This window comes from Eisenbergiella massiliensis (genome assembly GCF_003435485.1).
The window spans coordinates 302942-360612 of record NZ_QVLV01000001.1 but is presented as its reverse complement, the minus strand read 5'-3'; the positions used below and the strand labels follow the sequence as shown (position 1 = coordinate 360612).

Below are 57671 nucleotides of genomic sequence, written 5' to 3'. Positions count from 1 at the left end.
GTTTTTACGGAAAATCCGGCGTATCCCAAGAAGAACCAGCGCCATCACGGAACCGGATATGGACGCCGCCAGTATTTCCGGCAGAAATGTTCTCATTTCATATCCTCCCTGCATTTTTCCCAGAACGCCTGCAGCTCTTTCACGTCATCCGCTCCCATTTTTTCCTGTCCCAGGAGCGAGGCCAGCAGATTTTTCACGTTTCCGCCAAATACTTCATCCACAAAATTCTTTGCCTGCCCGGACAGATATTCCTCCTCCGTCACCGCGGCACGGTATTCACAGTTCTTTCCCCGGCGCACTGCCGTAAGCAGCCCCTTTTCCATCAGACGGGTAAGAAATGTCCTGACCGTTGTCCGTTTCCATCCTCGTCCGCTTTCTTCCACCTTCTCAAGCAGCTCTGAAATAAAAATACTCCCGCCGTTATCCCATATCAGCTTCATAATTTCTTTTTCTGCGTCCGACATTAACTGAATGCTTCCCAAAATATTTCTCCTTCTTCTTTCCTAAAGATGTAAACCAGACAGACATCCCTGTCAGCTGTTTAACTATATCTTGTAGTTAATTATATTATTACATTCTGTAGTCATTTTGTCAATGCCCTGTTTCCCTGTTTTTTCCTCCATTTTTTCTTCTCCCATATGCCATTCTCAGACGCATAAAACACATAAGTCGTAAAAAGAAATATTCGTCCACGCATTGCCACTTTTTTTACTGAAAATTTCAAAAAACCTCTTGACAGTTTTGCAAAAGAAGGGTACTATGATGCTGTATTCCAAACGATTCAATGATTTCACATATTTTTGTAAATCTTTGGCACGTTCGATGATTTACAAAAATATGTGATTTTTTTGTATTTCGCCCCGAATATGTAAAATTTTTTTAAGAGGAGGTACCACTAATGAGCAACGGTACAGTTAAATGGTTTAACGCAGAAAAAGGCTATGGTTTCATCACCAACGCAGACAACGGAGAAGATGTATTCGTACATTACTCTTCTATTCAGACTGATGGATTCAAGACATTACAGGAAGGCCAGTCCGTAACTTTTGATACGGAAGCTGATCCCAGAGACAGCAAGAAGGTTCGCGCTGTCAATGTTATTCCCCAGTAATCTGAGATAACGTTAAATCAAGAGGCATCTGCAACGTAAGCAGATGCCTCTTTTTTTGCTTCCGCAGCCAAACAGGGACAGCCGCCGGCTGTCCCTGTTATGCTTGTTTATTCCCGCAGGCAACGGGCCAGGCAGCCATGCTTGCATGGCTATTTGGCGACTGCCGCAAGGGGTGCTATGTGCCAGTGGCACATGTTTTGCACCGGCCGAAGCGGAGCGTAGACCAAATACCTCGTTGCTTACAGCGGGGTATTTGATCTGCCGTCCTTCTTTTCCAGGCCGGCCGTAAAAATCCCATACCCTCTGACAGAAAGCTTTCCCGGCTCCATATATTCCTTCTTTTCCCCCAGCACATTGGAGCGGTAAATCCGCCGATCCGTCTCCAAAGCCAGTTCTCCTTCCGTTTCCGAAGCGTTGAACCCACGGAAGATAACGTCACCCGTCTCCTCCTGTACCTTCAGCGCCGTACACAGTAGCGTATCCGTGCTGTATTTAAGGAAGGTAAAGCCGTCGGGTATACTCGCGTCCTGCATTTCTGATTTCACGCCCCACAGCGATGAGGAATAGGCATAAGCCTCTTCATAGGAACGCATAAGATCCTCTCCTGCCCCGTGAGGGTACAGTGCGAATTCCTTGTGCTGTTTCCCCAGGCACTGCGCCTGCGGCGTAAGGAATTCTCCCCAGTCCCCCATCTCACGCACGCCTCTGTGCAGCGTAAGCGCTATGGTATTATCCTCTGGCAGGATTTCATATTCATTCAGCCCATGATTGGCAACCGTCATGCCGGCCTGATCCTCATGGACATTGACAAACAGCTGCTGATGCTGGGCGTTACAGGGATTTTCCCAGTTCCCGGACACGCTGTTGCTCCGTTTTGCCACCTCAAAGATGGAATCCGCGTAGTGCCAGGGCGTATCCAGTCCCGTTCCGACAAGTACGCGCAGCCTGTGATCCAGCGCCTGATTGTCGAAATCCACTTCCACCTTCAGTCCCTTCCCGGCCCTTTCCAGAATATAGGTAACCGTGATGGTCATAGGAAGCGTCTGTGTGCTGCTTCCGGCCTTCCTGTGCCTGAATTCCACCAGGTCGTGGATTTCCTGCTGCAGCCGGCCATCGGCGGAAACGGGGATTTCCATGGTCACCCGGGCCTGTACTGCGGCACGGTAGGGCTTATCCTCCGTCCGGGCAAGCGCCGCTCTGGCATCTCTGCTGAGAATCGGCGCTTCTCCCACAGGCTTAAAATAAATATATTCGTTTCCGATATCCCTGGTATCCTCCAGCATTACCGCTTCCCGGTAAATCCGGCCGCTGGGCTTATGGGTGATATCCACCGTCCCGTTTTCATTGATCCGGCAGGAAAGCCATTCATTTTCCATCACATATTCCGAGGTAAACAATGATTCTGTCTTTACCGTCTTCTTCTCCGCCGCCTTTTCCGTTACCGGAACAAGGCAGTAGCTTTTTACGGAAAACGGTTCCTGCCGTTCCGTCTCCAGGGTCACCTTTACACTGCGGCCGAAATAAGCATTCCTGAACCGGTCCTTGGGCAAATCATAGCCGAAGGCATAAGGCAGAATCTCTACGCTTCCCATGACCTCATGGCCTTCACTGTCCACAATGCGATATTCCGGCAGCTGCTCCTGACGGGCCTGTTCCAGGCAGGCCGCCACTGAGCTTCCCTGGAAAGGATATTTTTTCACAATCAGCTTCAGCTGTGTCACTTCACTTTTGTAAAAGCCGGTGGGATTGATTACGAGAAAAGGCACGGCTCCTTCCCCGGCAGCATATTTCCCGGTATCCACATGGGCGGAAAAATAGGCCAGGCATTCTTCAATAATATGCAGCGCCACCTGCTCCGCTTTTTCAAACCGTGCCGTCATTTCCCGGTGCACCTCATCCACGCTGCAGCCGCAGATGCTGTCATGGGGATGGTTCTGCATCAGGGTTTTCCAGCCATAGTCAAACAGATGATGGGGATATTCCATCCCCCTGTCGTGGGCCATGGCTGCCAGCGGCTCCGCCGCCCTGGTAAACAGGGCCTCGCACCGGGCGTTCATCTGTTTCAGATAAATCCGGGACGATGCCGTATTGGCCAGCGTGTACCACCCGTCGGTTTCCTGGCTGCGCAGCTCTCCCCTGATGACGGCCAGATCTTCCTTCAGTTCCTGCTTCAGGCATTCCATATATTCGGTAAAATCGGAATGCACGAAATCTATATCGGGATACAGCTTTGCCGCCGTTTTCAGCGCGTCGGTCAGATCTGTCTGCACCGGCTGATGGTCGCAGCCGTTCATGAAAAGAAGATGATCCGTGGAAGCGAATTTCATGGCATCGGCCAGCTTCTTCTCCCAGTATTTTGCCGCCTCCCCAGGGTCTGTGGGAATCTCTATGCCGTTACTGTACCAGTTGGCAAACAGCACGCCCAGAATGCGGGAGCCGTCCGGGGATTCCCAGAACATTTCCGAATACCGGGAAGCAAAGTCAGCCCCATCTGATACCTCGTTATTGAATCCGGTGGGCTTTACGCCCCTGCCGAAGGCTGCGCAGTCGATCCCTGCATCCAGCAGGATCTGCGGCGCCTGTCCCATATTTCCGAAAGAATCGGGAAAATATCCGACCCTGCTCACATTTCCGTAGCCTTTGGCCTCCCGCATCCCCGTCTCCAGGTTGCGGAGGTTGGATTCACTGCCGGTCAGCCATTCGTCCTGCAGAATATACCAGGGGCCTATGTACAGCCGCTTTTCCTTTACCAGCCTTTCCACCAGCTCCCTCCGCTCCGGCCTGACCTGGAGATAGTCATCCAGCATAATCGTCTGTCCGTCCAGATGGAAGCTTTTGAATTCCGGATCACGCTCCAGCGTATCCAGCAGCTTATCCATAAATTCAACTTCCAGCATATGATGCTTTTCATAGGGCAGATACCATTCACGGTCCCAATGGGAATGAGAGATTACATGCGCTTGTTTTTTCATTTACCTTCTCCTTTTTACGCTTCCCGACATGCCGCCTGCGACAACATAACCAATCTTTTGGTGAGAAGGACAAAAAAGCTCCTCCCTCACACCTCCTGTCCGCCCCATTATAACGGATTTGCGAAAAAAGATCTTCCATGAAAGCTTAGTTTTTTTCTAACGTTTTTATCCTGTTTTCCCCATACCAGAGAATCTCCCACCACTTTTTCTTCTCCTTCTTTTTTTCCGTATCCAAAGTCCCTGTCACCGGAAGCAGCAGTATGACCTCCCTGCCGTCCCCTGAAAATTCCATGCGGCCTCCGTGGGCGTTTATAATCTGCTTTACTATACGCAGTCCCATAATATGGGGCCGTCCTGACGGATTTCCGGGCTGTCCCGCCAGGCTTTTGCCCCCTTCCGCGGCGCCCGTCCCTCCCATCGCAGGCTTTTCCTCCAATATGTCCCGGATTTCCTGGGGAATCCCGTTTCCGTCATCCTTCACCCCGATCCGGCACAGAGGAACCGGCCCCTGCTGCACAAGCCTCCCGCTCAGCAGGATCCGGCAGCCGGTATTGTGGCGTATGCTGTTGCCAATCAGATTATGCAGCGCGCGGGTCATAAGACGTACATCCCCCGCCAGTACAAGCCCTTCCAGCTCCTCTCCGATGTCTGCCTCCAGTTCATAGCCCTCCTCAAGCCCCCCGTTCAGACAGGAAACGGCAACGGAGCGCAGCAGGGCGGCGGGTACATATTTTTCCATGCGCAGCGGCTGCATCTGGTACTCCAGCTTGGAGGTCAGGTTCAGATCCTCTATCAGGGTTTTGATTTTCAGGCTCTGTTCCTTTATAATCCCCGCCTGCTTCCTGGCTTCCTCCGGCAGCTCGGCATCATTTTCCAGATTGTCCGCATAGCCCATCACCATGGACAGCGGCGTGCGGATATCATGGGAGACACCGGAAATCCATTCCGTACGCGCCGTATCCCTTTTTTCCAGATTCCAGCGCTGCTGCTCCAGCATCCGCGCGGCCTGGTTGAGCTTTCTCCCCAGATCACCCACCAGGCCATGCTCCGGCACCAGAACCTTGCGCCCGGAGGAAAGACCGTCAATTCCCGACGCCACCGGCCGCAGGGATGCATACAGCCGGTATCCCGACAGCACGGCCAGGATAAGGACAAGCAGGATATTGGCCCCCACCAGCGCCAGCAGGAAATACGGTACATTCCTTATGGAATCCCGTGAAAATTCCACAGAATATTTGGCTGCGGTAAACTTTGGCTCTCCGATGACAAGCAGGCCCGCGTCACAGTTCCACACCCTCACCGGGTAATCCTTCAAATACCACCGGCTGAAGGAGGCCACCTCTCCCAGGCTGAAATGTGTGGGAATTTCATCAGGCAGCCGCCAGTCCCAGATCACGTCTCCGGCATCATTCAGCAAAAAGGCAAATTCTGCGCCGGAGGAATCCAGACAGGCGGTTCCTTCCTCCGACATCCGCACCGTCCCGTCCGGATTTTGCTCCAGCATCTGTGCCGCCTGCGTCACCCGCAATCGTGTTCCCCTGGCCGGGCTGTTTCGGCTCTGGGAATGAAAATAGGCGCTTACCCCGAAAAGAGCCAGCAGATTCACCAAAATCACCGTTCCGGCTATCCATGCGGCGGAAAAAATATACCGCCTGTATATTTTAAACAAGCTTTTCATTCCCGTTCTCCTTTGCCAGCTTATAGCCCAGTCCGCGCACCGTGAGAAGCCACTGCGGGGAGGAAGGGTTTTCCTCAATTTTTTCCCGCAGCCTGCGGATATGGACCATCAGCGTATTTTCATAGCCAAAATACTCATCTCCCCACACCGTATTGCACAGGATGTCAAAGGTTACGATATTCCCCCGGTTTTCCCAGAGCTTTTTTAAAATAGCAAGCTCCTTGGCGGTCAGCGCCATGCTTTCCTGCCCGTCTGAAACGGTCCCCGCATTGAAATCCACCGTTTTCCTGCCCAGCCTGAGCATACCCTCCTCCTTCTGCGTTTCCGCCCGGAAATGAGGAAAATAGGTCCTTTTCAAAATTGCCGTAATCCGCAGCAGCAGTTCCCGGGGAAGAAAGGGCTTCGTTATATAATCATCCGCGCCCAGACCCAGACCCATCAGCCTGTCGTTATCCTCATCCCTCGCCGACAGGAACAGTACCGGCACCTGGGACAGCAGCCGGATCTCCTGCATCAGGGAAAAACCGTCTCCGTCCGGCAGATTAATATCCAATATCACCAGATCCGGAACCAGATAATCCCCGCTTCCCACAGCCAGACGCCCATCCGCCGTAAAATGCCGCATCGCCTCCCGGCAGCTGTTTGCCGCCGCCGCATTGGAAAAACCCTCCCGCCGCAGCATGTCCGTCAGCATCCTGCATAATTCCACATTGTCATCCACCAGCAGCAGCCTGCTGTCATATATCGTTCTCATACGGTTAACCTGCCTTCTTATCATGTATTTCTGCACCTGCCCGGCAGCCCGGACAGTTTACGTCTTCCCCTGTCACAGGCCTTTTTTCATCCCTGCAATGGCCGCGGCCCGGCCTGGGGCCATCCTGATTTACTTTTATTATAGCCGCAGGTCCATGCTTATGCCAGCCGCCGCCAAAAGATTTAAGGTAAAAGTAAGGTAAGCTTCATGAACGGTTAAGGCAAACCCCTTATCCTGAAAAAGAAGTAAGAAAGCCGCCGGACGGACAGACCTGGCGGCAGCATAAAAACAGCACGGAAAAAGGAGGAAATTATGAAACTCGCAGTAAAAACAAACAATCTGAGCAAACGCTATAACGGCAATGACTGCGTCAGCAATGTGGATTTGAAAATCCCGGAGGGAAGCATCTATGGCTTCCTCGGCCCCAACGGCGCAGGCAAAAGCACTACAATGAAAATGCTTCTGGGACTGGTAAAGCCCAGCGGCGGCTCCGTAGAGGTCCTTGGTCATACCATGAACGATAAGAACAGGCTGGCAATCCTTCGGGAAACCGGCTCTCTCATCGAATCGCCCTCCTATTACTCCCATCTGACCGGACGGGAAAATCTGGAGATCGTCTGCCTGTTAAAAGGCGTCCCGGAAAAAGAAATTGATAATGTCCTGCATATTGTCCGCATGGAAAAGCAGCAGAATAAAAAAGCCGGCCACTATTCCCTTGGCATGAAGCAGCGTCTGGGCCTGGCCGCAGCCCTGCTTGGCCGTCCCCGCCTGCTTCTTCTGGATGAACCGACAAACGGGCTGGATCCTGCCGGCATCCAGGAAATGCGCGAGCTGATCTGCTCCCTTCCTGAGAAATACGGCATGACCGTCATGGTTTCCAGCCATCTGCTCAGTGAAATCGACCAGATGGCCACCCATACCGGAATCATCGACCGGGGCGAACTGATTTTCCAGGACAGCCTGGCTCACCTGCACGAACACAGCAGAAAACAGATCCGTCTGCGCACCATGGATAACCAGGCCGCCTGCCGGTATCTGACAGAACAGAAAATCAGCTGCCGCCTGGATCAGGATTCCATACTCTTCAAAGATATGCCCGACGACCGGCTCTCTACCCTGATGGCGGGTGTGGCAGCGTCAGGCGCGGGCCTTTTGCGGATTGAAGAACAACAGCAGAACCTGGAGGATATTTTCCTGGATCTGACCGGAAGGAAGGTGAGCTTATGATTACCGCTCTGCGTGCTGAATTCATGAAAACAAAAAGACGTTTCCTCTGGCTGCTTCCCTTCTGCGTAGTCTTTTTTGAATTCTTATGGACCATAACCAACAGTTACCTGCGCAAACCGGAAATTGCCGCCGAAGGCTACTATACCCTGCTGTACCAGTTTCCGCTATACAATACGATTTTCATGCCTCTCACCCTGGCCGCCATGGCAAGCCGGCTGTGCGATGCGGAAAACAAAGGCAATACCTATAAGCTCCTGTGCACCATACAGCAGAAAAAAATTATATTTGACGCCAAGCTTCTTATGGGTATTTTTTATGTGCTCATTTTTACTGCGCTGGAAGCCGGTGTAATACCACTTCTGGCAAACCTGCTTCCCTTTACCCAGAAGCTGCCGGTACGCCACTATCTCACATTCCTGGCCGTATTTTTCCTGGTCAGCCTGGTATTGTTTTTACTGCAGCAGATCCTGTCCCTGCTCATCCCCAACCAGCTGATCCCCCTGTTTATCGGACTTCTGGGCAGCCTGGTGGGAGTTTTTTCCGCCTTTTTCCCTATGGGAAGCCTTGCCGGCCTGGTGCCCTGGGGCTACTACATGGTTGGCATGACCCTGTCCTCTGTGTATGAGGAAAGCACGCGTTCCATGTTTATTGAAGAAGCGCCCTTTGCCTGGGGATGGTTTGCAGCCTTTCTGGCAGCATCCGTCCTGCTTTATCTGGCAGGGAAGCATCTTTTCTTAAAAAAGGAGGTCTGAATTATGTTGTTTGCATGTATGCGTGCCGAATTAATGAAGCTGAAACGCTCCTTTATCTGGAGTGTATTCCTTATCCTGCCCGTCATCAGTACAATCATGGGGTGCTTCAACTATATACAGAATACGGATATCGTGGGCGTCAGCTGGTACAGTCTGTGGACGCAGACCACCCTGTTTTATTCGAATTTTTTCTATGCGCCGCTGATTGCAGTGTACTGCGCCTACCTGTGGCGCCTGGAAAATTTCAACCGCAACCGCAATGCGCTGCTGGCCGCCCCGGTCCCCATTCCCTGTCTGTATCTGGCCCAGTTTCTCGCCATCTCCTGCGTCACCCTGCTGACACAGCTGTGGGTAGGCGTCCTGTTCCTTATCTGCGGCCTTATCACCGGGCTGCAGGGCTTTCCGCCTTTGGATACCATAATCTGGCTGCTGCGCGGCTGTGTGGGCGGGCTGGCCATTGCCGCGCTGCAGCTGTTCTTTTCCTCCTTTATCAGAAGCTTTGCCCTGCCCATTGCCATGGCGCTTCTGGGCAGCGTTGCCGGACTGCTGTTTTCCTCGGCAGGCTTCGGGCTGTTTTTCCCTTATTCCCTCATGCTTCTGGGAATGAATTCCAATAAGGAGGAGGATGTCCTGGCCGGAAGCTTTCTGCCGTTCTTCTTAAGCTGCGGGATTTTCCTGCTGATTTTCCTGTGGTGCGGGATAAGATATCTGAAAAAGACGGACGTAAAGGCATATTGACCCGTTTACAGTCCGGACAGATCTGTGCATTTAGCTGCACAGGGCAGATCGTATTTCAGTTTATTTTCCGGTTGTATTTACCCTTTCACAGCTGTTATAATTAAACATCGCGGCTGCCAAATTAACTGCCGCTTCAAAACAGCATGACCGAAAGGATGAATCAGATGAAAATAAAAAAACCGGCAATTATGTTAGCCTGCCTTTTTTTCAGCCAGCTTACAGCCTGTGCACAGCCGTCGTCGTTTGAAAGCATTCCCCACGAGAGCATTCCTGCCGTAACAGAAACGGCCGGGGTAACAGCCGCATCCCTGGCGGAAGAAAGCCCTGCGGCAGAGACTCCTGCCCCGGCGGCCCCGGAGAAAGGAGCCGCTTCGGAAACAGAAGAGAAACAGACAGAACAAGCCGAAGCAACCGACTTTCCGGAAGGGGACGGGCAGGAAGGCCCGGAAATGGCTGCATATGCCGCCGCCCTGGAAGAAATCTATACAAACCATACCTTCCCCGACGGCAAAGACTTCGGCTTTGATGGCTTCCATGACATGTCCGAAAATAAGTTCGCAGTATATGATATCGACTCGGATGGGAAAAAAGAACTGATCGTGTTATATACCACTACTTACATGGCAGGCATGACAGGAACCGTTTACGCTTACGACAGCTCTTCGGGAACCCTCCGGGCAGAATTGCAGGAGTTTCCGTCGCTCACCTTCTATGACAATGGAGCCGTGGTGGCGGAATGGTCCCATAACCAGGGAATGGCCGGGGATTTCTGGCCCTATACGGTTTACAGCTACAATTCCGGCACGGATACCTATGAACAGACGGCTATGGTGGATGCCTGGGATAAATCTGTTGGGGAAAAAGATTACGAAGGAAACTCTTTTCCCGACGATATTGATGCCGACGGAGACGGCCTGGTATATTATATCATGCCTGGCGGAACCTATGAAAAGAATACGCCTGTGGATTTTGAGGAATATACAAAATGGCGGGAGTCCTCCATCGGCCAGGCACAGCCGCTTGAAATTCCATACCTGGAACTGACGGAGGAAAATATTCAAAAGCTGTAACAGCTCCCCACAGCCTGCGGAAAACTAAAAGCGCATTACCCTCAGCCGCCCTCCTCCATGGCTTCTTCAGCCGACACCATACGGGAAATATGCACAAAATAGCATTTGAAATTCCCGTTTTGCTCCTTTTTCATGATTTTGCTGTCCTTAAAGGGCATACGGATCCGTTTGCCGTTTTCGCCAGGCTTGTCCACATAACACCAGATGCAGCACAGCCAGGTATCCGCCGCCAGTTTTCTGCTGTATTGCTGCAAATCCTCAATCCGGCAGCCTCTGTATTGATCCGCCAGCCTGGTAAAATACAGCTCCGCCTCCCGGCGGCCGTATACCCGCTGATGCTCCTCGTCCGTCCATATGCAGGAGGCGTCCATATGCCGCAGCATTCCCTTCACATCCTGTTTTTCAAAATAAAGGCGCAGCATTTCACCGGCGAGCTGCTTCACCTGCGCCTCCTCCAAAATGTCCGTTACGCCGCCCGGTTCAGCCTCACCCTCAGGCTCCGTCATTTTGATGTTGCGGCCTGGAATTTCCTGCTGGTGTATGGAGGTATAAAAACTTTTTTTCTCCTGATACATCAGGTTTTCAGCTTCATCCACCGCTTCCTGCAGGGTCTTTCCTTCCTCCGCCCAGCTTACGCCCATAGCGGCCAGGCTTCCCGCTTTCCGGAACTTTTCCCGGAGCAGCTCCGCTCTTTCCTGAAATTCCTGCTTTTCCATTCCCCTGCATATAATTACGAACTCGTCTCCGCCCGTCCTGTATTTATCCGCATCACTGAATACGCTTTCCATCTTTTCACAGGTCCGCATCAGCAGCTCATCTCCTGCCACATGCCCGTATTTATCATTCGTCTCCTTCAGGCCGTTTACGTCAATGAAAACGATTCCCCTTCCATATCCTTTATCCTTCAGGGGAGGGGTGATATCCCTGATAAAAGCATTTCTGTTCATGGTTCCGGTCAGCCCATCCATAAAGCTGAGCTGGCTCAGCCGTTCCGCCATCCGCTTGCGCAGCAGAAGCGACTGGAAAAAGTAGGCCAGAATGTCCAGGACCGCCGATATATTTTCCAGATTCCCCACCGGCGGATTATCCACGCCGAAAAAGCCGATAACTGCATCATTTTCGAACAACGGCACCGTGACCAGCGTCCGGATATTCTGAGGCTTAAGCCGCCGGTATTCCAGGGGATCCGATTCCTTTAACTCCTCCAGATCCTTGATGATTATGCATTCCCCTCTTTGAAAGGATGACATCCAACGTCTGATATCAGTCACCGGAATGTCCTTCAGCCTGTTTATTTCTGCGGATATGCCGGGCGCACACCATTCATAGGTATTATCCATGAGCCTGCCATATATCTCGAAGATATAGGTTCTTTCGCTGTGGAGGAATTCTCCCATCACCTGCAGCGTATTCTGGATGGCCACATCGCTGTCCGGGGAGGAATGCATCATTTTTATACACTCCAGAACCACCCGCTCCCTGTCCAGTGTTTCCTGCAGCCGCTTTTTCTCCCTGTCGCTTCTGGTCACATCCAGGGCTATTTCCATGCGAGAAAGACGGCCGTCCCCGTTCCAGTCAACCAGACGGTCCTTCAGCAGAAAATGCCCGTCCGCCAGCTCATTATCAATTTCCCATTCCAGATAGGTATCCGCAGACAGCAAATGATTGTTGCAGAAATCACAAGGCTCCTGCCTTCCCTGCAGCACTTCATAACATTTCCTGCCCTTAATCTGCTCCGGATCCTTAAGGCCGAACACCTGCAGACCACGGCGGTTCAGGTACAACAGCTCATAGGTTTCCGTGTCAGCAACATATATCAGCTCATTCAGTTCGTCAAACTCTCCTGCTAATTCCTTCATCCATACTCCCATCTGTGCGCCTTTGGCGGCACAAGCAATTCTTAAGCAGAATGGCCCCGCCATTCCATCCATATGAGATTCAGAATATCCCTGCCGCAAATCCTGCCGCATCTGTTACCTTAATAATAATTCTTATCTCCCACTCTGTCCAGCGTAGAAAATTGGCAACGCCCACAGCGCCCCGGCGCCGGGGTGAAAATCATTTCCCGCAGGCCGACAACATTTTCCGCAAACCGGCAATTTCCGCAAACCGGCAATTGCAAAAGCAGCCGGCAGCACGTATAATAAAAGCCGTGTAACTGTCGAATAAAAATAACTGCCGTAAAACTGTCGGTTTTTCAACAGCTGCAAATCCATACAGTCCGACTGCGGAGGTAAAACTATCATGAAAAGAAAAGCGCTGAAAGCCGCCGTTCCTTATACGCTTCCGGTTATGATGGGATATATTTTCCTGGGAATGGCCTTCGGCATCCTGCTGCATAACACAAATGTCCCCGATGGCTGGGCCCTGTTTATGAGTATATTTGTATACGCCGGTTCCATGCAGTTTGTGGCAATCGAGCTGCTGACCGCCCCCTTTGCGCCGTTTTCTGCCGCACTGGTCACGCTCATGGTGAATGCCCGCCATCTTTTCTATGGTCTTTCCATGCTGGAGCCATTTAAAATTATGGGAAAGCTGAAGCCCTACATGATTTTTTCCCTGTCTGATGAAACCTACTCCCTGGAATGCGCAGCAGAACCGCCGGAGGGTGTGGACGGGAAATATTTCCTGTTCTTCATTGCCCTGCTGGACCAGAGCTACTGGGTTGCCGGGACGCTTGCAGGCATTCTGGCGGGAAACATCATCCCCATTGACTCCACCGGCATTGATTTTGCCATGACCGCGCTCTTTCTCGTTATCTTTCTTGAACAGTGGGAGGGAACCCGCAATCATCTCCCGGCGCTGGCCGGGCTGCTTGTTACGGCTCTTTGCCTTATCCTGACGGGAAGCGATAATTTTCTTCTGTTCTCCATGGCCGGCATCCTGCTTTTCCTCCTGCTGTTCCGCAGGCAGTGCGCCGGTAAAGGGAAGCAGCAGTAAATTATAAACTGCCGTTTTAACCGCCTTTCCAGCCGCAGGCGGCTGTCTTTCTTAAAATCACAGTTCCTGATATCACGGAGGTTCTTATGTCCAGTATTCAAATCCTGGTTACCATACTTGTTATTGCCCTGACCACACTGCTTACAAGGGCGCTGCCCTTCCTGTTTTTTCCGGAAGGGAAGAAGACGCCGGAATTCGTCACCTATCTGGGCGGGGTCCTGCCCTTTGCAGCCATTGCCATGCTGGTGGTATATTGTTTTAAATCGGTATCGCTATCGGACGGCTCCCACGGCATTCCTGAATTTCTCGCCGCCGCTTTTGTGCTGGGCATCCATAAATGGAAGCATAATATGCTCTTTAGCATCGGGGGAGGCACAGTGCTTTATATGTTCCTCGTCCAGATGGTCTTTAAATAAAAAACGCCCGCAGCTGCCGGAACCCCGGCGCTTACGGGCGCTGCCTGTTCTGCCTTGCGCAGATTTATAATCAGTAATTCTCAGCCTTTACCTGGAAATATGCCTGAGGATGTGCACAAACAGGGCAAACCTCGGGAGCCTTCTTGCCTACGCAGATATGTCCGCAGTTGGAGCACTGCCATACCACATCGCCGTCCTTGGAGAATACCAGATCTCCTTCCACATTGGCAAGGAGCTTTCTGTATCTTTCCTCATGCTCTTTCTCAATTGCAGCAACGCCTTCAAACAGTCTTGCAATTTCGTCAAAGCCTTCTTCCTTCGCTTCCTTAGCGAAGTTCGCATACATATCGGTCCACTCGTAATTCTCGCCTTCAGCTGCTGCTTTCAGACATTCTGCTGTGGTGCCGATGCCGCCGTTGATCAGCTTGAACCACATTTTAGCATGTTCCTTCTCATTATTTGCGGTCTCTTCAAAAATATTGGCAATCTGTACATACCCGTCTTTTCTTGCTTTGGAAGCAAAATATGTATATTTATTTCTTGCCATTGATTCCCCTGCAAATGCTGTTTCCAGGTTCTTTTCTGTCTTTGATCCTTTTAATTCTGCCATAGTACAATCTCCTTTTCTCTTTTTCGTTAACAGTTTCCATGTCTTCCAGATATTTCTATTTTACTCCCAAATCCGAGCTTCTGTCCACATAAAAAGTATGCAGCATTTTCTCAGCAAGCTCACTCATGGGTTCCTTATAAAACTCCCTGTACAGCCTGATAATCTCTTCATTCTGATGGCTGCAGCGTACCTGCATGCTGCGGTCTCTTTTATAAAGGCTGTCAATGCGGGCCTTTCTCAGGGCGTCGCCCTTCCATTCAGTATCCTTGGGCTGTCCACCTCCGCCGATACAGCCGCCGGGGCAGGTCATCACTTCTACAAAATGATACTGCTTTTCGCCCTTCTTTATTTTTTCAAGCAACCTTCCTGCATTGGCTGTGCCGAATACTACGGCCAGCTTGAGAATCACGTCATCATTGATATAGACAAAGGCTTCCTTCACGCCCTCCAGCCCTCTTACGGACTGCAGATCATACAGGAATTCAGGGGCTTCCTCTCCGGTGACCATGTGGTATGCCGTCCTTACCGCCGCCTCCATAACGCCTCCGGTATTCCCGAAAATCACACCCGCGCCGGATCCTTCTCCCATAAAGCTGTCATAGGGTTCATCCCCCAGGGTAAGAAAATCAATATTTTCCTCCCTGGCCCATCTGGCAAGCTCTCTGGTGGTAATGCAGTAATCCATATCACGCATGCCTTCAATTCCCAGATAACTGCCCGCCGCGTGCATCTCCTCCCGGCGGATTTCATACTTCTTGGCCGTGCAGGGAGTTACCGCAACGTTGACTATCTTCTCCGGATCTATCCCCATCTTCTGTGCAAAATAGGTTTTAATCGTGGGACCCTGCATGCCGATAGGGCTTTTGGCTGAGGAAATGTGCTCCCGCATCTCGGGATAGTAGGTTTCCACATATTTCACCCAGGCCGGGCAGCAGCTGGTAAACTGCGGTATGGGCCTGTTCCCCTTCCTGAGACGTTCCACCAGCTCGCTGGCCTCTTCCATTATGGTCATGTCCGCCGCGAAATTGGTGTCCAGCACATAATCGGCGCCCAGCCTGCGCAGCAGGGCCACCATTTTTCCCTGGACAAAACTGCCGTCCGCCATGCCGAACTCCTCGCCCAGCGCCGCCCTGACGGAAGGGGATGTGCTGCATATCACAATTTTATCCGGGTCTGCCACAGCCCTTCTCACATCCTGGTATTCATACTTCTCCGTGATACTTCCGGCGGGACAGACATTAGCGCACTGCCCGCAATGGATACAAATTGCGGTATCCCCTGTCAGCTCCAGATCATAACGGCCTGCAACCCCGATGCTTTCCGTGCAGATATTCTTACACTGGCCGCATTTGATACATTTCGTCTCATCCCTGACGATTGATGGATTATCAGGTTCAATAGGCACCCTGATATCCGTAAAATTATGCTTGCTCATTCCGTGTCCTTTCGCAATGAATCTTTCCCTGGTTCCTTCGCCATGCCTGCCGGCGGTGCATAGCTTCCATCATGTTCTGTTTGTGCTTCCAGTATATCCCACTCCATATTGCTTGTCAATATCAATAATAGAAATAATTACTGTTTTTATTAAAATTCATTCTATACTTTGTTTCGCCTGCCTTTTTATACCGAGAATAATTATAATTAAAGTGCCTGTTGTTTCCACTGTGGAACTTAAATTAGAATAAAGACAGCATTATCTGACCGGACAAAGCTGCTGCATTTTTTATATAAGGGGGGCATCACATCACTATGGATTATCTTATTAAATACAAGGGCCAGGTATTATCCGCCGCCCTCATAGTCCTTGCCAATGTCGGCCTTCAGATACTTTCACCGAAATTCCTGAGCGGCTTTATCGACAGTGCGGAAGGGGGCAATTCCCTATTTATCCCCGGCCTGATGATAACCGGATATTTCTTTACCGTGCTGCTGCAAAAGGCGGCATCTGTTTTGGAGGAATACATATCCGCCAGCCTGGGCGGAAGAATCACAAATGACGTAAGGCATGAAATGCTTTCCCATTTTCTTGATTTGGGCATGGAAAAACATACGGGATACAGCAGCGGTGAAATCATGACCCGCCTGGATGAGGATGTGGAGGGCGTTTATGAATATCTGCGCATCCTGTTATTGAAAATTGGAACAAGCGCCCTTTTGCTGGCCGGCGTCCTGATCGTCATCAGCCTGGAAAATCCGTGGCTGGCCCTGATATTGCTGGCTGTCAGTATCCTGTCCATAGGGTGCTTCAAAAAAATATCTGATTTCGGCACGAAATGCTTCCGGAGAAGCAACCAGGCCGCCGCCGTTTTTAACGGCATCCTGAAGGATAAACTGGATAACCTTGTGGAGATACACCTGGCAGCTGCGGACGGCCCCGCACTGCTCTCCCTGAAGGAAGCCATTTACAAGAGATTCGGGGAATCGCTCCCGGCCGGTCTGATCTACGGCCGTCTTTGGGGCGCATCCACAGTGATGGAAACCATCTCCATCGGGTGCACACTGCTCATCACAGCCATTTTCTGGGACAGAGGCATCCTCTCTCTCGGCACCGCTTACCTTTTTTACAATTATGTAAACCTGATATTCCAACCTCTCAATTCCTTCCGTAATTATCTCGGTGAACTGCAGAACGCAGGCGCCAGGAAAAAAAGAGTGGAGGGCTTTCTGGAAATCCCCACAGAAAAAAGAGCGCGTTGTCTCCCGGTTCCTGCTGATTTTTCTTCCCTTACCGTAGAAAATCTTTATTTTTCCTACGATTCGGAAAACGAGGTGCTGCACAATATCAGCTTTTCGGTAAAAGCAGGAGAGCATGTAGGGCTTATGGGGGAAACCGGCTGTGGTAAAACCACCCTGATAAAGCTTCTGGCGGGCCTGTACCACTGCCAGCACGGCGCAGTCCTTGTGAACGGGATTCCTGTGGAAAAATTCGATCCGCAAAAGCTGAGGCGGGAAATCGTATATTGTCCCCAGAAAGTCCAACTCATGCACGCATCCCTGCGGGATAACATCACTCTGTTCGATTCCCGCATCCGGGATGAGAATATTCTGGCCGCCATCAATGCACTGGAATTAACCAGCTGGTTTGCCGGATTCCCGCAGGGACTGGATACCCCGCTTTCTTCGGGCGAAGGCAGTATTTCGTCCGGGGAAGCCCGGTTTGTTAACATTATCCGCCTGTTTCTGCGCAGCCCGCAGGTGATTATCCTGGATGAAATCACGGCCAACCTGGATAAACAAAGAGAACGGGACCTGGACAGAGCCATCAGGAACCTGACCAAAAACAAAACGGTAATCATGATATCCCACCATGCAGAAATCCTGAAACCGGAAAGCCGGATTCTCTATATGAAAAAAGGCAGAATACAAAAACAGGAGAACTGCAAAGGAGGTATTCCCGATGGAATATAATAAATTCAGAAGCTTTCTCAAAAAATTAATAAAAATCAAACCCTGGCTCACTCTGGGCAGTATCCTGCTCAATGCCCTAATTTTTTCTTATTCCGCCGTTAATATAAGCTGTGTGAGGTGGATATTGAATGCATTTCAGGACGGCCTACAGGGGAAGGGGGTTCTTCACAGAATTTGGCCTTACTTTATTTTACTGGCGGTCAATGCCGCCGTGCGTTGGTTGAGTATCCGGGGCAGCTCTTATCTGGATGTGCTGCGCCGTTACTATTATCACGACAGCCTGAGAGTCCAGGTATTCCACGGCCTGCTTCGTTCGAATCACCTCAGGGACAGGGCGGACAATTCCGGAAAAACCTTTGAGCGGCTGGACGATGATGTGCCTGCGGCCTGTTTCCCTGTGGAGCTTGTCACAGAAGTCGCCGGATACTGTATTTTTACCTTCATTGCGGTAGGCTCCCTGATGCTCATCAACTGGAGAATTACCATGTTCCTTTTCCTGCCCCTTTCGCTATGTCTTTTTCTGATTAAAAAGATATCCGGCCGCATACGCAGCAGCAGAAAACAGAACCGGGATATGCATGACAGAGCCTCCAGCCTGCTGTCCGATATTGTAACCTCCGTACTGTCCATTAAAACAATGGACGCAAAGGAGCCTGTCCTGGAAAAATACGATAATGTAATAAAGCAACGTACCAGGGCCGTTGTAAGGGATTCCCTGTTCCAGAATTCTGTCAGCGCCACCGTGGATATTGCCTCTGTCCTCTGCATTGTCATAATGATGGCAGCGGTGAGCGGCCTTATGCAAAATGGAAGCTTCCCTCTGGGTGATTTTGCCATTTTTATCTGCTATCTTGATACGCTGAATGACTGTATCCTAAGAATCATTGAACTGTATACGGAAACAAAAAAGGCGGAGGTTTCCTATCAGCGGATTCTGGAAACAGTGGAAGAACAAAACGGCCTCTGCCTTGGCATGGATGGGAAGCTCCTGCCTCCCCTCTCTTCGAAATCTGTTCCTGTTTCCGGCGGATATTGTGGAACTCCTGCCCATCCAGACGTTTTTCCCGAAGGAGAAGGAACCGCGGAAGAATCTTACGGCCGCCTGAAGCAGCTTTCCGTGAGCCGGTTATCCTGCATTTATGAAGACGGGCGGGGGATACGGGATGTTAATTTTCAGCTTTACGCCGGAGAGCTGCTGGTTCTCACCGGCCCCGTGGCTTCCGGCAAATCCAGCATCCTGAACGCACTGTTTGGCATCGTTCCTGCTTCCTTTCAGGAAATCCTCTGGAATGGGAAGGAAGTCCAAAACCTTTTTACCCTGTTTAAAGCGCCCACTGTCTCCTGTTGCCTGCAAAGCAGCCATCTGCAAAACGGCACCATCCGTGAAAACCTTACCCTAGGCCGGAACATTTCCGATATAGAATGCTGGAAGGCGCTGCAGTCGGCCTGTATGGAAAGGGAGGTTAAGGAATGGCCGGGCGGCCTGGACACACTGACTGGTGAAAACGGAATCATGCTCTCCGGCGGCCAAAAGCAACGGCTTCTGCTCGCCCGCATGCTGTTAGAGCATCCTTCCCTGTATTTCCTGGATGATGCCACAAGCGCCCTTGACAGGATTACGGAGGAAAAGCTCATTTTCAACCTGAAGCAGCGAATTATACAGGACAATGCCGCCGCTGTTTTTATCAGCAATTCTGAGGTTGTGAAGGCTGCTGCCGACAGGGAACTTTGTATCAGCCAGGGGGCATAGGAGGTAATGGTGGGCGAAAGCCGGATGATTTAGTAAGACGCTTTACTCCGATGATTATAAAGAAAGGAAACACTATGAAAAATATAACAACAAGACAATATCAAATCCTCGCTGACCATATGTGTATTTACCAGTTCATGATTGACATTTATGAGAAAGACTGGCGCAACGGGGTTCCGGCCCCCTTCCTGGAATACGCCCTCTCCTCCGAATGGATGGATAAATCCTATACCCACAGGAACCGTATCTGGGAGGATAACGGGCAGATTGTTGCCTTCTGTTTTACCGAGTCCCCGGTTACCGATATCTATTTCAGCCTGTGTCCGGGATATGAAGAGCTTGCACCGGAAATGATAGCGTATGCGGATGCCCATATGCCCCGTATCGATGGTCATTTACGGTTCGTCCTGTTTCAGGGGCAGGCGGCTCTTATGGATGCCGCCCGCAAGGCCGGGTACACTCAGACTGGTTCCTATACTGATATGATTTATGAATTTGATAAGCCTCTTGATTTTCCGCTTCCCGAAGGATATCATTTCGTGGCACCTGGAAAATGCATCATTGAGAAAATCCAGGAATGCTGCTGGAAGGGCTTCAACCATGAGGCCGAGGAAGGCCCCTGGCATGGAAATGCGGAGGGAGGCTATCATCTTTGCCAGGCGCCGCATGCCACCATGCAGTATCCTGTGGCAATTGAAGATGAGACCGGGGAGTATGTATGCTATGCCGGAATGTGGTGGACTCCGGAAAACCATCTGGCTTACATGGAACCGCTTTGTACCGTTCCCCAGCACCGCCGTAAAGGCCTGGCTGCTGCCGCTTTATCCGAACTGTACCGCCGGATGGAGCCGCTGGGCGCCACGCATATGACTGGCGGGGCCAACCCGTTTTATGCGAAAATAGGTTATAAGCCCATGATCACCTGGACTTTCTGGCAGAATAAGGAAAGGGGCAATGTATGAATATAACAGCAGAAAAAAACCGAGACAGCTGGGACCGCTTTGCCGCGGCCTACTCAGAATTTAATCATTCAGAGAAAATGCTGTGCCGCATGCATGACTGGAAATACAATCCATTGGCCGCCCTTCCCAATTGGATGTGTGCCGTAGGGATTAAAAATTAATCCCTCACATTACTCTTTTTGAAAGGAGCTGTAAAATATTATGAATTATGTTGATTTTAATGCCAGCGCCTGGGATGCGATAGCGAGCCCGGGAAAAGAAGATGGCCGCACATGCTTTACCCTTCCAATAAGTCATGAAGATTATCTTCAGGCTCAAAAAGGCGCGCTTGAGGTTTCTCTTACTTCCGCCAAAAAAGTGCCTGCAGATTGGTTTCCTCCGCTTCGTGGCCAGAAAATCCTTGGCCTGGCAAGCGGCGGCGGCCAGCAGGGACCGGTTTTTGCTGCACATGGCGCAGATGTTACTATTGTAGATATCTCAGAAAAACAACTGGAAAGCGAACGGGCTGTAGCAGACCGAGAGGGGTACCCCATCACAATCCTGAAGTGTGATATGCAGGAGCCCCTGCCCTTTGCCGATCATTCCTTTGATATTATTTTTAATCCGGTCTCCAATTGTTATATTGAAAATCTTTTCCCCATATGGCAGGAGTGCGCCCGCATTATCAAGCCAGGGGGCATCCTTATGGCAGGTTTTGTTAAGGAAGAGCATTTTATGTTTGAACCTGATTTTACAAAGGACAAGGCCCTGATATCTGTACATAAGCTTCCTTTTAATTCCCTCAGAGATCTTTCCCCTGAAAGGAAACAGGAAATGGTAAAAAACAAGGAACCTTTTACCTTCAGCCACAGCCTCACGGAACAGCTTGGCGGCCTGCTGAAAACTGGCTTTATCCTCACTGATTTGTATGAAGATGGTGACGGCGGCGGATTATTTGATGCATACATGAATTCCTATGTTGCCATACGTGTAGTAAAAAAATAAACTGCCTTCCCTGTTCGGTAACAGCGGGTGAAAGCTGCATATGCTTCCACCCGCCTGTTTTTAATCCTCCGCAATTTTCCCCCACATCGATTCCATCCATGTTTCTATCGCCTGTATCAGGATATACTGCTGTCGCAGAACAGCTTTTCCGGTATCCGGTATTTCCGGCAGCCCTTCCTTTTTTTCAATATTTTCTTCCAGATATGCTTTCAGTGTCTTAACATTTTCTCCGATTCTGCTCAGGCAGACCCGCTGTTCTTCCGCTGAAAGGCTGTCCAGATTTACGATCACCGCATTAAAATCCAGAAACATATGAACAGGCTCGGAAGAAATACCAAACATCAATCTCCTGAATTCCTCTTCTCCTTCCTCTGTCAGTGAATATACGGCTTTTTCCGCCATATTCCCCTCCTTTATCATAGTACCCCTGATGAAACCCTTCTGCTCCAGCTGAATTACTTTTTTATAAATAGAAGGCGTGCTGATTTTAACCCAGCGGGAAATATTCCGGTACTCAACCAGCTTTTGAATATCATAGGCGCTCAGCGGTTCTTTTTTTACAATTCCCAGTACAATCAAATCAATCGTAGCCATATTTAATCCATCCTTTTTTATATTGTTGTTGACATATGCTATAATTTATAGTATTATCAGCTTCATTGCTATATTTTATAGTATTATATTTTATAACTCATGTCAAGAAAAAAGGAGTGACAATCATGAATGGAAGCAACAAAAAAATGGAACTGCTGGGAAGCGCCCCTGTATCAAAGGCGCTCCTGGCCATGGGTCTGCCGACCATGATCGGTATGATGATCAATGCATTATACAACCTGGTGGATGCCTATTTTGTCGGTGGGCTGGGCACCAGCCAGATGGGGGCTATTTCCGTAGCCTTCCCCCTGGGGCAGGTCATCGTGGGGCTGGGGCTGCTATTCGGGAACGGCGCTGCGTCCTATATCTCCCGCCTGCTGGGCCGTGGAGAAAAGGAGGCCGCGGACAAGGTTGCAAGCACCGCCCTGTACAGCAGCCTGTTTGTTGGGGCGGCAATGATACTCTGTTCCCTGATTTTTCTGAAGCCGATACTGAAGCTTCTGGGTGCCACGGAAAGCATCCTGCCCTATGCGGTAACCTATACTGCAATTTATGTAACCTCATCAATTTTCAACATATTCAATGTCACCATGAACAATATCGTCACAAGTGAGGGCGCTGCAAAAACAACCATGTGCGCACTGCTGACAGGCGCGGTTCTGAATATGGCTCTGGATCCTATTTTTATTTATGCCCTGCATCTGGGAGTTGCCGGCGCGGCAATTGCAACTGCCATTTCACAGGTTGTATCCACGCTTGTATATCTGTTCTATGTGCTCAGGAAAAAAAGTGTTTTCAGCTTTCATATCAGTAAATGCTGTTTTTCCAGGGAAATTATGTCCGAAATACTGAAAATAGGAATCCCCACGCTGGTGTTCCAGCTGCTGACCAGCCTGTCCATCACCCTGATTAACTTGCAGACAAAGGGATACGGGGACTCCGTAATTGCAGGGATGGGTGTGGTTACAAGAATTATTTCCATGGGCAGCCTGATGGTTTTTGGCTTCATGAAGGGATTTCAGCCGATTGCCGGTTACAGCTACGGTTCCCAAAAGTATGACCGTCTCCATGAGGCGATCCGGACCTCCATCCTGTGGTCTACCATCTTCTGCGCCATATTTGGCCTGGTGATGGCCCTGTTTCCCACTCAGATTATGTCCCAGTTTACAAAAGGGGACCTGGATTTCATTCAGGCCGGCCAGAAGGCCTTGCGGGCAAATGGCCTTTCCTTCCTTCTTTTCGGCTTCTATACTGTATACTCCTCTCTTTTCCTGGCGCTTGGAAAAGCGAAGGAAGGCTTTGTCCTCGGCGCATGCCGGCAGGGAATCTGCTTTGTTCCCATCATCCTTCTCCTGCCAGCCCTCTGGGGGATCAACGGTATTCTTTATGCGCAGCCGATTGCCGATGTTATTTCTGCAATCATCACTGTGTTCATGGCGGTGCATCTGCACAGGGAACTGCTTGTCATGGGAAAGGGTGTACGAATGTCTGAGGGAATGCTTTCATCCGATATCCGTTAATTGGGGAACAATCCGCCCGGCAATGTTGCCGGGCGGATTGTTCCATCGTATAAATTTTTATTCACAATTTCCTTTGTCAGAAAATATTTTTATCCCTGTTGCACTCTCTGATTACTTCGATCTCTTCCTCATCATAGGGAGTGAAATCCGAATGGAAAATATCATGCATCCACAGTCTTGTGTCAATATCCGGAAGATTTTTAATAAATTCCCAGACATAATTAAACTGTGCTTTTCCATTGACAAAGCCGAAGAAATAGCTCCCTATTTTTTCCTTTTTCCAGAGAGGAAGGTGGGTCTGAATGATACTGCGGTAGGGGCGATGCATCCATTCCGTATTAATCATGGGCCTTCCGTATTCTTTCAGGCATTTAATGTACATGCGGGAATGTGAATAGTCTCCGTAGAAATGGAAGGTAATGATATCAGACAGCGCAATTGCTTCCTTTTCCACATCCGCATAAATTCCCGGATTCTTTAGCCAGCCGTAAGGATGTTCAGCGCCTGCTCCCCATACATCTGCAGTCAGAGGCTGTTTTACATCTTCTTCACGCATCCATGCAAAAACCTTCTTCATCAGGGGAACCGACTTTTCCAGGCGCTGGGAATTGCCTGCTTCATTCCAGATATTCCAGATCAGAATCCGATCGTCCTGTCCATACGTCTGCGCAAGCTCTTTTACATAAGCGCGTACCACAGGTTCCATCTCCGGTTCATCTGTGATATCGTATCCAGTAATGTCCCCGTTTTGGGTATCCTCATCAAACGGTGTAACAGGAGTTCCACCGAAATAGCCGGGAACCGGTTCCGGCTGCGGCCCCAACACCGGCTCGGTATATTTGGATTTTGCAACACAGCAGTCATTAAACAGGACAGGCATCATAGTCATATGATACAGATCCAGGAGCGATAAGAATTCTTTGAAATTCTTCATGAAGGAATCATGCTGCACCCTCCACAGATAAAAAGGTACAAAAAAACGAATACTATTAAAACCCAGGCTTGCCGCCAGAGCAATTTCTTTTGCGGATTCCCTGAAGGCTCTTTCATGATCATATTCCTGAAGAAGCCAGATACCTCCATCCACAGCACCACTGGGAATAAAATTAAAGCCTGTAATCCAGGGCTGTGCTTTGTACCAGCTCCAGATTTCTTCTTTCGTCCATTTTTGTTTCATATACTCAAGTCACCAATCCTTTCTATATACCCCTGATTTACAAAAAATACACGGCCAGTCATTTATGATTTTACAGCTCCCGCAGTCATACCCGCCACTATATATTTCTGCGCACAGAAATATACTGCTACAGCCGGAATCATAGATAGAATAGAAGCTGCAAACGCCAGATTAATATTGCTGGTATATTCTCCGAAAAAGAAGAACTGCATGAGAGGAAGCGTTTTTACTTCATCCTTCTGTACCATAATCAAAGGCAGGAAAAAGTCATTCCAGGAAGCCAGGAAGCACAGAACTACTACCGTCATGGTGATTGGCTTAAGCAGCGGGAAAACAATACGGATAAACACCTGATAACGATCACAGCCATCGATTCTTGCAGCTTCCTCCAATGCAATAGGAACGCTCTTGATAAACCCTGCGTACAGAAAAATATAGTATCCCATATACACGCCAAGTTCTGTAAAAATCAGTCCCCACAGTGTACTGAGCGCATGCAGGGAATACAGTTCCCTGTAAAGAGGAAACATGATGGTCTGAAAAGGAATCAGAATAACCATCTGAAAGAAATAAAAAATAAAATTGTAAAATTTGTTATTTTTCCTTGTAATAATATAAGCGCTCATGGAACAAATCACGACAATCAGAAGCACAACACAAACTGCTACAATAGCGCTGTTTTTCACAGAGTTGAAATAGTTTTTCAAGGCAAAGGCATCCTTGAAATTCTGAAGATAAAGCGTTGTGGGAAATGCCAGCTTGGTTTTTGCAAATTCCGTTTTGGACTTAAATGCATAACAAACCGCCACATAAAAGGGAGCCAGACAGATCAGGGCAAAGAGCCACAGGACTGCAATACGGACTGCTGTCTGAATTTTATATTTTTTTGTATGTATCATAACTCAATCTCCCTTCTCCTCAGCATTCTGGTTATCACGTTAGAAAGGATAATGCAGAAAATCAGATAAAGCACTGCTACCGTCTGTCCGTATCCAACCTTATTAAAAGGGAACAGATACTGATAAATATAATATGCCATGGATTCACTGGCATGGCTGGGTCCTCCCTGGGTGGCAACATAGGAATAATCATACATCCTCAACCCACCGGCAAGCCATAATGGGATACAATAAGTAAAGGCAGGCGCGATCATGGGGATGGTAATATTTTTAAATTTTGCCCAAAAACCCGCTCCGTCGATGGTCGCCGCCTCATAATAATCAGAAGATACCCCTTTCAGGGCCGCCAGGTAAATCATCATGGCAAGTCCAACCTCTTTCCAAATTGCCATCGCACACAAGCCCAGTAATACGGTCTTCTTGGAAATCAGAGGGCTGGGCCAGCCAAGCATTCCAAAAAAATCGCTGTAAACATACATCCACATATAAGATACCAGTACCAGGCTGACAATCAGGGGAATGAACACAATGCTTTTGATAACATTAACGCCCTTAAATTCTTTTTCCACCATCATAGCCAGACCCAGTCCCAGCGCATTGATCAAAACCATAGTCACCAATGTAAAAATCGCAGTGTTACGGATTGGCAATAATAAATCTTTGTCCTGGAAAACGGTAAAATAGTTCTTGAGTCCCACATAGTTAATATTCTTTGACATTCCGTTCCAGTCCGTAAAGGTATAGCGGATTCCGGAAATCAACGGAATAATTATTATTATAATAAATATGACAAGGGACGGAAGAAGGAAGCTGAAATCCTTCGCCTCATTTTTAATCCACCTTTTTTTCTTATCACTCAATTTCGCCATAAATCTACCCTTCTCACTTATTTAAAAGGGGCATCGAGCGCAGCCGATGCCCACAGTTTTATGCCAGGTACAGATTACTTTCTTGCAGCTGCAAAACCTTCATCCATTTCCATGATAAATTCCTCATTTGTCATTTCATCATCCATTGCGAAGTCGCGGAGGGAATTGGAATATACTGTACTGAACTGACCGGTGAAGTTGGAAACAGAAGACCATGCAGTGGTTTTCTTTGTGGCAATCTCTTTGGCGATATCCTGAGCTGCCTGGGGCAGAGTATCGCATTCCACCCCTTCCAGTGCGCTCAGCTGGGAGGCGGTGCCGCACCATTTGGAGTTTACTTCTGCTCTGGTTGCATATTCAAGGAATGCAAGAGCTGCTTCTTCATTGGGGGTTCCTTCAGAAATCATCCAGGAATCGTCAATGCTGACAGGAACGTAGCACTCATCTGCATTTTCCTCGGAAGGGTAAGTAAATCCTCCGTAATTTCCATCCGGATTATAATCAATAATAGCACCAAGGCCCCAGGTTCCAATGATAATCATACCGGTTTCCCCGTTTGCAAACATCTGCTCTGCTCTGGCAGTATCGATGGTCTTGCAGTCGGAATTCTGATAATTGAGCATAATCTCTCTCCACTGATCAAGAGCTTCGGAGTATCCGGGATAATCGGCAAGACTCGCGCCGTCCATCAGTTCCTGTGCGTTGTTTTGTGCCTGATTCCACTTGGAACCATAATAAATGGTATACCAGTTTGCACCATAGGCGATATCATCCTGGTAACCAGCTGCACAGGGTGTTATACCGGCAGATTTCAAAGCTTCACAGGTCTCAATGAATTCAGAATAGGTAGTGGGAACGGACAGTCCCTGTTCATCAAAAATGTCTTTGTTGTAGAATACTACATTGGCCATCTGATCCAGAGCCACGCCATATACACCATCATTATAGGTAACGCAGTTACGGGAGCTTTCAGACAGTCTGCTGATAAAATCCTCTCCGCTCAGATCTTTGATCAGACCGTTATCAATCAAATCCGTATACGATTTGGGCTGTCCGAAAATAACATCAGGAGCCTCATCTGTAGAAAATCTAAGCTTGATTACATCTGAATAATTATCCATTGCCATGGCTTCTACATTTACCGTTATGTTGGGATATTCCTCTTTAAAGCCCTCTACAAGCCCATCCAAGGCAGCCAGCTTGGCAGTTTCTGTCAAATAATGAATAATATTAAGTTCACCTGAAATATCCGCAGACTCTGTGGAAGCCTCTGCGGTTGTCTCCGCAGTAGCAGTGGACTCTGTAGCGGCCTTTGCTGGCTCTGCAGCAGGTTCCGATGTAGTGGCACCTGTACTCGAACCACATCCTGTAAGCAGAGACAGCATCATAACTGCGGATAGCAACATACTGACAACTTTACGCTTCATAATAAATCCTCCTAGTTTATTTAACATAATTGTTTGAAAAAACTACGATCGCTTTTCAAAAACCGTAATGTTTTTTCTTTTGTTTTCTTGATATATATATTTTAGCAGTACTTAGAGAAAATAAAAATTTCAGAATTCTATCATTTTCCAAGAAAGAATAATATAAAATTTTGCCTTTTTATAACAAAATTTTATCATCCGTCACAATCTGTTAAATAAAGCAGGCCTGTGCAGTAAATGCACAGACCTGTACTGTAGCGGTGTTCTAATGGTATTCCTTCGGAGAATAACCGGTGATTTTTTTAAATACCTGATAAAAGTATGCATAATTGGAAAATCCGACGATTTCTGCAATTTCATAAACCTTTAAATCGCCCTTTTGAAGAAGTTTCTGCGCTTTTTGGATTCTGATTTTATTCAGAATGTTTACAAAGGATTCGCCGGTTTCCTTCTTTAAAACTCTACAAAGATGGCTCTCTGAAATACCGGCATCTTCTGCCACATCATATAAAGTAATATTCTCCATATAATGTGTATTTATAAAATCCAGAACCTTTCTCCCCTGACAGGACATCTGGCTGTTTTCCTTTTGAATCCGGCCTATGGTCTGTGCTGTATAGGTTCTGATGTAGGAGATAATACTTTGCATGCTGTCAATTTTATGCATATCCTCCAGAATGGTTTCCATGGATTTTAGAGAGCAGTCTCCGGTATTGCGTTCCTGCATACTGCAGGTAATGGTAAAGGCTATCTGCATAAAAATATTTTTAACATATTTCACATCATAGCAAGTCTCCTGCAAAATCAATTCAATAAATTCTTCCAGATAATTAGTAAAATCCCAAGGTTCCGTATATAATATCCGAAACATATCCTGCATTTTTCTACTGAGCATATATTCATTCCGGAAACTTTTGCTTGTAATACTTTTATAGTGGATTACGGTTTTATTCTCCAGGAAAAATCTGCTTTCTGCGGAAAATATCGCCTCCTCATACAGCTTTGGCAGGGCAGCCAGACTTCTTTCAGAAAAATCACTGATTCCAACAAACAGATCCGCTTCCAAGGCGCCTCCGGTATCCACAATCCGGTTTGCAATTTTAAGAGCAGCTAAATCATAGTCCCGCACGATCTGAATTTTCTGGAAAACAAGCAGAATAAGAAAACCTTCTTTTATACGGGTATGGACATATTTAAACTGATACAAAGCCTCCTGTCCGGAGAGACATTGACGAATTTGATCAGTCAGCTGCTCGATTCTTTCCGGAGATAGAAAATCTGCTGAGCTGACCAGCATCAGTTCATAGCCTGCCGGCCGCCATTCCTGCTGCAGCATTTCTTCCAGTTCGGTTACTGACCGTGTTATTCCATTAATGCTATCCTGTAACAGATGTCCAGCCCAATTCTCATAATCAGAACGAAGTTTGCTGCGCATAACGGCTGTCTGTCTTTTCCGGTTCAGTTCTTCTCCGGCACGCTTTAAAACTGTTTTCAGAGCCTCGTTATCCAGGGGCTTAAGCAGATAATCAAAAGCTCCTATTTTCAGTGCAGTCTGGGCATAGGAAAACTCATCATACGCCGTGAGAAAGATAAAGATTATGTTTTCTTTTTTCTCCAGAAGTTGTTTTGCTACCTCAAGGCCAGTCATCCCCGGCATATTGATGTCCAGAATAGCAATATCCGGGTGGTACAAAGAGATCTGTCTCAAAGCATCTACACCATTCTCCGCACATCCCACCAGCTGAAATCCCCATTCTTCCCAAGGAACCGTAACCTTCAGCGCTTGTATAGTCAAATGGTTATCATCCGCAACAATTATTTTATGCATTTTCTTCCTCACATTTTTCTAAAGGCAGTATAATTCTGACTATCATGCCGTTTCCAGGTGAACTTTCCATCTGCATGCCATATTCAGGTCCATACAGGATATGGATCCTCTTCTGTATGCTGCGGATTCCTATATGCGCCCGGTCATGTCTGGAATCCTCCTGTCCTTCCTCCGACAGAATGCGATCTATTTCCTCCTGCCGGGTTCCTTCTCCGTTGTCATATACCTCCAGTATCAGACATTTATTTTTCTTCCCGGAGGTAATTACAATAATACCATCGTCCTCAATAAGATGAAGCCCATGAATAATTGAATTTTCCACCACCGGCTGCAGAATAAGCTTGGGAACCAGATACTGTTCTGTACCTGGTTCAATGGATATATCCCATTCTAAACGGCTTCCCCCGGTCACAAGTTTCTGCAATTCCAGATAATAGCGGATATACAAAAGTTCCTCCTGCAGAGGAATTTTCTGGGTGCTTCCATTAATGGAGGCCCGCAGCAGATAGCCCAGCATATGAATGGCTCGTACAATTTCCTCCTGACCGGAAAGTTTTGCCATGGAGCTTATAGATTCCAGCGTATTATAGAGAAAATGGGGATTCATCTGAGCCAGAAGCGCATTATATTCGGCCCGTTCACGGAGTGTACTGTCCTGAGCCATTTTTTCCACACTCTGAGTCAGTTCCTCATACATAGTATTAAATTGATGGCACAAATAAGCGGTTTCATCCCCAGTGCGAGGAATAATATGATCTACAGGCTTTCCAGCATTAATATCCCTAAAACTTTTATCAAGCGCCAGAATGTTCCCCAGCATGCCCCGAAACAGATAGGCAATCACAAAAATTACGCCGATTAATACCACCAGCTCCACAATCAGAAGAATCCCGGCCAAAGATTTGGTGCGCGCCAGGATGGTACTTCTGTTTACCAAAGCTTCCAATGTCCAGCCTCGCTTGCCAACCGATGTAGATGAAATCAAATACTGGTCTCTGACAGAATCATCTTCTCCGTGCAGGGAACTTCTCAGATCTTCACTGCAATATAGCAAATAACCATTTTCATCATATATAATACTGGAAAAGTCATGTTCTCCAAGCAGCGTATGAAAATAGTCTTTATCAAAAGTCAGACAGACGACTCCTTTATAGTCCGTAGTTTCAGAATGAATATAGTGTTTAATCAGGTAAATTTCATCAGGATTATCAGGAAAACTGCGCCACAGAGTACTGCCCTGACGTGGAAACATAGTCTTATAATTATCCCGGATTTCCTGGTAAACAGTTTTTTCTTTAAAGTCCTCTAATTGCAGTTCTTCTTTGGTATCGTAAAAATAGCTGCAGGTGTACTGATCCAGAATGTAAATGCTCTTCACATTGGTACCGCGCATTTTCATCAGCGTAACCAACCTTTTCAGACTTCTCATAACGTCCGCCACATAAAGATTACTCAAATCATCCTGATAGGAAAAGACAGCACAGTATTCAAGCTCTGCCACAAGTTTCTCTTCAATGGTTGAAATAAGATTATCAATATTATCTGAAAGAATCTGATTTCCATCTTCCATATAAAAAAATTCTTTTTCTGTAATATCCTTTTGGTAAATCCAATAGACTACCAGATCGGAAAAAACAATCGTGATAATAGTGGAGAGAATACAGCATAAGATCATTTTTTCCCGAATTCCCAGAAAGGGTCTCCTACGCAGTGATTTCATAATTCGTACCTCTGGCCCGGCCTTCCCCGGTGTTTAAAAATTCCATTTTATCCTGCTTTTATGATACCTTAAATCAGGTTTTAAGACAATGATCCTTTTACTTTCCCAAACAGGCTATATAATATTAAGCTTGTCAGCAACATCAAGACAAAAATTTACGGAAGGGCATCAAAAGAAAAAAGGTTTGGTATCCGTTAACTAACATATACTTTTATAGCCATCCAGCATTACCTTTATCCACCACAGAGAACAAATTCTTACCCATTTATCCACAATAATTCATCAGGCGGCAGGGAAAAATCTTTCCTGCCGCCTGAATCAAATTGAAACTATTATTATGCTGTCTTTGTATCCGTACTGTTAAAGCTGTTTCCTATAACAGGAACAGGAATATGCCTTACGGAATCCATACTCCTCGAAATTCTCACAAAGGAATGTCGTTTCCGGAACGTCAACCAATACCCTTGTAATATTATTCCTTAATGAAAAATGCAGGATATCAGCCGCCTTAAGCCTGGAACTTTTGTTTGCATCCGTTATGAATAAATGATCCCCCCGTTTGGTACCAATTCTCCGGCGGCCGGCCTTTTCCCAGCTCCTGTTTTCCCCTTCTTGCAGCATATAAACAGGCTCTGTCCGCAATCCATCCTTCGCCTTTTCCAGAACCAGCCTTCCATCCGACGATGTCCGGGGCTTCGGCTTTATATCAATAGCCGGGGCTTTTTCCACCCTTCCGGCAGTTCTGCTTTCTATAATACTTTCCGTTCTGTCCTCATTTTCACTTTCAATTCTGCCATACAAACTGAACCGATCCGCTGTTTCCTCCGTAATGGACAAATCTCCCACAATAGTACGTTCCCTGAGTATATATCGATTTTTTTCCAGACGCGAATGCAGGTAGAAATTTGTATTCTCAGCAATCCGGAACATACATTCCGCCGATTTTTCATTACCCAGCCTTTCACAGGCCCGGATACGTTCATCCATATTATCAGGATACACATTATATAAGGGAAACACTATCAGACGGCTGCCCAGGGTTTTCAGCACCCATCCTTCATAAACCTCTGTTTCCACTTCCTGAAACAGATTAATAATCTGTTCTTCCATCTTTACTGCCGGTTCATTCATCAGCTTCTGCTCTCCTTTTCCTGTTTGAAGCTGACTATACCATTTCTCAGCCCGGATTTCTTGTATGATATGTTCCCAATCGGTTATTTTCTCATAAATTTTCAGATAACCGGACGATTACATTTTCATAACGTTTAAGCCCCCTCACAGTTATGGACAAAAAAACAGGTCCTTTGCATCCTCCCTTTTTCAAAAGGAATCACAAAAAGACCTGCTTTCATGCATTTTATTAAGCCGCCTGTCAATCCTCCTGCGCCCGGATTGCCCATCTCATCTTCGTAGAACGCGCCCTGCTGTTTCTGGCGCATTCCTCCGCTGAAGGCCGAATCACCTCTTCGGAAATCGCACTGTAAATCCCCGCCTTATAGAACTGCTTAAAGGATTTCTTCACGATGCGATCCTCCCCGGAATGGAAGGTCAGTATTGCCACTTTTCCACCGGGTGCCAATACCTGTGGAAGCTTTTCCATCAAGGCATAGAGAGCCTCAAACTCACTGTTTACATCAATCCTGAGCGCCTGGAAGGTTCTCTGACAGGATTTTTTCACCGCCTCTTTTCTCTCCGAAGCCGGAAGAAAGGAAAGAGCGTCCTCGATTGTCTGGCGCAGTTCCCCGGTCGTTTCGATATGCCCGCCCTTTTTCAGCCGGGAAACCACCTCCTGGGAAATCTCCTTTGCATAAGGCTCATCGGAATTTTCCTGAAGCATACCCTGCAGTTCATCCCGGGAAATGCTTTTCAGGCGCTGCGCCGCGCTGATGCCCTTCTGAGGATTCATGCGCAGATCCAGCGGCCCTTCTGTTTTATACGAAAAACCCCTGTCAGGATTATCAATCTGCATGGATGAAACACCCAAATCCGCCAGTACAAAATCAAATTTCCCCGCATCCCTGGCCACCAGATCGATATCTGCAAAGTTCTGCAGCCGGATGGTAAGGATATCCTCTCCATAACCCAGCTTTTCCAGCCGTTCCTTTGTTTTTGCCGACTCGATTGGATCCACGTCCAACGCGTAAAGATGCCCCTGGGACTGCAGGCATTTCAGCATCTCCTGTGTATGGCCTCCGTAGCCCAGCGTGGCATCCAGCCCCTTCTGCCCCGGCTGGATCTGCAGGAAATCCAGAATTTCCTTCACACAGATAGAAATATGCATTCCCGCAGGAGTGCTTCCTTTTTCAATTACCCTTGATACGGTATCCGCATATTTTTCCGGGTTGAGCTCCTTGTATTTCTCTTTATAGTTTTTAGGATACGCGCCTGCATAGCGGACGCGGCGTTTATGCTTTTTCTCCTGATTTTCCATCCGACCCTCCTTACTTTTTATATTTACCACTCATCGCTGTACTGCTAAACAGTATCCTCAATTCCCCCGAATAATCTTCTTATAGAAATCAACTCCCATGGGAAGTGCCCCAATATAAATATTTTCATTCACGCCATGAATGCTTTCATACTGCTGCTTATTAATATAAAGCGGCGCAAAACGGATGCAGTTGTCGCATATATTTTTGTAATATTTGGCATCGGTCCCGCCGGTCATCACGTATGGGCTGACGCCGACTCCCGGATAGATTTCGTTTATGGCCTGTTCCACCTTCTTAAAGGCATCGCCTTCATAATTTACCACAGGGCAGGGATAGTCCTTGTAAATAACCTCGGTTTCCAGATCATACCCCTTTGCCTTTTCAGTGATCAATTCGATACTTTCATCCGTGGACTGGTGCGGGATAAAACGCAGGTTAGCCGTAACATAAGCCTCCTGCGGCAGCACGTTCAGCCCGTCAGCCCCCTTTGCCATGGTGAAGGCAATGGTGGTATGCAGCATGGCCGCGCCCGGAGGGCTGATAACAGGCATCAGCTTCTTCAGAAGCGGTTTGAACAGCCACAGGTTGGAAAATACGAACTTCATCCCGAAGTTCATATTGGGCGTAACGCGGCGGAACATCTCCAGTACGGTAGGATTGAACTCACTGGTAAAGGGATCCTGCTTCTCCACATCCGCCATGAATTTCCCAAGCCGCACCAGGGGCGTGTTCTTTCCGGGGGCGCTGGCATGGCCGCCTTTGCCCTTTGCGATAAATTTCAGATCACCATAACCCTTTTCCAGGACGCCCACCATCGCATAGGTTCCCTTCACGCCGCCGATCGGCTCCTCCATGATCATGCCGCCCTCATCGATCAAAAGGGAAAGCTTTACGCCCTGGGACTGCAGGTATTCCACTGTAAGTGGCGCTCCCTCGCCGCTGAACTCCTCCGTACAGCTGCTTGCGATATACACGTCTCCCTCCGGCTGGAAGCCCTCCGCAATCAGCTCCTCCACCGAACGGAAAATACAGTACAGGCTGCCCTTGGTGTCCACGGTGCCGCGCCCCCAGAGTTTTCCTTCCCCGTCAATATAGCCGCCAAAGGGTTCATGCTCCCAGCTGCCGTTCGCCTCCACCACGTCCTGATGGCTCATAAGAAGGATCGGCTCCGCCTTTCCCTTCCCGCTCCATTTAAAAAGAAGATTGCCATTGAAAACATGTTTTTCACAGGTTTTATGCACCAGAGGGAAAAGCTCCTCCAGAATTTTGTGGAACTCATAATATTTTGTTTTATCCGAATCAAAACGGCTGGAAACGGTTTCCTTCTGAATCATTTTCGAAAGCTGTTCCCCATACTCCCTGGCCCTGGGTCCCTTATCCAGCTCCACGCTGGCAGTCATGGCCGGTGTAGGCTGCCTGCTGCACGTCCTCACAACAAGAACGGCCGCAAGTACCAAAATAATAATAAAAATCCCCAGCAATATGCTTCCTGTCATCTCACTACTCCCTCCTTATTTTTACAGCTTCCCTTTTTTGAACAGAACCCAGCCAATCAGCAGCGCCATCCCGCCTGCCGGAATCATCAGAAGGCTGGTCTGGGATATGGCCGCAGGCACCAGAACGCACAGCAGCGTCATGGACAGTACCGGAATGGCCGCGATTTTCGGACTCTTCATAAAATATTTCAATCCCAGCGCGCCGAACAGGGCGGGCACCACATTGTCAAAGGCCGGCACAAGCACGGGATTTTCCAGCACCGGGCGAAGCGGAATCATCAGAATGACTCCCGCTACAATAACCAGGGTGGTAACAATAGCGCTGGTTGCCACGCTGATGGTGGAAATGATTTCATTTTCCGGTGTTCCCACCTTTGTTTTGGCAATATCCCTGGCATTCATTGCGCAGGGGATTTTCATATTGGTAACATTTCCCGTGATAAAAGCCAGGTAGCTGCCGCCAACGCCCAGCATGGGCGTATACACCAGAAATTCAACAATGGCTACCGGGATATAGATGATTCCCACCTTGGCAAAGCCTACCAGAAAGCCCTTCGGGCTGGGTGTCACACCATTTATCGCTCCTATGACAAAAGGGACGCCTACCAGCAGGATAATGCTCACGATCAGCATGCATCTGCCGATGCGGTGAAGTCCGTTGTTAAAATCCTCCAGAAAGGCCTGCTTCTGCGCCTCGTTATCCTGCAGCTGCTGCTTCTTTTTTTCTTCCATTATTTCCACTCCTCCCTCATACCAGGCTCATGATGACAGCCGCCGCCATACCCGCCAGCATACTCACCGCCATGCTGAAGTTATCCAGCACAGCAATGCCCTTTTTGTTGGTAAAATATTCGAATACCGCCATAAAAGCAGCCGATACGGCGGCCACAGCCAGAGGCACATAGTTTCCGCTGCTGGTCAGCGTGCCCACATAGGAACCGATATAGGCGCCGCACAGTCCCACAAACATGCAGGTAGTCGCATGGTCGCCAAAACCAGGCTTTCCTTCCGCCTTTGCCTTGGGGGCCTTCTGGATTTTGCCCAGATATTTTTTCAGGAAAAGGATGCAGCAGATTACGCCTCCCAGAATCCCAATTGTCATTACAAGAGAAATGGTTGCAAAGGCCGACATGCTCATTTCAGAAAGCTTCAGGCCGGACAGGCCGATGCTCTGCGCTGCTATTTCAGCCACGTTAAGCTCATACTGGAGCGCTCCGATAACGGACAGACGCAGCCAGGAAAAGGGCACTCCCAGCGTTCCGCTCAGGGCAATGACGCCCAGCAGGATGCTGATACTGGGCAGAATCGTAAAGGTGGCGCTGGAGATAATGGCTCTCTTCAGCACTTTTTTATCCATTCCGATCGCCAGGCCCGCACGGTAGCTCTTTATCAGATAAACAAAACACATTATCGTAATAAAAAGAAGGACGCCGGCAACCAGCAGGTAAAAGAATCCGGAATTTACACTTGCTATATATTCGTTGTTCATAAATACGTTCTCCTTGTAGGGAGCAGGCTGCGTTACCGGCGCTGCTCTTTTTTCAGAGAAAAGGGGCGCCGGTATGGCACCCCTCATTCTCATCAGATCATGATGCTCATTTTACAAGTCTGACTGTTTCACGGGCGATGGCCAGCTCTTCGTTGGTGGGAACCACCATGGTAACTACTTTGCTGCCCTCGTCAGAAAGGATGATTTCCTCGCCGCGCACTTTATTTCTTTCCGCATCGATGTTGGTGCCAAGGTAACCGATATATTCCCCGATCATGGCGCGCACCTCTGCATTGTTCTCGCCTACGCCGGCGGTAAATGCAATCACATCTACGCCGTTCATAGCCGCCGCATAGGCGCCGATATATTTGCCCACACGGTAAGCATAAGCCTCCAGCGCATGCTTTGCCTGCTCATTTCCCGTTTCAGAGGCCTGGACCAGATCACGGAAGTCGCTGGAATATCCATCGGAAAGTCCCAGCACGCCCGATTTCTTATTGCATACATCGATCACCTGGGAGGCTGTCATGCCTTCTTTTTCTGCCAGGAAGGAAATGATGGCGGGATCCAGGTCGCCGCTGCGGGTTCCCATAATCAGGCCCTCCAGCGGTGTCAGGCCCATGGAGGTGTCCACGGATTCCCCGTATTTTACAGCGGATACGGATGCGCCGTTGCCTAAGTGGCAAACAATGATTTTCAGATCCTTTCTGTCTTTTCCCAGGATCTCAGCCGCTCTTTTTGATACAAAATCGTGGCTGGTCCCATGGAAGCCGTAGCGTCTGATTTTATATTTCTTATAATAATCGTAGGGAAGGCCGTACAGGTATGCTTTTTCCGGCATGGTCTGATGGAAGGCTGTGTCGAATACCGCCACCATCGGAACACCCGGCATAATTGCCTGGCAGGATCTCACGCCGATAAGATTGGCCGGATTATGTAACGGCGCCAGATCATTGCAGTCCTCAATGGCCTTAATTACCTCTTCATTGATGATTACGGAACCGGAGAAATTCTCTCCTCCATGCACCATACGGTGCCCTACGGCGTCAATTTCCGTCAGGGAACGGATGACTCCCACCTTTTCGTCCGTAAGCTTACTGATAACCAGCTTGACTGCCGCTGTATGATCAGGCATTGCCGCCTCTTCCTTCACCTTTTCCCCGCCGGCCGGCTGATGGGCGATGTTGCTGCCGTCAATGCCGATTCTTTCACAGAGTCCTTTTGCAAGCACCTCTTCCCTTTCGCTGTCAATCAGCTGATATTTCAGGGATGAACTGCCGCAGTTAATAACCAAAACCTTCATCTTCCAATGTCCTCCTACAGTTTATTTCCGCGGGCCTTTAAGCCTGCCTTTGCCCCAGAGCCTATGAGAGTATTCTATCATACTTTTTTCAGGATGGGAATTATGTAAAACACCTCCTTACAGCTGTTGCATTCTCCTGTTACCGTTTCCTGACTTGGTTATTGCGGCTTCTGTACTAAATACAGAGGTATTGTATCAATAATTACAATCTTATCATCATTTTCCATAATTGCTTTCTTAATTCCCGCGTAAAAGGCTGACTTATAAGGCTCTTCCAAAGTGATATGTTCACAATGGGTACTAATATATGTTATATATTCCTCGGAAGTAAGAATTCTTTCCTTCTTCCATTTCATTATACTTCAGCACTTCACCAAAGTAAACAACGACAAAAGATTATCGCATAATCGATAGAAATCAAATATACCGTATATGATGCAATTAATATATTAATTATCTGCTGCCGCCATGCTCCCTGTCTGCTGCAAATTTCAGACTGAAAAAGCCGGAGAATGGAAATATATTATTCCCTCCTCCAGCTTTTATCATAGGAGGCAGTCTGCAGCTGCCTATTTATAAAATTTTAAAATTAATATGCTCTTCCCCAGTAAACCATCTTTTTGGCCGGTTTTCCGCAGCAGACACATGTATCGGAAATCTGCTCCTGTTCAAAGGGCATACAGCGGCTGGTTGCTGCAAATTTTTCCTTAATGGTATCCTCGCAGGCCTGATCGCCGCACCACATAGCCTTTACGAAGCCGGGCTTGCTGTTCAGTATTTCCTCCAGCTCCTCCATATTCCGTGCCGTATAGGTATGGGAATCCCTGTGGGCGCGGGCGCGTTCCAGCATGTCCTTCTGGATCTGCTCCAGAAGCTCCCCTGCTTTTGCTTCCAGCTCGTCCAGGGCAACTTCAATCTTTTCCCTGGTATCCCTGCGGCAGATGACGCACTTTCCTGCCTCGATATCCTTAGGACCGATTTCCACACGGATCGGGATGCCGCGCATTTCCTGCTCGGAGAATTTCCATCCGGGGCTCTTATCGGAATCATCCACCTTTACGCGGAAGTTGCTCAGTCTGTCCCTGAGCTGGTAAGCGGTATCCAGAACGCCTTCCTTCTTCTGCTGGATAGGGATGATCATGATCTGGGTGGGCGCTACTTTGGGCGGCAGTACCAGCCCGGAATTGTCACCGTGTACCATGATGATTGCACCAATCAGACGGGTGGTCATTCCCCAGGAGGTCTGGTAAACGTATTTCAATGTATTGTCTCTGTCCGTAAACTGGATGCCGAACGCTTTCGCAAAGCCGTCTCCGAAATTATGGCTTGTCCCTGACTGCAGCGCTTTTCCGTCATGCATCAGCGCTTCGATAGTGTAGGTGGATTCCGCACCTGCGAATTTTTCCTTATCCGTCTTACGTCCCTTAATTACGGGCATGGCCAGAACCTGCTCGCAGAAGTCCGCATAAATGTTCAGCATCTGAATCGTGCGCTCCTCCGCTTCCTCCATAGTGGCATGGGCGGTATGTCCCTCCTGCCAGAGGAATTCGCGGGAACGCAGGAACGGCCTGGTTTCCTTCTCCCAGCGGACAACGGAGCACCACTGGTTATATACCTTCGGGAGATCTCTGTAGGAATGAATGTCATTTTTATAAAAATCACAGAAAAGGGTTTCTGAGGTAGGACGCACGCACAGGCGCTCCTGCAACGGCTGAAGCCCTCCGTGGGTTACCCATGCTACCTCGGGCGCAAAGCCCTCCACATGATCCTTTTCCTTCTGCAGCAGGCTTTCCGGTATGAACATGGGAAGATATACGTTCTCCACGCCGGTTGCCTTAAATCTCTCGTCCAGCTGTTTCTGGATCAGCTCCCAGATAGCGTAGCCTGCCGGTTTGATAACCATGCAGCCCTTTACGCTGGTATAATCGATCAGCTCCGCTTTCTTTACTACGTCGGTGTACCATTGGGCAAAATCTTCATCCATGGAAGTTATTGCTTCCACCAGTTTCTTGTCAGCCATTTCTTCTTCTCCTTTTCTTACAATTGTATTTGCTTTTACGGTTCAGTTCCTTCACAGCATGCATTCCGGCGCCTGTCCGGATTCTGCCGTCAAAAAAACCGCCGTTTTCCATCCCCGCCCAGATTCCCAAAACCTGGACAAAGGGACCGGAAAACCGGCGGTACCACCCTGTTTAATACGCCTTCGCGTATTCTCTCAACTGCTCCGTTAACGCCGGATTTACGTTATGCTTGGGGAAAGCATATGCCCAAAATGTAACTGTCCGTTTCCCACACAGTCACTTAAAAACAACTCTTCACGGCATGTCTTTCTTTCGCATAAGGCTCCGAGGCCGGTTGGGCCGCCGCTTTACAAAAACCTTCCACCTGTGGTTTTCTCTCTGCTGAAAAGCTTACAGCTTACTTTTCCTCTTCTTTGCCAAATCTGTATACGTATTGATATTAGGCGAAATGCTGGGTTTTGTCAAGCATTTAGGGTATTTTCAATCTTGCATTGTAACAGTTCAGGTTACTGTTCACTCAGTACTGTGCATTTACTGCACAGTACGTAAGAAAGTGATTCAAGAGTGTATAAATCCCATTGCCGCAGGCAATTTTTAATGGATTTATACAGTTGCTGGTCACGGAGTGAACAGTAACAACAGTTCAGCCTTCGGCCGAACTGTTACTGCATCCGCCCATGATAAGTCGCCTTTGGCGAGGGGCGGATGCCTGCTGGCATTATGTTTTCTCACGGTTTGCGCAGTGAATGCGCAAACCTGCCTGAACTGTTACCTTACATTTTCAATCCTTCCATATGTTTTTCTACAAGCATTATGGCGTCATTTTCCGACAGCCCAAATCTTTTTACCAGCTTTTCAATAATCTGCTGTCTGCTTTTTCCTTCTTCCAGATTATCTGAGATAAAAATCTCTATCCCTTTTTCTATCCCCTCATTTATCCCTTTCTGCAGCCCCTTTTCGAACCCTTCTTTTTCGCCCTCCTGGCGCACATACTTCTCCCTCGCCTTCCGGTCCCGTACATCCTTCATATGCGCTTCATAATGGGCGCGCAGCCGCTTGCTCAGACTCATAACCTTCACCTCACGAATTGCTTCAAGAATCCCTGCATTTTCTGTCTTTATCATATCCAAATCCTCCTCGCTTTCCGCATTAAACAGACGAATCCAGTCATTCATCCGATTCTGTCCCACCAGGTTCTTCCTTAATTCCAGCGTATGTATCTCCATCATATCGGAGTATGGGATTCCGTTTTTGTCCCTGAAAAGATATACGGTGTGGTATTCCGGGCCGTCACTCAGGTTGAAATCCAGGATACTGATGGCCACGCAGCGCCTGAGCCGGGAATAATCTTCCCCCTTATTCGCCTCCGCCGTAAAGATCTTTGCAAGATAAAACATCTGCCGTTTGTCCCAGTCGGCGCTGGCCTTTACCTGGATTTCAATATTAATTTTGATATTATTGTTAAGCTCAATCAGCACATCCAGAATCCCCTGCTTCTGGCCGCGGTACCGCTTCCACAAAAACGTATTCAGCAGCCGGGAGGAGCGTATTTCCTCCACTGGTATTTCCAGTATATCGCTTAAAAAATGGTTGCGCACTACCTCATTCCGGAAAAGCTCCTTTGCGCAATAATCGTATTTGGGTGATATTATCTTCACTCTCTGCACTCCTTTCCAATACGGAAAGGATGGAAAGAGTGATCTTCTGATATTATTATACGCATTCTTTCCGTATCTCTCAATCTTTTTTCAGCTGGTTAATGAAACTTTTGGCGAAATGCCGTTAAAAAATATGATATAAGAATAATTAGGGAAAGTGACTTTTCCCGATGAAGTTACTATAACAGAAATCCCCTTCCTATACAAGCTGGTTGTTTAAGAAGTATTTTTTAAAACCGTCCAAAAAATGTTGTTAAAAACTGTAACAGTCCGGAAAAAAACAATCCGGCTATCTGAAATTCAAATTTCAGGACAGCCGGATTTCTGTTTTCCACCTTCTTCCTTATGAGACATATACCGGTTCCATTCCAAGCGTATCCTCTTCCTCCGTATGCTCTGCGTAGTACTGCGCCTGCGCGTTCCACAAACGTGCATACAGACTGTCTTCCCCGGCCAGTAGCTCCTCATGTCCGCCCCTCTGGACCAATCGTCCTTCCTCAAAGACTGCAATATCATCGCAGAACCGGCAGGAGGAAAGGCGGTGGGAAATATAAACGGCGCTCTTGCCGCCCACCAGCTTTTCAAAACCCGAATAAATCTCATATTCTGCAATAGGATCAAGCGCAGCCGTCGGCTCATCCAGGATAATAAAGGGCGCATCCTTATATAAGGCCCTGGCCAGCGCAATCTTCTGCGCCTCCCCGCCCGATATCTCCACACCATCCTTATCAAAATCCCGGTATAAAGGCGTATCAAGCCCTCTGGCCATTTCCTTCAGCCTGTCCCCGAAGCCGATCTGCCCCAGGCTGGACGCCGCCCTTTCCCGGTCTATGTCCACAGCCGCAGCCACATTCTGTCCCAGTGAAAAAGAAAACAGCCGGAAATCCTGGAATACCACGGAAAACAGTTCCAGATATTCCTCATAATTATATTTACGGATATCGATTCCGTTCAGAAGGATTTCTCCCTCCGTGGGATCATACAGACGGCAGAGAAGCTTGATAAAAGTTGTTTTGCCGCTGCCGTTTCTCCCGACTACGGCAAGATGCTCACCAATCCGCAGCTTCAGGGAAAGATGCCGCAGCGCCCAATCTGAGGAACCAGGATACCTGAAGCTCACATCCCTGAATTCTATTTCAAATTCATTGTCATCCCTTTTTTCCACAGGAATGCTGCCCTGATATTTCACAGGCCTGGAATCAAGAATCCCAAGATAATTTTCAATAAAAGGAGTCTCTCCCCGCAGTTCTGCCAGGCCGCCGGCCATCTCGGAAAAGCCTCCGGTAAACTGTGTCACAGCCCCCACATACTGTACTATCATTCCGGCGCCGAAGGCGCCTGCAATGGCTCTCGCCCCTATGAAAAAATAAACACAGCCGCTCAGAAGCATGCCCAGGCCCGCCTTCATCATTTCATAAAAACCGGTAAGAAGACCCTTTTTTCCCAGCCTGTCAATATCCAGGGACTTTTTCAATCCTTCCAGAAGAAGCTTTTCTTCTCCATAAAGACGAATCTCCTTCCCATGTTTATATTGCGTGCATTCTCCAGAATAGTAAGCAAAACTCCGGTTTCCCTCCATGAATTCCTTATAAAACTGCATCTCCCTTTCCGTCTGCCTGCGATTCAGGCACACAGTACACACCAATGCTCCAGCCAGAAGAAGCAGCATCAGCAGGGAAGCCAAACCAGAGGTGAAAAACGAGGTCCCCCCTCCATAACCCAGAAAAGCCGGTACAGCGAAAACAACCGAAGCCGCAATGGTGCAAATCCCTTTCACCATCCTCTGCACATTGTAGATTGTCCCCCAGCACAGGGCTCCATCCATCGTCCTTCTTTCCAGATAGTACCTTTTCTTATTCTGATATCCCGCATCTCCCAGGTTTTCAAAGTCGGTCTTCAGGAATGTATCTCCCACACTACGCAGTTCCTTCCACATCACCTTACTCTGGGCGACGCTGTTTATTTTCCCGATTCCCTGTGAGAATAAAAAAATGGTCAGGTTGCATATAAGCGTAAGCAGTACATAGCTTCCCAGTCTCTGCGCATCCCTGCCTCCTATCAGCTCACTCAGGATTCTGGCACTGAAATACAGATTCACAAAAGGACCTGCAACCTGCAGCATGGCCTGCGCTGTTACGCACCACCAAAGCTCAGGCGCAAAGCCGTGGTAAATTTTGATCAGGCGCAGCAGCAGATGCATCTGATATTTGTAGCGTTCCCTTTTTTCCGTTTTCATACCACAGGCCTCCCTTCCGCTTTTTTCTTATAATAATGGCTCTGAACCTCATACATATGGGCATAAGCGCCTTTGGCCGCCATAAGCGCTTCGTGATTCCCCGTCTCCGTAACTCTTCCGTTCTCAAGAAACAAAATACGGTCGCAGAACCGGGTGCTGGAAAGCCTGTGGGAAATATAGAGTGAAGTCCTTCCTTCTGTCAACTCCCCATAGCTTTGATAAAGTTCATTTTCAGCGATGGGATCCAGTGCAGCCGTAGGTTCATCCAGGATAACAACAAACGCCTTTTTATACAGTGCCTTTGCCAGCAGAAGCTTCTGCCTTTCCCCTCCGGACAGCTCTACCCCATCCTCATTCAGCTCCCGGTTCAGCAGGGAATCCATTCCATAAGGCAGCTTTTGTACCCTGTCCCACAGGCCTGCCAGCTCCAGGCAGCTTTTAACCCGCTCCCTGTCCATATCCTCCATGGCGCCCGAAACATTCTGGGCTATGGTAAAGGGCATGAAATTTGCTTCCTGGAACACCACGGAAAAAAGCCGATAGTACTCATCCCTGCTCAGCTTCGACATATCCTTACCGTTAATCAGAATTCTTCCTCCGGTAGGATGATACAGCCCGCACATAAGCTTGACACAGGTTGTTTTCCCTGCGCCGTTCAAACCCACCAGCGCCAGCTTTTCACCGGCCCTGATATGGAAATTCAGATCACGAAGCGTATCCGCCTCCGCGTCCGGATAACGGAAAAAAACATGCTCAAACGTAATATCCACGGGCCTGTTTCCCTCCGTATCCAGGCATTCCTTCCCGTCATTGACAAATCCGTCCGGCATCTCCAGGAAATCCCGGAATTCACAGCACTGTACGCTGAACCGGTTGATTTTTTCCACCTGCTTAGTGATATTGTTAAGCCACTGGGAAACTCCTGCCACCGCGCCGAAATACATGGTAAAATCCCCCGGGGTAATGCTGCCCTCCAGCACCATACGTATCAGCAGCAGATAGCATGCGCCGTCACGCAGAAGATTCAGAATCCCTTGCAGTACATCATCCGCGAACCACCACAGCTCATTTCTTGCACACAACTTTATCATGGCCGGAAAATATATGGAAAACAGTCCGCCGAACCACCGGCTGATTTTATATATCCGCAGATCCTTCCCCGCGGCAAAGTCTGTGGGGGCAGCAAACAGATAATTCAGCTTCCGCTCCAGATCCGCCGATTCATCCCGGATTCCAAGCTCCAGCTTCTTAATAATCCGGCCCGCAATATATATGAGCGCGGACATAAGCACAAGCGCCGGAAGCACTGCAGGATGAATGGATGATACAATTCCTGCATAGATAATCAGGCCCAGGGCATCTCCGCAGATTCCCACAACACAGTCCACTACCGCTTCCCCGCCCGCCGAGCTCTGATATAGAAACTGCAGCGCCTTTTCCTTTTTCCTCTGACCGCTGCTGCTTTCAATATTTGGAAAATCCGTGGTAAAAATCTTTTCCGCCCACAGATACATATAATTCATCCGGTTTTTCAGCCCGATGGCAAAAAGCTTTCCCTGTGCAATGTATTTGTCATACATGTGCAGGGCGCACAATAATGCTGTAAAAATCACAAGAGTTACCGCCAGCCTCCCATAGGCCGCCCCTTCCGTTACGCAGTTGATTACTTCTCTTGGAAGCAATATTCCCATCAGCGGAATCAGTACTACGCACGGTATTCTGGAAAATGCCTGTACCAGCCCCCTGCTGTCCCATCCCCACCATTTGGAAAGTGCATAGCGCAGGTTTTGCAGCGTAGTATACCTGAGCTTTTTCTTCTTCTCTTCCATATCCTTTTCACCATCCTGTTTCCTTTTTATGTCTGGGATAAGAATAGCATTTTCTCCCGGTAAAAATAAAAATCGTGCACAAGCGGTATTCCCTCATGCACGAATGGTTTTTATAAACAGCCCCTGATTTTTATAAACAGCTCCTGGTTTTTACAGCGGCAGCATAACCTCGGTTGCAAACACGCCCTCTTCCGTCTGGCGGTTTACATATCCTCCGTTCTGTTTTACAATACCGTCAATCCTCATCAGGCCAAAGCCAAAACGGGCCTGTTCATCCCGGCCGCTTTTGGAAGAAAGGAAACGGCCTCCCGTTTTTTTCAGGTTATCTCCTGCGGAGTTGGTGACGGAAATATACAGCTGTTGCTTCATAACCCCTATGTAAACCCGCAGGAATCTCTTTTCCGGCTCCTCTATCCTCATGCAGGATTCGATGGCATTGTCCAGCAGATTTCCCAAAATGGAGCAAAGATTCACATCGGAAACAGCCATGTGCTCAGGCACCCTGGCCTTGGCATTGACCGCTATTTTCCTCGCCCCGGCAAGCGACAGCTTACTGTTTAAAATAGCATCCGCCATTACATTTCCCGTCTTTAATACCTGATCCACGCTGTTCAGATCCTCGTTCAGGTTCTGCAGATACCCCTCCAGGCGCTCCGTCTCCCCATTTTGTACGAAAACCAGCATGGTCTGGATATGATTCTTAAAGTCATGCCTCCACCCCCGCATCTGGCGGTACATATTTTCCACTTCATCCACCTGCCTGCCGATCAGATTATTCTGGAAGCCTTCAATCCTTCGGTCCACCAGACGGGTCAGATACCATCTGAAAAGAAAGAACAGCCCGATCCCCGCCAGAATAATTCCCAATCCGCCTGCGGCTGCCAACCAAAGTTTCATCTCATACCTCCTGCTCTTCCCTTAAATAATAAGAAACAAAGGCCCGGTTTACCTCCGGGAACAGCCGCCGGCTGATGGGTATGGCTGTCCCGTCATCCAGCAGAAGCTCCGTTTTTTTCAGCCGGGCCGCAAATCCAAGTCCCGCAATATAGGAGCGGTGGCACCTGACAAAACGCCCACCCTCCAGCTGCTCCTCCAGGGCGCGGATTCCACACCGCACCTCTGCAGTCTCACCCTTGAAATGTATCTGCACGGTATGGGCAAAGGCTTCAATATAGGAAATATCCTTCTGGAAAACACGTACCCGTTCCCCTTCCACTGTGGTAAGAAGCAGATAGCTTTCCTTCACATCCTTTTTCACAGCCTTGTCCAGACACTGAAAAAGCTTGTCCTTTTTTACCGGCTTCAGCAGATAATGAAGGGCCGCCACATCATAGCCCTCCTCTATGTAATCAGGAAGCGCGGTGATGAAAAGTATTTCCAGTTTTTCATCCATTTCCCGCAGATACTTAGCCAGTGAAACACCGTTTTCCCCCTGCATCTGAATATCCAGGAGGATCAGCCACCAGTCCTTTTCCTCCTCCCAGGCAAAGCGGAAGGCCTCCGCGCTGGAAAAAATCTTAATCTGTACCGGCAGGCCGGAATTGGCGGCCCATTCTGCCACATATTTTTCAAGCATACCCGCCTGCTGCGGTTCATCATCACATATGGCTGCCTTCAGCAACATCTTTTTGCTCCTGTTCCCTGTCTTGTAAGGCGCCGCTTTCTTATATGAAAGAGACGCCTTAACCAGTTATATGAAATGCTTTAAATAACAGTCCAGCTTTCGGCAGAACTGTTACTGCTTTAATCCTCCAGGATCAGATACTCCTTGTATTTGGCGTAATCACTTTCCCGGCAGCTTACGAACAGCCTTACTCCCTCGGCCAGGTACTCCTGGCTGATAACCGTCGCATGATCATTAAAATAGCCCACTATCTCCCCTTTTTCATAGGGAATGAGGAAGGAGCCTTCCCTGTTTCCTGAAAATACCCTTTCCTTAATCATCCGCAGAAGCTCCTGCAGCCCGCAGCCATCCAGGGCCGACATGAAAATTTTATCCCCATCAACCTTGGGCAGCTCATCTTTCTGCATAACCAGATCCGCCTTGTTCATCACATAAATACAAGGTATTTTTTCAGCTCCCAGCTCCCGCAGCGTTTCCGCGGTCACCTGCATGTGCTCCCTGTAATGCTCATCAGAAGCATCCACCACCTCAAGCAGCAAATCCGCATACCGGACCTCATCCAGGGTGGAACGGAAAGCCTTTACCAGGCCATGGGGCAGCTTGCTGATAAACCCGACCGTATCCGACAGAAGAAAATCCTTTTTATCATTCTGCGTGATTTTACGCACTGTGGTGTCCAGGGTGGCAAAAAGCATATCCTTTGCCATTACCATTTTTTCCTCTTTCCCCACATAGGTCTCCACCATCTTATTCATCAGGGTCGATTTCCCCGCATTGGTGTAGCCTACCAGCGCCACCTGCGGCAGCGCGGACTGATTCCGGCGCTTACGCTGCGTATTCCTGTCATGCTCTATGGCTTCCAGCTCCCTGCGAAGCTCGCTGATCCGCTTTTCTATTTTTCTTCTGTCCAGCTCAATCTGCTTTTCACCGGTACCCTTATTGCTGAGGCTGCCGCTGGCGCCGGCCTGCCTGCCCAGCGCTTCCCTCATCCCTACCAGACGGGGCAGCATATACTGCAGGTTGGCCGATTCCACCTGAAGCCTGGCTTCCCTTGTCTTCGCCCTGCGGGAAAAAATCTCCAGGATCAGGTTGGTTCTGTCCATAATGGGCACCCCCACCTCCTTCTGCAGGTTTTTCAGCTGGGAGGGGGAAAGCGTTTCATCAAAAATCACATAATCCAAATCCATCTGGTCAACAGCTTCCTGTACCTCACGTACCTTTCCGCTTCCAATATAAAATGCGGGATTCGGCGTTGACAGATTCTGTTCTATAATAGCCGCAACCTCCATCCCACAGGCCTCTGCAAGGCTTTCAAGCTCCCACATGGCTGTTTCAAAATCCGGGTTATCATCAATATTTACTCCCACCAGAAGGACACGGGAGATTTCCATCTGATCCATATTATTTATTTCGTTCATTCTATCCTCTTTTCCGCGCCGCTTTGTAATTTGCTACAGGCTCGAACAAAGCCCCAGGCTTGCGGCAGCAGCGCAGACACAAACCTGTTATCTATATGCTGCTTTTATTATTCTTCCTTAATCTGATAAATTTTTTAATCCACATGCTAAACATATCTGTCGGAACTGTAAAATACATTTGGCAGTCCCTTACCTCCTTTTTCTCATTTTCAGGTACAAAAAAAGAGATTGCTCCCCGCAGTATCCGGAAAACGGCAATATGCCCGGACTCCTGCCTGTAAGAAACAAATATTATTCCCCATATATATGGCAGCATACAAAAAAATCCCGCAGCTGTCCGGATTCCTGACAGCTACAGACTTCTTTCCGCACCGGCGATATCTGTTCCCGGCCGGATTGCGGAAGGCTACTGTGCCATATATTTTATTCGGGAATAACTATCTGAATCTTATTCTAATAATCAATCTCTCTGACCTCTGTTTTTCTGAATATTTGATTGTAAGTACCTGAAAATGTAATTACATTCTCATGATAGTTTGGAGAATGGCTGTTGTCAAGATAATTATTTGAAAATTGTTACATGTCCGTAACAGTTCAGGCAGGTTTGCGCATTCACTGCGCAAACCGTGAGAAAACGTAATGCCAGCAGGCATCCGCCCCTCGCCCAAGGCGACTTATCATGGTCGGATGCAGTAACAGTTCGGCCGAAGGCTGAACTGTTACACATGTCCCGATTGTGCTATCTTTTGTCCGAAAAGTAAAGGATTATCACTTGATCATCTTTTATACTGATAACATCAAATATATAAGAAATTGTGAAGGAGTCGGGAAATGTATGCACAAAATAACTTTTTTATAACTTCCAACAAGATGCAGAAAAAAAAACAGACCTGTAACATACTGTATTGTTTCTTGCGGATTGCTGTGATAGCAGGGATAATAATCCTTTTTCTGCCTGGGTTAAATCCAGCCAGGATTACCACTCTGATTAACAGAAATCTTTCCCTTTTTACCACCGGTGTATCCTATGGCCAGCTTACCACCGGATTAGGCAAAGCTTTTCGGAAAGGCTGGATTGAAGAGAGTACCATGCATATTTGCATGATCAGCGGACTGCTGTGCTGTCTGGGCATTACAATCCAGGGGATAGCGGCCTGTGCAACCCTTGGAAAACACCGCCTGCAGAGAATTGGAAACAAAGGCATTTTAAGCGGTTCACTGTTTTCCCTGTTTGGAATTATAGGAATTTTTTGCTCCTATCAAAAGCTGCTGACGACCTCAAAACCTGAAAAGGTAAATCCATCTTTGCCGATTACTTTCTATCTCATTTCATTTTTGACCCTGGCAATTATAATAACTGCGGCTGCAATTCTTATATTGGATGAAAAAGCAGATCCTGCGGAGCCGCTGGAGATAGAACCGAAGTACAAGTTGTTTTTGATTGCGCTCCCTTTTATTGCGTTGGCAATCCTGTTTGGATACCTGCCGTTACTGGGATGGAGATATGCTTTTTTCGATTATAAGGCAGGAGATATACTCTCCATGGATAATTTCGTAGGCTTTAAATGGTTTGCGTATCTGGTAAAAAATGAAGCAACAAGAAATGATACCTTCAGGGTTATGAAAAACACGCTTGGCATGAGTGGACTTGGAATTGCTACAAGCTGGGTAAGTATGGCGTTCGCTGTTTTCCTGAATGAAATAAAAAACAGTAAATATCGGCGGTTTGTCCAGACTTTTACTACGGTCCCCAACTTTATCAGCTGGGTTCTTATATTTGCAGTGGCATTATCCATTTTCTCTGCGGATGGTTTTGTGAGCAACCTTATGACTCAAACGGGTCAGTGGGAAAGCGGAAAAAATCTTTTGATGAGCAATAACCATGTCTGGCTGCAAATGCTTCTTTGGGGCACATGGAAAGGTGTGGGATGGGGCGCCATCATATATATAGCCGCCATATCAGGAATAGATCAGCAGCTGTATGAGGCAGCCGAGGTAGACGGCGCGGGACGGTTCCAGAAAATGTGGAATATTACAATACCGGAACTGCTTCCTACATATTGTGTATTACTTTTACTTTCTATAGGTAATATTCTGTCGAACGGACTGGATCAATATCTGGTATTTGAAAATTCGGTGAATTCATCCGCGATCCAGGTATTGGATTTATATGTATATAAGCTTGGTGTGGCAAAAGGATTGATACCATTAACAACTGCAATCGGAATGCTGAAATCTGTTGTGAGTATCATACTTGTTCTGGCCGCCAACAAGATTGCAAAAGCAGTCCGTGGAGAAAATATTATTTAGGAAAGGAATTTGGAATAATGACTCGGAAAGCAAAAAAGCCAATGAGATTTGGTGATTTATTCTTTGACATACTTAATCATGGAATATTTGGAATATTTACACTTTTGTGTATTTTCCCGTTTTATTATCTGTTTATCAATACAATCAGTGATAATGCATTGGTTACCGCAGGAAAAATCAGTTTCTACCCGATAGGAATCCATTTTGATAATTATCTGGCCATTCTGCAACTGGGCGATCTTGTTACAGCGATTGGAGTAACAATCAGCAGGACGTTAATCGGCACGGTCCTGATGGTATTTGCCTCTGCGCTTTGCGGCTATGTGTTCACAAAACAGGAGATGTGGCACAGAAAACTGTGGTTTCGATTGATTGTAATCATGATGTATCTGAATGCCGGTTTGATTCCATGGTATTTGAATATGGCAATGCTGGGACTGACCAACAATTTCCTTGCTTATATACTCCCCGGTATTGTTGCTCCCTACAATTTAATCCTTGTCAAAACATACATGGAATCCATTCCGGCTGAATTGGAAGAAAGTGCGCAGCTGGATGGCGCAGGTTACTGGACACGGTTTACGAAAATTATTTTTCCGCTCAGCAAACCGATTCTTGCTACCATTGCTATCTTTGGCGCGGTAGGCCATTGGAATTCTTTTCAGGACTCCTTAATATTGATGCAGTCAAAACCGGAATTGTTTACCTTACAGCATAAGCTGTATATCTATTTGAATCAGGCCTCAAATCTGGCAGCCACCATGCAGTCGGGCGGGACATTAAGCCAGGGACAGGTGCAGAATCTGATGAATATTAAGGTTGTGAAATATACGGTCGCCATGGTTACGGTGATACCAATACTGTTGGTTTATCCATTTATGCAGAAGTACTTTGAAAAAGGAATTATGCTTGGTGCTGTAAAAGGCTGAGTATTATTCATTTAAAAACTAATAAAGGAGAGAGAAGTAAATTATGAGAAAGAAAAAGCTATTCAAAAAAATTGTCAGCAGCCTGCTGGCCTTAACCATGGTTTCCGCTATGGTACTGACCGGCTGCGGCAACACTGCGCAGCAGACCATTGCAGAGACAGCAGAAGAAAGCGAAACAGCAGACAGGGATGTACAGACAGGAGATGCGCAGGAATCAGCCACAGCTGCATCAGAAACAGGAACAAATGCAGCGTATGAAGGCGATCTGGAGGACATTATCCCGGAAGAAACGGTAACATTGACGGTTTTTTCACCCGGAGCCAACACCTCAGGAGAATTGGTGGGCTGGTTTGCACAGCTTATGAAAGAAAAGTTTAATGTTGTATTGAATCTGGTTCCGGATCCGGATGGATCAAATTATACTGCAAGAATGGAATCCGGTGATCTTGGGGATTTGGTTCTCTGGATTAGCAATACAGACGATTACCAGAGGGCAATAGAAAAAGAACTCCTTCTTGATTGGAATGAAGATGATCTGCTGGCGGACTATGGTCCTTATATTGCGTCCCATATGCAGAGCCCCCTGGAAAAAAACAAAAAAATATCCGGTGGAACTGTCTATGGTATGGGACATGACATCGGTGTAAATGCAACAGATATTTCAGGTTTTATGTATGACTGGAGTACCAGATGGGATTTATATAAAGAACTGGGCTACCCGGAAATCAAGACTATAGATGACTTTGCAAATGTATTGATTGATATGCAGAAGCTGGAACCGGAAAATGAAAGCGGAAAGAGGACTTATGCCGTATCTCTTTTCAGTGACTGGGACGGCGCAATGGTAATGTTCCCTAAGGCAATGGTTACCGCCTACTATGGCTATGACGATTTTGGTTTTGGATTCTATGATACAGAGAATCAGAAATATATCCCGGCAATTGAGGAAAACAGTCCCTATATTGAAATGCTGAAATTCTATAATAAACTTTATCAGGCGGGAGCGCTTGACCCGGATTCTGAGACCCAGGGATTTTCCAATTGTCTGGAAGATTATCAGAATGGCGTTTCATTTTTTACACCGTTTAATTATCTTGGTTCCGCTGTATACAATACCACTGACAATCTGAATGCAGGAAGGGCGATGCTGACACTTATCCCGGAGGAAGCAACACCGATAAACTATGGACAGAACATCTATGGCGGAGATTATGTATGGAGTATCGGCAGCAATACGGAATATCCGGAATTATGTATGGCAATTATCAACTGGCTTGCAACCCCCGAAGGAAGAATGACCCAGTTATATGGACCAAAGGATGTATGCTGGTATTATGATGAAAATGGGAAAACACATTTTACTGATTTGGGAAAGGCCTGTGCCGCAGACGGAAGTACTGAAATGACAGATGGCTACAGCGGAATGTTCAAGGATGGTATTTCAAATCTCCATGTTACCTGGCAGGTGGATGCCAGGAATCTTGATTCCAATGGAGAGACCTATAATTGTAAAAACTGGGAAAGCATGAAATCCAATGATGTCACCGAAATTGAGAAGGACTGGAGAACGCATACCGGCAGCGACAGTGCAGATAACTATCTGGCCTCCAGAAAATATAAGCTTTCCGTGGGCACCATGTATGCAGCTACCCCCATGTCAGATGAATTGGTGGTTACCTGGAACCAGGTATCAGAATGTGTAAAGACATATTCATGGAAGGCTATCAGCGCTTCTTCAGATGAAGAGTTTAATACTATTATTACAGATATGATTCAGGATGCGAAAAATTACGGTTTGGATGAATGTAATGCATACCAGATAAATGAAGCAAAATTGCGCAAAGCTGCGGAAGATGAAGCATTGGCAGCAAATAAATAATTCGATTCCAGACGTTACAAACATACAGGCAGATACAGGAATTTGTATTCTGCCTGTATTGTTTTTGAACAGAAATATGATAAAATTGTAACAGTCCGGACTGTTACTTAAATTTAATGAGCGCAGGATGCGCGGCAATCCGCAGGTATCATAAAGAATGAGGAAAATTAAAAATCAACTTATCATTAATCTAATCGTTTTGATCGCGCCTCTTGTAGTGGCGCTGTTAAGCTATAATTTCTATGGACTGTCCATGATAAATACCCATGTGGCGTCTGCCGGTCAGAGCATATTGGAAACCTATGGCAGAATACTGGAACAGGATTTACAACTTGCACAGGATTATCTGACAAACAAATTATCTAATGACAGTGATACGTTATCCTTAAATTATACAGACAATTATCTGGATTCCTATTTAATCGGAGAAAATATTTTATCGGATTTTGAACAGTTTATGCAAGCTGGCTTTGACAGTGTTTACGCAATGGCGGTTTATGCAGAAAATCAGGATATGTTCCGAATTTGTTATCATAATTATGATGCCTCGGTTACTTATGAAGATAACAGCAGGTTGAAACAGGAGCTATTATGGGAAATAAAACAGAATGGTCCCTATGAATGGCATGAATTCCAGGCGGGATCCAAAGAATTATTGATTAGTACGATGCATAATGAAAATGTTCATTTTGCTGTGGTAGTAGATCTGGAAAAAGCGAAAAGCCCGCAAAAGTATGAATCAGATTCCCAACAGGGATATTTGGTGTATGCAGATAAAAATGGAAATCCCATTACTTCAAAAGACTTTATTGAGAAGAATAATATTCAGATCAAACTGCAGAATAAGCCGTATTATTTTACGGGAGACCGACAGAACCGGTTTATTGTCGTTCAGAAGGAGCTGCCGTATGGAAATTTAATCCAACTTTATCTGCAGCCATATACAGCGCCGTTCTACGCCATTGATTTTACCCAGGCATTTCTTTTCCTGCTGACAATAGCGGTTGCTGTTCTGCTTCCCCTTGGTTATCAGAATATGAGAAAAAACTATATTTTACCGGTAGAAAATCTTGTTAAGACTATGGTTGAAATCAAGGATGGCGATTCGGAAAAATATCTGACAGAGGAATACCATGTAGAAGAATTCAGTGAGATGAAAGAAACTTTCAATTCAATGCTTGAAAGCATCCGCAATTTAAAAGTAAGCGCATATGAGCAACAGCTACAGGCTCAGGAGGCAAAGCTTCAATATCTGCAGATTCAGATACGGCCCCACTTTTATTTGAACTGTTTGAAAAACCTGTATGCACTGTCAGTAAGCGGGGAAAATATAAAGCTGCAAAAAATGATTCTGGTATTATCGGAATATATGAGAGGTATTATCAGGAAAAACGAAAACCTTGTAAATGTTGAAGATGAAATAAAGAGCATAAAAAATTATCTTGAGCTTCAGCAGATGAGTTTATCCAATCCGCCTGCCTATCGTATTGATGTTGATCCTTCGCTGAAATATCAAAAGATACCGCCAATGGCCATTCTGACCTTTGTGGAAAATTCCGTCAAGCATGGAATGCAGGAGCAGAAAAAACTTGTAATTTCTGTACGGGTATCTTTACTCAGCTGTGATCAGGAAAGCTATGTGTGTATTACTGTTTTGGACAGCGGGCCTGGATTTTCAGAGGACATTCTGCCGATACTGAATCAAACAGATGGTAAACTACAGAGGGAACATATTGGTATTGACAATGTGAAACAGCGGATACAGATGCTCTATCATTCCAAAGCGACCATTCTTTTCAGTAATTCGGACGGCGCCTGTGTGGAAATGATTTTGCCTGTACAGGAGGGAAATATTGATGACAGTACTTATTGTTGATGATCAAATTAATGTAGTCAGCGGTCTGGTACTTGGGATACACTGGGACAAGATTGGCATTACAAAAGTATTAAAGGCTTATAATGCATATGAGGCAAAGGAGCAGCTGAAAAAAACAGAAGCAGACATTGTATTGTGTGACATAGAAATGCCGGTTGAAAATGGACTCAGCCTGTGCACATACTGCAGGGAACAGGGATATTCTTCAAAATTCATCTTCCTGACAGCACATGCAGATTTTATGTATGCAAAAGAGGCGATTCAGTTAGGCGGATTTGATTATGTTCTCCAGCCGGCCAGCTATGAAGAGATTGAGAAAGTCATTTTACGTGCAAAAGATCAGGTTTTGCTAAGCAAAAAAGTTGCCCAAATGGAGAAAAGCCGTCATTTATTCATAAAACAGAGGGATTCATTGATTGAAGGTCTCTGCAGAGAATGGTGTTTTGACAAAGGGACTGACTGGGAGCGTATGCGAAGTAAACTGAAGGATCTGGGAATTGTGCTGTTTGAAGATAAAACCTCCTGGCTGTGCCTTATCCATTTTTTTGAAAAGAGCCATATGCTTCAGGATTGGGAAGACAGTTTGATTGCGTATGCCATTTCCAATATACTTCAGGAGCTGTTCTATCCTTATGGTTACCACTGTCTTTGCTGGATTGCAAAAGAGGGGGATTATGCAGTCTATATCTATGCCGGTGAAGATGGCATAATACCGGAAGAATCCTTGAATAATCAGCTTGAAAAATTCAGAAAATGCTTTATAAGCTATTACAGCCAGGAACTCAGTTGTTATATTAAGGTATGTGATTCTCCGCAAAAGCTGCCGGAAGAATATGAGTTTTTGGTAAATATGAGACGGAATAATGTCGGTGCGCAGGCAGAAATTTTCTGGTCAGATCAGCAGACCAGATATAAACTGGAAAATATCCAGCTTACAAAAATTGGGGAACAATGGGAATCCCTGCTGAAAAATAAACTTTATGACAGTTTTGCATCGGATGCAAAGGAACAGCTGTACCACCTGTGCAGAAATGAGAATATAAATGCGGAAATTCTGAATCGGTTCTATCAGGAATTTATGCGTATCATATATCTTCATATAAATGCTTTAAATGTAAGTGTGAACGATCTGTTCCAGAATGCACAGGATTTGGAAAATGCATGCAGTGCATATACATCGGTAAAAAAAATGGAATGGCTGATTGAGTATGTACATGCCTATTTTAACGAAACCGAGGTTTCCCCCGAACATGCTAAAACACAGATTGATTCTATTTTCCAGTATATCCGCATGCATTTGGATCAGGATATCAGAAGGACGGATATCGCAGAAGCGGTTCATTTAAACCCCAATTATATTTCAAGGCTGTTTAAAAGTATCGTAGGAATTTCACTCAAGGAATATATACTTCAGGAAAAAATGAAACTCGCCGCACATTTTGTCCGGGAGACCAACTTGCCAATCAGTGTGATTGCCATGAAAGTAGGCTACACTAATTTTTCACTGTTTACACAGACTTATAAAAAGATGAATGGCGGATTTACGCCGATGGAAGAACGAAAGCAATATGAAACAGAAGAAATATAACATATTTTGTAACTATTCAGCCAGGAAATTGGCTGAACAGTTACATTTTTTATATAAAATGTCACATTTTTATTATGTATAAATGAAAGATGGATGTTTTTTGCGGTTATGAGTTACAAATATGATAGAAAGAAAAACGAAGCGTACCTATAATAATTTAAGAAAGGACAGCACAGA

At 47.3% G+C, this 57671-nt stretch carries 46 protein-coding genes and 1 other annotated feature (2 of these 47 running past the window's edge); of the genes, 18 read left to right on the top strand and 28 right to left on the bottom strand.

The features are described 5' to 3' along the window. Both DXC51_RS01490 and DXC51_RS01485 read right to left on the bottom strand, forming a co-directional pair. Window positions 1–96, bottom strand: the beginning of a protein-coding gene (locus DXC51_RS01490; protein ID WP_181970007.1) for a M56 family metallopeptidase. It extends 1794 nt beyond the left edge of the window; the window shows 96 of its 1890 coding nt (coding positions 1–96); the start codon lies at window positions 94–96; its stop codon lies off the left edge, out of view. Next, window positions 93–482 carry a BlaI/MecI/CopY family transcriptional regulator gene (locus tag DXC51_RS01485; RefSeq protein WP_102287342.1) on the bottom strand — a complete coding sequence of 130 codons (390 nt, stop codon included), beginning with the start codon at window positions 480–482 and terminating at the stop codon, window positions 93–95. The genes DXC51_RS01490 and DXC51_RS01485 overlap by 4 nt, the downstream gene beginning before the upstream one ends. 416 nt (window positions 483–898) lie before the next feature. Between DXC51_RS01485 and DXC51_RS01480 the strand changes: the two genes are divergently transcribed. Further along, entirely contained in the window at window positions 899–1111 is a 213-nt protein-coding gene (locus DXC51_RS01480; protein WP_021635616.1) for a cold-shock protein, read from the top strand. A gap of 239 nt (window positions 1112–1350) precedes the next feature. Here the strand turns inward: DXC51_RS01480 and DXC51_RS01475 are convergent, their stop codons facing one another. The 3 genes from DXC51_RS01475 to DXC51_RS01465 all read right to left on the bottom strand — a co-directional run bounded on the left by DXC51_RS01475 (window position 1351) and on the right by DXC51_RS01465 (window position 6515). Next, complete coding sequence (locus DXC51_RS01475) at window positions 1351–4083, bottom strand: alpha-mannosidase (RefSeq protein ID WP_117543430.1); 2733 nt, start codon at window positions 4081–4083, stop codon at window positions 1351–1353. Window positions 4084–4228: 145 nt separating this feature from the next. Then, the gene (locus tag DXC51_RS01470; RefSeq protein WP_117543428.1) at window positions 4229–5761 is read right to left on the bottom strand and encodes a sensor histidine kinase; all 1533 of its coding nucleotides are present in this window, start codon (window positions 5759–5761) and stop codon (window positions 4229–4231) included. Then, window positions 5745–6515, bottom strand: a complete 771-nt coding sequence (locus DXC51_RS01465; protein ID WP_117543426.1) for a response regulator transcription factor — start codon at window positions 6513–6515, stop codon at window positions 5745–5747. The genes DXC51_RS01470 and DXC51_RS01465 overlap by 17 nt, the downstream gene beginning before the upstream one ends. 309 nt (window positions 6516–6824) lie before the next feature. Here DXC51_RS01465 and DXC51_RS01460 point away from each other — a divergent pair, with 309 nt between their 5' ends. The 4 genes from DXC51_RS01460 to DXC51_RS01445 all read left to right on the top strand — a co-directional run bounded on the left by DXC51_RS01460 (window position 6825) and on the right by DXC51_RS01445 (window position 10302). After that, window positions 6825–7742 (top strand): ATP-binding cassette domain-containing protein, encoded by a 918-nt coding sequence (locus DXC51_RS01460; RefSeq protein WP_408608836.1) that lies wholly within the window; start codon window positions 6825–6827, stop codon window positions 7740–7742. Then, the gene (locus DXC51_RS01455) at window positions 7739–8494 is read left to right on the top strand and encodes an ABC transporter permease (RefSeq protein ID WP_117543422.1); all 756 of its coding nucleotides are present in this window, start codon (window positions 7739–7741) and stop codon (window positions 8492–8494) included. The genes DXC51_RS01460 and DXC51_RS01455 overlap by 4 nt, the downstream gene beginning before the upstream one ends. A 3-nt stretch (window positions 8495–8497) precedes the next feature. Continuing rightward, window positions 8498–9232 (top strand): ABC transporter permease, encoded by a 735-nt coding sequence (locus tag DXC51_RS01450; protein ID WP_117543420.1) that lies wholly within the window; start codon window positions 8498–8500, stop codon window positions 9230–9232. 164 nt (window positions 9233–9396) lie between these two features. Further along, window positions 9397–10302 carry a hypothetical protein gene (locus DXC51_RS01445; protein ID WP_117543418.1) on the top strand — a complete coding sequence of 302 codons (906 nt, stop codon included), beginning with the start codon at window positions 9397–9399 and terminating at the stop codon, window positions 10300–10302. 41 nt (window positions 10303–10343) lie between these two features. Here the strand turns inward: DXC51_RS01445 and DXC51_RS01440 are convergent, their stop codons facing one another. Next, window positions 10344–12161 carry a sensor domain-containing diguanylate cyclase gene (locus DXC51_RS01440; protein WP_181970006.1) on the bottom strand — a complete coding sequence of 606 codons (1818 nt, stop codon included), beginning with the start codon at window positions 12159–12161 and terminating at the stop codon, window positions 10344–10346. A 385-nt stretch (window positions 12162–12546) separates the two neighbouring features. On the opposite strand from DXC51_RS01440, the gene DXC51_RS01435 reads away from it, so the two are divergent. Continuing rightward, entirely contained in the window at window positions 12547–13242 is a 696-nt protein-coding gene (locus tag DXC51_RS01435; protein WP_117543414.1) for an AzlC family ABC transporter permease, read from the top strand. Between the two features lie 86 nt (window positions 13243–13328). Further along, the gene (locus DXC51_RS01430; RefSeq protein WP_102287333.1) at window positions 13329–13658 is read left to right on the top strand and encodes a branched-chain amino acid transporter permease; all 330 of its coding nucleotides are present in this window, start codon (window positions 13329–13331) and stop codon (window positions 13656–13658) included. A 70-nt stretch (window positions 13659–13728) separates the two neighbouring features. On the opposite strand, the gene rbr is transcribed toward DXC51_RS01430, so the two are convergent. Both rbr and DXC51_RS01420 read right to left on the bottom strand, forming a co-directional pair. Further along, entirely contained in the window at window positions 13729–14268 is a 540-nt protein-coding gene (rbr, locus tag DXC51_RS01425; protein ID WP_021635601.1) for a rubrerythrin, read from the bottom strand. A 55-nt stretch (window positions 14269–14323) separates the two neighbouring features. Beyond that, complete coding sequence (locus DXC51_RS01420) at window positions 14324–15703, bottom strand: [FeFe] hydrogenase, group A (protein ID WP_117543412.1); 1380 nt, start codon at window positions 15701–15703, stop codon at window positions 14324–14326. A gap of 314 nt (window positions 15704–16017) precedes the next feature. Between DXC51_RS01420 and DXC51_RS01415 the strand changes: the two genes are divergently transcribed. From DXC51_RS01415 to DXC51_RS01400, 4 genes are all read left to right on the top strand, one after another. After that, window positions 16018–17676 (top strand): ABC transporter ATP-binding protein, encoded by a 1659-nt coding sequence (locus tag DXC51_RS01415; RefSeq protein WP_117543410.1) that lies wholly within the window; start codon window positions 16018–16020, stop codon window positions 17674–17676. Next, window positions 17666–19426 (top strand): ATP-binding cassette domain-containing protein, encoded by a 1761-nt coding sequence (locus DXC51_RS01410; protein WP_117543408.1) that lies wholly within the window; start codon window positions 17666–17668, stop codon window positions 19424–19426. Before DXC51_RS01415 ends, DXC51_RS01410 begins: the two co-directional genes overlap by 11 nt. A gap of 74 nt (window positions 19427–19500) precedes the next feature. Next, window positions 19501–20388 carry a GNAT family N-acetyltransferase gene (locus tag DXC51_RS01405; RefSeq protein ID WP_181970005.1) on the top strand — a complete coding sequence of 296 codons (888 nt, stop codon included), beginning with the start codon at window positions 19501–19503 and terminating at the stop codon, window positions 20386–20388. Window positions 20389–20589: 201 nt separating this feature from the next. Beyond that, window positions 20590–21372 (top strand): class I SAM-dependent methyltransferase, encoded by a 783-nt coding sequence (locus DXC51_RS01400; RefSeq protein WP_117543403.1) that lies wholly within the window; start codon window positions 20590–20592, stop codon window positions 21370–21372. A gap of 60 nt (window positions 21373–21432) precedes the next feature. Here DXC51_RS01400 and DXC51_RS01395 read toward each other — a convergent pair whose 3' ends face one another. After that, window positions 21433–21966, bottom strand: coding sequence for a PadR family transcriptional regulator (locus tag DXC51_RS01395; RefSeq protein ID WP_025488159.1), 534 nt, complete (start codon window positions 21964–21966; stop codon window positions 21433–21435). A 125-nt stretch (window positions 21967–22091) separates the two neighbouring features. Here DXC51_RS01395 and DXC51_RS01390 point away from each other — a divergent pair, with 125 nt between their 5' ends. Further along, window positions 22092–23486: an MATE family efflux transporter gene (locus DXC51_RS01390; RefSeq protein ID WP_117543401.1), complete on the top strand. Its 1395-nt coding sequence runs from the start codon at window positions 22092–22094 to the stop codon at window positions 23484–23486. 76 nt (window positions 23487–23562) lie between these two features. On the opposite strand, the gene DXC51_RS01385 is transcribed toward DXC51_RS01390, so the two are convergent. From DXC51_RS01385 to hflX, 19 genes are all read right to left on the bottom strand, one after another. Then, window positions 23563–24663, bottom strand: coding sequence for a hypothetical protein (locus DXC51_RS01385; RefSeq protein ID WP_117543399.1), 1101 nt, complete (start codon window positions 24661–24663; stop codon window positions 23563–23565). 62 nt (window positions 24664–24725) lie between these two features. Beyond that, window positions 24726–25562: a carbohydrate ABC transporter permease gene (locus DXC51_RS01380; protein ID WP_021635588.1), complete on the bottom strand. Its 837-nt coding sequence runs from the start codon at window positions 25560–25562 to the stop codon at window positions 24726–24728. After that, the gene (locus tag DXC51_RS01375) at window positions 25559–26431 is read right to left on the bottom strand and encodes a carbohydrate ABC transporter permease (protein ID WP_021635587.1); all 873 of its coding nucleotides are present in this window, start codon (window positions 26429–26431) and stop codon (window positions 25559–25561) included. The genes DXC51_RS01380 and DXC51_RS01375 overlap by 4 nt, the downstream gene beginning before the upstream one ends. Window positions 26432–26505: 74 nt before the next feature. Beyond that, window positions 26506–27858, bottom strand: coding sequence for an ABC transporter substrate-binding protein (locus tag DXC51_RS01370; protein ID WP_181970004.1), 1353 nt, complete (start codon window positions 27856–27858; stop codon window positions 26506–26508). A gap of 265 nt (window positions 27859–28123) precedes the next feature. After that, entirely contained in the window at window positions 28124–29686 is a 1563-nt protein-coding gene (locus tag DXC51_RS01365) for a response regulator transcription factor (protein ID WP_021635585.1), read from the bottom strand. Beyond that, window positions 29679–31406, bottom strand: coding sequence for a cache domain-containing sensor histidine kinase (locus DXC51_RS01360; protein ID WP_021635584.1), 1728 nt, complete (start codon window positions 31404–31406; stop codon window positions 29679–29681). The genes DXC51_RS01365 and DXC51_RS01360 overlap by 8 nt, the downstream gene beginning before the upstream one ends. 360 nt (window positions 31407–31766) lie before the next feature. After that, the gene (locus tag DXC51_RS01355) at window positions 31767–32537 is read right to left on the bottom strand and encodes a hypothetical protein (RefSeq protein ID WP_117543395.1); all 771 of its coding nucleotides are present in this window, start codon (window positions 32535–32537) and stop codon (window positions 31767–31769) included. A gap of 241 nt (window positions 32538–32778) precedes the next feature. After that, window positions 32779–33837: a 16S rRNA (cytosine(1402)-N(4))-methyltransferase RsmH gene (gene rsmH / locus DXC51_RS01350; RefSeq protein ID WP_117543393.1), complete on the bottom strand. Its 1059-nt coding sequence runs from the start codon at window positions 33835–33837 to the stop codon at window positions 32779–32781. Window positions 33838–33894: 57 nt separating this feature from the next. Beyond that, a complete protein-coding gene (locus tag DXC51_RS01345; RefSeq protein WP_021635581.1) occupies window positions 33895–35334 on the bottom strand; it encodes a M20/M25/M40 family metallo-hydrolase in 1440 nt (479 codons plus the stop codon). A gap of 21 nt (window positions 35335–35355) precedes the next feature. Continuing rightward, window positions 35356–36066, bottom strand: coding sequence for a hypothetical protein (locus DXC51_RS01340; protein ID WP_117543391.1), 711 nt, complete (start codon window positions 36064–36066; stop codon window positions 35356–35358). A gap of 16 nt (window positions 36067–36082) precedes the next feature. After that, entirely contained in the window at window positions 36083–36823 is a 741-nt protein-coding gene (locus tag DXC51_RS01335) for a DUF5058 family protein (RefSeq protein ID WP_025488152.1), read from the bottom strand. Window positions 36824–36929: 106 nt separating this feature from the next. Beyond that, complete coding sequence (locus DXC51_RS01330) at window positions 36930–38126, bottom strand: acetate kinase (RefSeq protein WP_021635578.1); 1197 nt, start codon at window positions 38124–38126, stop codon at window positions 36930–36932. A 589-nt stretch (window positions 38127–38715) separates the two neighbouring features. Then, window positions 38716–40146 carry a proline--tRNA ligase gene (gene proS / locus DXC51_RS01320; protein WP_021635576.1) on the bottom strand — a complete coding sequence of 477 codons (1431 nt, stop codon included), beginning with the start codon at window positions 40144–40146 and terminating at the stop codon, window positions 38716–38718. A 138-nt stretch (window positions 40147–40284) separates the two neighbouring features. Continuing rightward, window positions 40285–40570, bottom strand: a binding site (T-box leader). Between the two features lie 350 nt (window positions 40571–40920). Next, window positions 40921–41805 (bottom strand): Rpn family recombination-promoting nuclease/putative transposase, encoded by an 885-nt coding sequence (locus tag DXC51_RS01315; RefSeq protein ID WP_181970003.1) that lies wholly within the window; start codon window positions 41803–41805, stop codon window positions 40921–40923. Window positions 41806–42148: 343 nt separating this feature from the next. Further along, the gene (locus tag DXC51_RS29870; RefSeq protein ID WP_117543385.1) at window positions 42149–44041 is read right to left on the bottom strand and encodes an ABC transporter ATP-binding protein; all 1893 of its coding nucleotides are present in this window, start codon (window positions 44039–44041) and stop codon (window positions 42149–42151) included. After that, window positions 44038–45870: an ABC transporter ATP-binding protein gene (locus DXC51_RS01305; RefSeq protein ID WP_117543383.1), complete on the bottom strand. Its 1833-nt coding sequence runs from the start codon at window positions 45868–45870 to the stop codon at window positions 44038–44040. The genes DXC51_RS29870 and DXC51_RS01305 overlap by 4 nt, the downstream gene beginning before the upstream one ends. A 150-nt stretch (window positions 45871–46020) precedes the next feature. Beyond that, on the bottom strand, window positions 46021–46767 hold the full coding sequence (locus tag DXC51_RS01300; RefSeq protein WP_025488147.1) for a sensor histidine kinase: 747 nt from the start codon (window positions 46765–46767) through the stop codon (window positions 46021–46023). A gap of 1 nt (window position 46768) precedes the next feature. Beyond that, the gene (locus DXC51_RS01295) at window positions 46769–47494 is read right to left on the bottom strand and encodes a LytR/AlgR family response regulator transcription factor (protein WP_021635107.1); all 726 of its coding nucleotides are present in this window, start codon (window positions 47492–47494) and stop codon (window positions 46769–46771) included. Window positions 47495–47613: 119 nt separating this feature from the next. Further along, window positions 47614–48912, bottom strand: coding sequence for a GTPase HflX (hflX, locus tag DXC51_RS01290; protein ID WP_207660848.1), 1299 nt, complete (start codon window positions 48910–48912; stop codon window positions 47614–47616). Between the two features lie 1089 nt (window positions 48913–50001). On the opposite strand from hflX, the gene DXC51_RS01280 reads away from it, so the two are divergent. The 6 genes from DXC51_RS01280 to DXC51_RS01255 all read left to right on the top strand — a co-directional run. Next, window positions 50002–51222, top strand: a complete 1221-nt coding sequence (locus DXC51_RS01280; RefSeq protein ID WP_243003096.1) for an ABC transporter permease subunit — start codon at window positions 50002–50004, stop codon at window positions 51220–51222. Window positions 51223–51239: 17 nt separating this feature from the next. Then, window positions 51240–52151 (top strand): carbohydrate ABC transporter permease, encoded by a 912-nt coding sequence (locus DXC51_RS01275; protein ID WP_102287316.1) that lies wholly within the window; start codon window positions 51240–51242, stop codon window positions 52149–52151. 43 nt (window positions 52152–52194) lie between these two features. Then, entirely contained in the window at window positions 52195–54030 is a 1836-nt protein-coding gene (locus DXC51_RS01270) for an extracellular solute-binding protein (RefSeq protein ID WP_025488141.1), read from the top strand. A gap of 157 nt (window positions 54031–54187) precedes the next feature. Further along, on the top strand, window positions 54188–55906 hold the full coding sequence (locus tag DXC51_RS01265; protein ID WP_025488140.1) for a sensor histidine kinase: 1719 nt from the start codon (window positions 54188–54190) through the stop codon (window positions 55904–55906). Then, entirely contained in the window at window positions 55887–57494 is a 1608-nt protein-coding gene (locus DXC51_RS01260) for a response regulator transcription factor (protein ID WP_025488139.1), read from the top strand. The genes DXC51_RS01265 and DXC51_RS01260 overlap by 20 nt, the downstream gene beginning before the upstream one ends. 176 nt (window positions 57495–57670) lie before the next feature. After that, window position 57671, top strand: partial view of an ABC transporter substrate-binding protein gene (locus tag DXC51_RS01255; RefSeq protein WP_025488138.1) — a 1-nt sliver only. 1493 nt of this gene lie beyond the right edge of the window; just 1 of its 1494 coding nucleotides falls inside the window; only part of the start codon is in view: it crosses the right edge, with 1 base visible at window position 57671; its stop codon lies beyond the right edge, outside the window.

Bases quoted from the DNA above. Each gene is read 5' to 3' on its own strand.
- DXC51_RS01480 (WP_021635616.1), top strand. From the start codon at position 899: ATGAGCAACGGTACAGTTAAATGGTTTAACGCAGAAAAAGGCTATGGT.
- DXC51_RS01475 (WP_117543430.1), bottom strand. From the start codon at position 4,083: ATGAAAAAACAAGCGCATGTAATCTCTCATTCCCATTGGGACCGTGAA.
- DXC51_RS01470 (WP_117543428.1), bottom strand. From the start codon at position 5,761: ATGAAAAGCTTGTTTAAAATATACAGGCGGTATATTTTTTCCGCCGCA.
- DXC51_RS01465 (WP_117543426.1), bottom strand. From the start codon at position 6,515: ATGAGAACGATATATGACAGCAGGCTGCTGCTGGTGGATGACAATGTG.
- DXC51_RS01455 (WP_117543422.1), top strand. From the start codon at position 7,739: ATGATTACCGCTCTGCGTGCTGAATTCATGAAAACAAAAAGACGTTTC.
- DXC51_RS01450 (WP_117543420.1), top strand. From the start codon at position 8,498: ATGTTGTTTGCATGTATGCGTGCCGAATTAATGAAGCTGAAACGCTCC.
- DXC51_RS01445 (WP_117543418.1), top strand. From the start codon at position 9,397: ATGAAAATAAAAAAACCGGCAATTATGTTAGCCTGCCTTTTTTTCAGC.
- DXC51_RS01440 (WP_181970006.1), bottom strand. From the start codon at position 12,161: ATGAAGGAATTAGCAGGAGAGTTTGACGAACTGAATGAGCTGATATAT.
- DXC51_RS01435 (WP_117543414.1), top strand. From the start codon at position 12,547: ATGAAAAGAAAAGCGCTGAAAGCCGCCGTTCCTTATACGCTTCCGGTT.
- DXC51_RS01430 (WP_102287333.1), top strand. From the start codon at position 13,329: ATGTCCAGTATTCAAATCCTGGTTACCATACTTGTTATTGCCCTGACC.
- rbr (WP_021635601.1), bottom strand. From the start codon at position 14,268: ATGGCAGAATTAAAAGGATCAAAGACAGAAAAGAACCTGGAAACAGCA.
- DXC51_RS01420 (WP_117543412.1), bottom strand. From the start codon at position 15,703: ATGAGCAAGCATAATTTTACGGATATCAGGGTGCCTATTGAACCTGAT.
- DXC51_RS01415 (WP_117543410.1), top strand. From the start codon at position 16,018: ATGGATTATCTTATTAAATACAAGGGCCAGGTATTATCCGCCGCCCTC.
- DXC51_RS01410 (WP_117543408.1), top strand. From the start codon at position 17,666: ATGGAATATAATAAATTCAGAAGCTTTCTCAAAAAATTAATAAAAATC.
- DXC51_RS01405 (WP_181970005.1), top strand. From the start codon at position 19,501: ATGAAAAATATAACAACAAGACAATATCAAATCCTCGCTGACCATATG.
- DXC51_RS01400 (WP_117543403.1), top strand. From the start codon at position 20,590: ATGAATTATGTTGATTTTAATGCCAGCGCCTGGGATGCGATAGCGAGC.
- DXC51_RS01395 (WP_025488159.1), bottom strand. From the start codon at position 21,966: ATGGCTACGATTGATTTGATTGTACTGGGAATTGTAAAAAAAGAACCG.
- DXC51_RS01390 (WP_117543401.1), top strand. From the start codon at position 22,092: ATGAATGGAAGCAACAAAAAAATGGAACTGCTGGGAAGCGCCCCTGTA.
- DXC51_RS01385 (WP_117543399.1), bottom strand. From the start codon at position 24,663: ATGAAACAAAAATGGACGAAAGAAGAAATCTGGAGCTGGTACAAAGCA.
- DXC51_RS01380 (WP_021635588.1), bottom strand. From the start codon at position 25,562: ATGATACATACAAAAAAATATAAAATTCAGACAGCAGTCCGTATTGCA.
- DXC51_RS01375 (WP_021635587.1), bottom strand. From the start codon at position 26,431: ATGGCGAAATTGAGTGATAAGAAAAAAAGGTGGATTAAAAATGAGGCG.
- DXC51_RS01370 (WP_181970004.1), bottom strand. From the start codon at position 27,858: ATGAAGCGTAAAGTTGTCAGTATGTTGCTATCCGCAGTTATGATGCTG.
- DXC51_RS01365 (WP_021635585.1), bottom strand. From the start codon at position 29,686: ATGCATAAAATAATTGTTGCGGATGATAACCATTTGACTATACAAGCG.
- DXC51_RS01360 (WP_021635584.1), bottom strand. From the start codon at position 31,406: ATGAAATCACTGCGTAGGAGACCCTTTCTGGGAATTCGGGAAAAAATG.
- DXC51_RS01355 (WP_117543395.1), bottom strand. From the start codon at position 32,537: ATGAATGAACCGGCAGTAAAGATGGAAGAACAGATTATTAATCTGTTT.
- rsmH (WP_117543393.1), bottom strand. From the start codon at position 33,837: ATGGAAAATCAGGAGAAAAAGCATAAACGCCGCGTCCGCTATGCAGGC.
- DXC51_RS01345 (WP_021635581.1), bottom strand. From the start codon at position 35,334: ATGACAGGAAGCATATTGCTGGGGATTTTTATTATTATTTTGGTACTT.
- DXC51_RS01340 (WP_117543391.1), bottom strand. From the start codon at position 36,066: ATGGAAGAAAAAAAGAAGCAGCAGCTGCAGGATAACGAGGCGCAGAAG.
- DXC51_RS01335 (WP_025488152.1), bottom strand. From the start codon at position 36,823: ATGAACAACGAATATATAGCAAGTGTAAATTCCGGATTCTTTTACCTG.
- DXC51_RS01330 (WP_021635578.1), bottom strand. From the start codon at position 38,126: ATGAAGGTTTTGGTTATTAACTGCGGCAGTTCATCCCTGAAATATCAG.
- proS (WP_021635576.1), bottom strand. From the start codon at position 40,146: ATGGCTGACAAGAAACTGGTGGAAGCAATAACTTCCATGGATGAAGAT.
- DXC51_RS29870 (WP_117543385.1), bottom strand. From the start codon at position 44,041: ATGAAAACGGAAAAAAGGGAACGCTACAAATATCAGATGCATCTGCTG.
- DXC51_RS01305 (WP_117543383.1), bottom strand. From the start codon at position 45,870: ATGGAAGAGAAGAAGAAAAAGCTCAGGTATACTACGCTGCAAAACCTG.
- DXC51_RS01300 (WP_025488147.1), bottom strand. From the start codon at position 46,767: ATGAAACTTTGGTTGGCAGCCGCAGGCGGATTGGGAATTATTCTGGCG.
- DXC51_RS01295 (WP_021635107.1), bottom strand. From the start codon at position 47,494: ATGTTGCTGAAGGCAGCCATATGTGATGATGAACCGCAGCAGGCGGGT.
- hflX (WP_207660848.1), bottom strand. From the start codon at position 48,912: ATGAACGAAATAAATAATATGGATCAGATGGAAATCTCCCGTGTCCTT.
- DXC51_RS01280 (WP_243003096.1), top strand. From the start codon at position 50,002: ATGCATATTTGCATGATCAGCGGACTGCTGTGCTGTCTGGGCATTACA.
- DXC51_RS01275 (WP_102287316.1), top strand. From the start codon at position 51,240: ATGACTCGGAAAGCAAAAAAGCCAATGAGATTTGGTGATTTATTCTTT.
- DXC51_RS01270 (WP_025488141.1), top strand. From the start codon at position 52,195: ATGAGAAAGAAAAAGCTATTCAAAAAAATTGTCAGCAGCCTGCTGGCC.
- DXC51_RS01265 (WP_025488140.1), top strand. From the start codon at position 54,188: ATGAGGAAAATTAAAAATCAACTTATCATTAATCTAATCGTTTTGATC.
- DXC51_RS01260 (WP_025488139.1), top strand. From the start codon at position 55,887: ATGACAGTACTTATTGTTGATGATCAAATTAATGTAGTCAGCGGTCTG.